The sequence below is a fragment of the Stutzerimonas stutzeri genome (assembly GCF_024448895.1).
In the GTDB taxonomy this organism is placed as follows: Bacteria; Pseudomonadota; Gammaproteobacteria; order Pseudomonadales; family Pseudomonadaceae; genus Stutzerimonas; species Stutzerimonas stutzeri_Q.
The window spans coordinates 1-57,092 of sequence record NZ_JAMOIC010000013.1 but is presented as its reverse complement, the minus strand read 5'-3'; the positions used below and the strand labels follow the sequence as shown (position 1 = coordinate 57,092).

The window sequence follows — 57,092 nt, the reverse complement described above, 5'->3', positions numbered from 1 at the left end:
ACGCCGCGTGGTGAGGTGCTGGCAGCCGCTACCCAGCCCGGTGAACGCACGGGAATGGGTTTCAGCATTGGCGCATCCATATCCTTTGCAACAGGGACGATCAAGCGAGCCCCGAAGTGGATGCGTGAGTACAAGCTCGAATGGCTCCACCGCATGTGCATGGAGCCGCGCCGGCTGGCCAAACGGTACTGGATAGATGCGATGTACATCGTGCCGGCGTTCCTCCGTGAAAAAAGCGCCAGGCAAAAGAGCAGCCCTGCCAAGCAGGAGTCCTGAACCAATATCGATAGCCAGCATCTGACACTCCTCCAGATTCGTTGCAAAGCTGGCTAAACCGAATCGAGCTATTGAGGATGCCTCATCGCTTTCAAGTGCCAAGTGTCAGGCACGCGCAAAGTGATGGCATCTCTGAACAAACCTAACCTCTCCAAACAGGGAAGAAAATGAAAGCGATCATCACAGGTATCACCGGGCAAGACGGCGCCTATCTGGCAGAACTTCTGTTGGAAAAAGGCTACACCGTATACGGCACCTTCCGTCGCACCAGCTCGGTGAACTTCTGGCGGATCGAAGAATTGGGTATCGACAAGAATCCCAATCTGCACCTCGTTGAATATGATCTGACCGACCTGTCCTCCAGCATCCGCCTTTTGCAGAACACCGGCGCCACAGAGGTATACAACCTCGCAGCGCAGAGCTTCGTAGGTGTGTCGTTCGAGCAGCCGTTGACGACTTTGGACATCACCGGTGCAGGCGCAGTGAACCTGCTGGAAGCCATCCGCATCGTCAATCCGAAGATTCGTTTCTACCAGGCGTCAACCTCGGAAATGTTCGGTCAGGTACAGGCCATTCCGCAGCTGGAAACCACTCCGTTCTATCCGCGTAGCCCCTACGGCGTTGCCAAGCTCTATGCGCACTGGATGACCATCAACTATCGCGAGTCTTACGGAATCTTCGGCTGCAGCGGCATCCTGTTCAACCATGAGTCACCGTTGCGCGGTCGCGAATTCGTTACCCGGAAAATCACTGACTCGGTTGCCAAGATCAAGCTGGGGCAACTGGATGTCCTCGAACTGGGCAACATCGACGCCAAGCGAGACTGGGGCTTCGCCAAAGAGTACGTCGAAGGTATGTGGCGCATGCTGCAAGCCGATGAGCCTGATGTATTCGTGCTGGCGACCAACCGCACGGAAACTGTGCGTGATTTCGTGACGCTCGCATTCAAAGCTGCCGGTATCGAACTGCAGTGGAAAGGCAGCGGTGAGCAGGAGCAGGCCATCGACGTCGCAACCGGCAAGGTAGTGATGCGGGTCAATCCGAAGTTCTACCGCCCGGCCGAAGTCGAACTGCTGATCGGCAATCCTCAAAGAGCCAAGGATGTACTTGGGTGGGAACCGAAAACTTCGCTGGAGCAACTGTGCCAGATGATGGTCGAAGCAGACCTTCGCCGTAATCAGCAGGGCTTCTCGTTCTAAGCCCGATGGATGCTGAATAAGGGAGATCGGCCCGGGTCGTTATCAGGGCCGATTTTTCAGGAATCCGGGCACCCCATCATGTGCTTGCCCGGGCTCCCGGTTCTCAAGTCCATCCCCTTATCCCAGGTAAACGTGCAGACCTCACATCAGGGCAGCTCGCGCTCGAAAGCTGGTGGTTGCCAACCGACATTAACCTGGGCGCAACATCCCATGGCTATAAAGGGATAAGGCGCCGCTGAAATTGGATTTCACCCTATCGGGAAGATCATGCGCAAAGTGCTGATTACCGGCGTTACCGGGTTCACCGGACGCTACATGGCAGAGGAGCTAGCAGCCCAGGGCTACGAAGTCCACGGCCTGAGCTATCGCCAGCCCGTAGGTGCTTTGCCTACGGCTGTTTCGGGTATCCACTGCTGTTCATTGAATGACGCCGAAACACTAAGAACATTGCTGACCGAGATACGACCCACGTATGTCGTTCATCTGGCGGCGGTTTCCTTTGTTGCTCATACCGACGCTGACGCCATCTACAACGCCAATCTGCTTGGCACACGCCATCTGCTAGAGGCATTGCGCACCACTGCCACAGAGCTCGAAGGTGTGCTCCTGGCCAGCAGTGCTAACGTCTATGGAAATGCAACCGAAGGGGTACTCGATGAGTCGTCGCCGTTCGCCCCGGCCAATGACTACGCCATAAGCAAAGCTGCTATGGAGTACCTGGCAAGGTTGTACCAAAGCCGTTTGCCTCTAATTGTCACCCGCCCTTTCAATTACACCGGGGTCGGCCAGGCAGAACAGTTCCTTATTCCCAAGATCGTTGCTCATACGCGCCGTCGAGCTGAAGTGATCGAACTGGGAAATCTTGATATCGCACGTGACTTCTGCGACGTCCGTCAGGTAGCTCAGGCTTATCGACGTCTGCTTGAGTCACCATCCGCAGTAGGCCAAACCGTCAACATTTGCTCGGGCTCCGCTTACACCCTTCAATACGTACTGGAGCAGGCAGCCGCCATCTCGGGGCACTCCATGGAAGTCCGGGTCAATCAGGCGTTCGTGCGCAGCGCCGATGTGAAGAATCTGTTTGGCAGCCGGACCAAGCTGGACTCGCTCATCGGGGATCTGACTCAAATCGAACTCAAAGATACGCTGCGCTGGATGATCGAGTACCCCTCAACCTGATCTATCTAGGTCGTCGTTTTGCGCTCTCCTGCTTCAGCGCCAAGCAGCGTCCCCATCCACCGGCATCTGAATTTATAGCGCTGCAGTGGTGCGCTGTGCAGGCGCTAGTCGCCAACCATGACGACCCGTCTCTGCCGCACCCATCGTTAAATTGCGCTGAATCTCGACTACTTTCACGTTCTATAGCGCAATCCCTGAATCCCACGTCATTTATGGCCCTCGCCGTGAACCCCGGAGAAACGAAGCGGTCTATGGCTTCTGTGAGCAGCACAGGGCCTTCTTTCCTACGGAGCTAAGGCGCTTGGCAGAGTTGAGCCGGGGCATTCGGAAGTTAGTCCGTTACCTGTCTCGCTTTGAGTCTGGAAGTTAGCGCTTCCAAAGCTTGCGGTAGCGACATCTGGAACGGCAGTACTGGCAGCGACTATGCGCGCGGATTGATGTCCGATCGCGAGTAGGCAACAACTGTTCGCTCGTTCCTCCAGCTAAAAGTGAACCGCGCTGTTTCACTTCGTAAAAACAACTATTCCGTCAAGGATGAAGAAACCATGAAACCACTATTTGCTCTCGCTTTCTCTTCCGTGCTGGTGCTGCAGGGATGCGTATTCTCACCTGGCCAACACCTGGACCCAGACCAATTCAAGAAAGGTGCAGAAACGGAAGACGGCACTGTCCGACTGATGCAGATCACGCCTGAAATGCTAAAGGGCGAACTGCCGTCCGACACCGGCACTTCCAGCAAGCAAGAGCTGGTGAGCTACAAGCCTGAGGCTTATCGCATCGGCGCCAACGACCTTCTATACATCACTGTCTGGGACCATCCCGAACTGACCGCGCCGTCCGGCCCGCAACAGCAGCTGGATGCGAACGGCCGCCTCGTTCGTCCTGACGGCACCCTGTTCTATCCTTACATCGGCAACATCGACGCCGCTGGAAAGACAATCGAGCAGCTGCGAGCTGACATTGCCAAGCGTCTTGCCAATTACATCGACAGCCCCCAGGTAGACGTCAGCCTCCTGCGTTTTGGTAGCCAGCGTATTGTGCTGTCCGGTGCATTCACCACGGCAGGCCAGGTCGAGGTGACCACCGCGCCAATGACCGTCGTTCAGGCCATCGGCCAGGCTGGTGTTGATACCGAGACCGCCGACCTCTCCGGACTGATGCTCAAGCGTGACGGCCGTGAATACCTACTCAACCTCGATGACATGAATCGCGCAGACTCCTGGCTGCATCAGGTGTACCTCAAGGATGGCGACCAACTCCATCTGCCGTACAACGATCAGAAGAAGGTCTACGTACTGGGCGAAGTCGTGAACCCGCAAGCCATGACGTTTAAGGCGACCAGCCTTAACCTGATGGATGCGATTGGTACTGCTGGTGGCATTCGTCAGGAAACTGCCGATGGTGAAGCTGTGTATGTCATTCGCGGCGCTGAAAACATTGCGACCGAGAAAGCTACCGTCTTCCAGTTGAATGCAGAATCGCCCGCCGCCTTCGCACTGGCCAAACACTTCCCTCTGCAGCCGCAGGATGTTGTGTTCGTAGGGCCAGCAGGCATCACTCGCTGGAACCGTTTCATCAGCCAGCTGCTGCCATCGGCTAGCGTCATCGGCACCGGTGCTGCGTTCAACCGTTAATGGTGACAGCACCCCCGGGCTGATCGGCCCGATCCAAAACCGCAGTAAGCCCCAGGCTGCTGCGGTTTTTTTATGCCTCGATTCAAGTGCCGCACCCGCCTCCCATCAGGAAGATGGTTGGTGAAATCCGCTCCAGGCCAGCCTGGCGATTTGGAACTGGCTTTTCGAGCAGGCTTTCATCTTGCATGAGCGACGAAGCCTGCCCGGGCCCGAAAATTTGAAAGCACTGCTTTCACAATCTAACTTATTCGCATTAACATGCCCATCTTCTCTCCGACTGGGGTGCAGCCGCGCGCGCATCAGGCTGCTATTCAACCGTAGCTACTGCGGGCCAGAACATCCCCGGTATTGGAACAACAGCTGTCTGGCTGACCCCGCCAGTAGCTTTACTGCACTTGAATCGACAGCATGAGTTGCTCATGGGTCGTTATCGGAGGGCTACACCGATGGCCACACTCGTATCTCCCCGCCTTGCCAATCTGGTCGGCCGCATTTCGGCCGCGACGCTGGGCGGCTATGCACTGGCCTTTGGTTTCACCGCTTTCTTCTCCGTGTACCTGCCGATGTCTCGCCCGGATCGGGTCGTGACGGCCAGCCTCCTCTGCTTCGCTGTATGGGTGGGCGCGGTCATTTACGCCTTTGCCGCCCGTAGCGCGCTTTTCGCCTGGCTGTTCATCGCAGTGTTGGCCGCGCTCCTTTGCCTCGGCGCTTACCTTCCCGTCGAATTGAGGGCTCGCCCATGACCCTGCGCCAATCCATGGCTGGCCTGCACACGTGGGGCGGTCTTCTGCCGAGCTGGCTACTGTTCGTGATTCTGTTCGCTGGCACCTTGGCCTGCTTCGACAAGGAGATTGAGCGGTGGATGCGGCCTGCCCTGCATATGCCAGCAGCTACATCCATGACGGCAAACGACGTCACCCAATGGGTGCAGAAAAACGTCGAAGAACCCTTACATGTTTACTGGCTCCACGGGCCGACCACGCGCGAACCCTATTGGCGGCTCGGTTGGGAGGAGGATGGGACTGGAACGCGCGGCCGTGTCGCTTTCGATCCCCGTGACGGCACGCCGATGCCAGAGACGGTAGGCGGCGAGTTCTTTTTCACGCTGCATTACAACTTGCAGGCCGGGACGTTCGGTATGTACGTCGTCGGCCTGGCCGGCATGTTCATGCTGGTGGCGTTGGTTTCAGGAATCATCATCCACCGGAGAATTTTCAAGGATTTCTTCACATTGCGACCGCAGGCAAACGGCCAACGCGCCTGGCTCGACGCTCACAACCTGTTCGGTGTGATCGGTCTGCCGTTTCACCTGATCCTTGCTTACACCGGTGTCGCCATCTTCGTGGCAACCTACATGCCCGCGGGGGCGATGGTCGTGTACGACAGCAATCCGCTGGCGTTCTTCGAAGAGGTTCAAGGCGGCTACCACCGAAACGAACTCGATCAGCCTGCCGGTCAGCCTGCCCCCAAGAATGACATGTTGGCCAATGCACGTCAGCACTGGGAAGGCGGTGAGCCGGGCTGGGTCATCGTCGAACATCCGGATGACGCCTCTTCGGTGGTCAGCGTTCGTCGCCTCGACCCATCCCGAATCGGATCGCCCCAGGACACGCTGAGCTATGACGCCTTTACCGGAGAGCTGCTCGACGAGCAGCAGGCACCCACTGGCTATCGCGCCTACATGTGGCTGGTAGGGCTACACATGGCGCAATTTGGCGGGACCATCGTCCGGGCGCTGTATGCGCTGCTTGGCCTGGCCGGCTGCGCCATGCTGGTTGCTGGCACGAGCGTCTGGTTGCGCAAGCGTGAGGGACGTCAGACCCGCGGCCTCGCCGTCGTGCGGGCACTCAATGGCGCGGTCTTCTTCGGCTTACCCATCGCCTCGCTCGCATTGTTGTGGGCTAACCGCCTGTTGCCCGATGGCCTTTCGGCACGGGCAACGGTCGAAGCCTGGTGCTTCTCTCTGAGCTGGATCGCGATAGCCGGCCTCGCATATGTCGGCCGCAACCATCCCGTTGTACTACCGCGCCGCCTGTTCGGCATTCTGGCCGTACTTGCCATCGGCCTGCCTTTGCTCAATTTCGTAATTGCGCCGCAGGGCCATCTGATAGCGGCGCTCCTTCGTGGCGATTTGCTGCTCGCAGGCGTCGATGCTGTATTGCTGATAGCTGGCCTGGTGTGCGCCTGGCGTGTGCTTCGCAGGCCTGCCGAGAAAAGCCCGGCAACCAGGAAAGTTCGTTCTCGAGCAGGTGAACAGGAGTTGGCTCCATGACGACACTGGCTTTCGGCCTCGCGTATCTCGGCATGCTGGCCTTGTGTCTGGCCATGAGCCGGCATCACCGCGATGTATTCGAGACGTCACCTTCGCCTGGCAAACAACGAGGACTGCGGCTGATAGCGGCCGGGCTGTTGATTGCGAGCCTCATATTGAACGTAGAATCACTCGGAATTGAAATCGGTCTGGTAGTCGGCATCACTCAGCTGATGTTCGCCGGAGTGACGGTCTGCCTGGTCCTGGCCTGGCGCAAGCCCTGGGTCATGCCGCTGGGAGCCATCCTTGGACTAACCGGAGCGCTAACGGCGTTGACCGGCTGGTAACAGTTCGCGAGAACAATGTCCTCTGCCACATAGCGAAGTCTGCAAGACACGACCTCAACGACCCCGCGCCCATCTGATCCGGCGCGGGCTTGCCCTATCCGGCAACCCCCTGCTTCTGAGCGCCCCGTCCCCCTTGGCCTCGCCAAACCTCGTGACTTTAATCACTTCTCAATCATCACTCGCAACGTTTGCAGGAGACCTGCCCGGCATTCGAACACCGCCGTATTAAACGAAACGGCTAGGATGCTGTTCGATAATCGCACAGTAAGCGGAATGGCCGATTGATTGAACAGTCAGGAGCTTGCACGATTCATTGGCGAAACGAACTGAAGTCACTCGGCTCACCGGAACATCCAGTTCGCACATAACAATGAATAAAAAAGGATGACGCAATGCTCAAGCTCCCAAAGACTTTGCTCGCCATATTTGCACTCGGCTCTCTTGTGCTAAATGGCAGCGTCCAGGCTGATGAGCCTGTGGTCACATTGAAATTGGCGCACTTTCTGCCGGCCCATTCGGTGACGCAGGCGCAATTTCTCAAGCCGTGGGCAGAGCGCATCACAGAACAATCCAACGGTCGAATCCAGTTTCAGTTCTACCCCTCTATGCAGCTTGGCGGAACGCCTCCCCAGCTCGTCGATCAGGTGCGCGACGGCGTTGCCGATATCGTCTGGACGCTGCCTGGCTACAGCAGCGGCCGCTTTCCCTTGTCAGCCGCCTTTGAATTGCCCTTCATGAGCAGCTCTTCCGAAGCAAGCAGTCAGGCGATGTGGGACTTCATCGAGAAGCATGGGCAGAAGGAGTTTGCGGACATGCATCTGCTGGCAACTCACTTGACTGACGGTGCACTGGTGCACACCACGAAGAAGCCGATCCACTCGCTCAAGGATTTCGGTGGGCAAAAACTGCGCGCAGCCAACCGCACCGCAGCAAAGACCATCGGGTTGCTTGGCGCAACGCCGGTTGCCATGCCCGTTCCGCAAGTCCCCGAAGCGCTTTCCAAAGGTGTGGTGGATGGCGCAGTAGTGCCATGGGACGTCGTGCCAGCATTGAAGCTGCACGAACTGGTGAAGTACCACACCGAAACCAAAGCGGGCTCGCCGGCTTTGATGCATACCGCTCTGATCGTCGCAATGAACAGCAACACCTACGAGAAACTTCCCGATGATCTCAAGCAGATCATCGACGCGAACAGCGGTCGAGAGCTTTCACGTCAAGCCGGACAAATCTGGGATAACCAGGTAGTCGAGACCGGTCATGAGCTGGCCAAGTCACGGCAGAACGAGATCTACGTGTTGCCTGAAGACGAGCTGGCCAAATGGATGAAGGCCACCAGCAGGGTCAGTGACGACTGGGTCAAGGATGTGGAAGACAAGGGCTACGAAAATGGCGAAGCGCTTCTCGAAGAGGCCCGTCAGCTCATTGAGCAATACAACGCCCAACTGACACGCTGATCGACACAGGCGGTGCCGGCCGGTACCGCCCTGGAGACTTCCCATGAGTGAACCAGCTGTTCAGGCCGCTTCGGCGCCTGCGACTCCCCTTGGCCGCCTGCTTGATGCCCTCTCCCGATTTCTCGCTTTCATCGGCGGCTTGCTGCTGGTTGCGATGACCTTGATGGCGACTTACAGCATTGCCATGCGCACTTTGTTCGACGAACCGCTGCTGGGTGACGTCGAGCTGGTGCAGATGGGCTGCGGCATTGCCATTGTGTTTTTCCTGCCGCTTTGCCAGCTGCGACGCGGCAACGTCATCGTCGACGTGTTCACGCTGCACGCGCCGCAACCTGTACGCAACACGCTGGATGCCCTGGGTGGCGTGCTGATGGCGCTGGCGGCCGCGCTGCTGGCCTGGCGATCATGGCTCGGGACGGTCGATGCCTACGGCACGGGCGAGGAGTCGATCATCATGGGGCTGCCGATCTGGTGGTCAATGAGCGCCTTCGCGCCGGGCTTCGCATTATTGGCGGTGGTGGCGCTGTATACCGCCTGGCAGGATTTTCGTGGTGAGGATAAACCCGCATGAGCAGTGTTGAAATCGGCGGGCTGTTCCTGGCCGTCCTCCTCGTTTTACTGGTGGTGCGCATCCCAATTGCCATTGCCATGCTTCTCACAGGGATCGGCGGATACGTTGCCATCGGCGGCTGGTCCCCGCTGCTGAGCTATCTGAAGACGGTCGCCTATGCGCGTTATACGGTCTATGACCTGTCGGTGATCCCGCTCTTTTTGTTGATGGGCCAATTCGCTTCACGAGGTGGCCTTGCAACCGGACTGTTCCGCGCCGCAGCGGCGATGGTCGGCCACTGGCGAGGGGGCTTGGCAATGGCGGCTGTAGGCTCGTGTGCAGCCTTTGGTGCCGTCTGCGGCTCGTCCATTGCGACCGCGGCGACCATGGGCCAGGTGGCTTTGCCCGAGCTGAAGAAATACAACTATTCCGGTTCACTGTCAGTTGGCTGTCTGGCCGCCGGGGGCACCCTCGGCATCCTGATCCCGCCCTCGGTTGTTCTCGTGATCTACGCCATTCTGGCCCAGGAGAATATTTCGGCGCTGTTCATGGCCGCCTTCATTCCGGGAATCCTCGCGGCATTCGGCTATATGGTCGCGATTGCGATCTATGTACGGATGAACCCTGAAGCCGGCCCTGCTCAACCGCGGTTGAGCTGGCGACAGCGGTTGAGCGCCCAGAAAGGCGTCTGGCCAGTGTTCCTGATCTTCATGCTCGTTCTGGGTGGCATCTACGGTGGCTGGTTCACGCCCACCGAAGCGGCGGCGATCGGCACCGTCGGTACCGGGTTCTTCGCGGTAGTGCTAGGCGGAATGCGCTGGACACAGTTCAAGGAGGTGCTGTTCGGCACGGCAGTAACTACGGCAATGATCTTCATGATCCTGCTCGGTGCCGACGTCATGAACGCCTTCCTGGCCCTCTCGCAGCTGCCTGTGGCACTGGCCGAGGCGATCACCAACAGTGGTGTCGGCCCCTTCGTGGTACTCGCCGGAATATTGATTCTGTACCTGATCCTCGGCTGTGTGATGGACACCATGTCGATGATCCTGCTGACCATCCCGATCTTCTTTCCGCTGATAATGGGGTTGGATTTCTACGGCCTGGATCAGACCGAGAAAGCCATCTGGTTCGGCATTCTGGCGTTGATGGTCGTAGAGATCGGCATGATCACCCCACCGGTCGGCATGAACGTCTACGTCATCAGCAGCATGGCGCGGGACGTGACCCTACGCGACGCCTTTGGCGGCGTCGTACCCTTCCTGATCTCCGACGTCGTGCGCGTGGTGATACTGATCCTGTTTCCCTCGATCACGCTCTGTCTGGTTCGGTGGCTGTCATGACCACGACCGGTTAATCGAATCGCCGCCATCGGCGGCTGCGTCACCCCCCTTCGCTTTCGACATCCGCAACGGCGGCGGGGAGCCCTCAACCTTGAAAAAGGAACACAACAACAATGAAACACCTGACCCGTACCACTCAAGCGAACCGCATCTTGTTACCCACCCTACTCGCCGCCTCCATCTCGGCTCTGGCCCCGCTATCGGCAGGTGCAGCCGGTTTCGTGGAGGACACCAAGATCACGGTGAACGCGCGCAATTTCTACATCGGCCGCGAATTCCGTGATGACACCGTGGACCGTACCAAAGCCGAGGAGTGGACGCAGAGCTTCATCCTCAATGTCCAGTCTGGCTACACACCGGGGCCGATCGGATTTGGCGTCGATGTGCTTGCTGGTCTGGCGGTCAAGCTCGACGGCGGTCGCGGCACCTGGGGCACGGGCTTGCTGCCCCGCCACAGTGACGGCCGCCCGGCTGATGACTACGGTCGTTTCGGCGTCGCCGCCAAAGCGAAGGTCTCGAATACCGAGCTGAAGATTGGCGAAATGATGCCGGTGCTGCCGATTCTGCGCGCCGATGATGGTCGATCACTGCCACAGACCTTCGAGGGCGGAATGATCACTTCCCGCGAGTTCGACGGCCTGATGCTGACAGCCGGCCAATTCCGTCAGAACAGCCCGCGCGACGATGGCAGCATGGAAGACATGGCCTTTGGCGGCGGAGCCTCCGATCGCTTCAACTACATTGGCGGTGAGTACGCGTTCAACGACAAGCAAACCACTGTCGGCCTATGGACTGCCGAACTGAAGGACGTCTACGAGCAGCAATACATACAGTTGCTACACACCCAGCCATTGGGCGACGACCTTGCCTTGACTGCCAACCTCGGCTACTTCCAGGGTGATGAGGACGGCAGCGCCCGCGCCGGAAAGCTGGACAACAAGACCTACTCTGGTCTGTTCGGCCTGAAGACGGGCGGCAACACTTTCTACGTCGGTGTGCAGAAGGTCAGCGGTGATACCTGGATGCGGGTTAACGGCACGAGCGGTGGCTCGCTGGCCAACGACAGCTTCAATAACAGTTACGACAACGCGGAAGAACGCTCTTGGCAGCTGCGTCATGACTATAACTTTGCGGCTGTCGGCGTACCGGGCCTGACACTGATGAACCGCTACATCAGCGGCGACAATATTCGAACCGCGACCACCGATGACGGCAAGGAATGGGGGCGTGAGACCGAACTGTCGTACACCATCCAGAACGGGCCGGCGAAGAACCTCAACATCAAATTGCGTAACTCGAGCTATCGCTCCGAGGTCAATACGCGCGATCTCGATGAGAACCGTCTGATCTTCAACTATCCGCTCTCGATCCTGTAGCAGTCAGCGCCATAAGGCTCCCGTTGTACGCATAACTCCTGCGCGTGATGCTTTGGCCCGTCATTGACGGGCTTTTTTTAGTCCAGGAGCGCTGGATCCAGACAGCAGGTTGGGCAGACCGACGCGTGGCGATCGTCAAAGATCAGCCCTTTGGGTTTTAACGCAGCAGCGCCAACTGACAGTTTCAAGGGTTAGGACTGCAGTCTGGCCAGACAGTCAGTACCTCGAACCCCTCCTCCGTGACCGCAACCATGTGTTCCCACTGCGCCGACAGAGATTGATCTCGAGTCACGACGGTCCAGCCATCGCCGAGCGTTTTCACACCGCGTTTTCCGGCGTTGAGCATTGGCTCGATCGTGAAAATCATGCCGGGTAGCAGCTTCTGCCCTTGGCCCGCGTAGCCGTAATGAAGAATATCCGGCTTGTCGTGATAGACCCTGCCGATACCGTGACCACAGTACTCGCGCACCACGCTCAACCCGAACTTCTCAGCGAGCGTTTGGATAGCGTGGCCAATGTCTCCCAGCGTAGCCCCGGGGCGCACGGCGCGGATGCCAGCCCACATGGCCTCGAAGGTCTTATCGACAAGATATCGGGCGTTTGGGCCGGGCTCGCCGACGAGGTACATACGACTGGTGTCGCCATACCAACCATCCTTGATGACCGCGACGTCAATATTCAGGATGTCGCCATCGCGCAGCACCCTTGCTGATGGAATCCCATGGCAGACCACCTCGTTAACGGACGTGAGAATCGTCTTCGGATACCCTTGATAGCCGAGGTTGGCAGGAACGACTTTCAAGACGTTAACGATGTAGTCATGGCAAATGCTGTCGAGCTCGTCTGTGGTTACCCCTGCTTTGACATGGGGAGCAATCATCGCCAGAACGCCGGCGGCCATTGCGCCAGCAGAGCGAGACAAGGCTACCTGCTCAGGGTCGTTGATAACGATGTGGCCCCTCACGCGTCAGCGCTCCGTGCAACAGACATATCGCGCGTCGATGCTTCAGCCCCGCAGAGCCGGTTGAGATCAAGACCACCGGCCTTCTCCGCGCGTATCAACAGTCGGCTGATCTCATGGTGATTCAGCTCAGGATGGAGCTCAGCCAGCATGCCGATGCGCAGCCAATGCTCCGCTTGGGCATTGATCGATCGGCTTAGCGCGTTGCCCACCACCCGCAAATTGTCGTGCATACCTTCCGAAATCTTGACGATGCCCATGAGCCGACCTTATACGAAACGTAAACGGATCATATATTAGGCTCATGGCTTCTGGATGCAAAGCATCGCCACCCACTCCCTGCTGGAATGCTGCCGAGATGGCAGAAGACGCCAGTCGCTCATCCGGGTGCAGACAAGTCTCGGGCGATATGGCTACTGCTCCAGGGACTCGACGCCCATCTCGTCGTAAACCTGCTCGGCCAGATGGAATGTGGCGTTCGCTGCAGGTATGCCGCAGTAGATCGCGCTCTGCAGCAGCACTTCCTTTATTTCGTCCCGGGTCACGCCGTTGTTTTTCGCCGCTCGTAGGTGCAGCTTCAGTTCACCCTCGCGGTTCATGCCGATGAGCATGGCAATGGTGATCAGGCTGCGGGTGTGTCGCGGCAGGCCGGGCCGGGTCCAGATATCGCCCCAGGCATGACGGGTAATCATCTCCTGGAACTCCTCGTTGAACGGGGTGATGTTTTGCAGGCTGCGGTCGACGTGAGCGTCCCCCAGTACCGCGCGGCGCACTTGCATGCCCGCTTCGTAGCGTTCTTTCTCATCCACTGTGTTAGCTCTCCTCTCAATGTTCATGCGCAGTTAACAGCGCGTTCGACGATCGCTGGTAGCAAGCGAGCCTGCTAAAGGCGGCGGTGCTCGGCCACGGCGCGCGCGACCCACAGTTGCGCCTGTCCCAGGTAGTTTGCTGGATCAAGCAGTCGATCAAGTTCGGCGTCATTGAGCTGCTTACGGACTTCCGGGGTCTCGCCAAGCACACCCCGCAAGTGGCGCCCATCGGCAACAGCGCGCTTGCAACATTGCTCGATCAGGTGATGAGCCGCGTCACGACCAATCCGCTGGGCAAGCGCAATGCTCACGGCCTCCGCCAGAACCAGTCCGCGGGTCTGCTCGAGATTGCCCGCCATGCGGTCTGCGTCGACCTCAAGGTCACCGATCGCCACCAGCGCCTGCTGCAAGGAACCGGACACCAGGCAGCAAAGTTCAGGCAGCGTTTCCCATTCAGCGTGCCAGAGCCCAAGGCTGCGCTCGTGCTCCTGCGGCATTGCGCTGAGCATGGTGGCAACCAGCCCAGGCGCACGGACGGATGCGCTGATCATCACAGCGCTGCCTACCGGATTGCGCTTGTGCGGCATGGTCGAAGAGCCGCCTTTCCCCGGTGCAGAGGGCTCGAAGACTTCACCCACGTCGGTCTGCATCAGCAATGAAAGATCGCGCCCCAGCTTGCCCAAGCTGCCAGCGATCAGGCCCAGCAACCCCGCGAACTCTGCGGGCCGATCACGCTGGGTGTGCCAGGGCTGATCGGGCAGTTCCAGCCCCAACTCGTTGGCCAGAGCCTGACTGACCGGCCAGGCCTGCTCCCCAAGAGCCGCAAGCGAGCCAGAGGCGCCGCCGAACTGTAAACAGAGCACACGCGGTTTGATCTCGCGCAAGCGTTGACGGTGACGATTTATAGCGCCGAGCCAACCGGCGATTTTCATACCAAGCGTCACCGGCGTTGCGTGCTGCAGCCAAGTGCGACCGGCCATGGGGGTGCGTGCGTGTCGCTCGGCCTGGGTTGCCAAAGAGTCGCCAAGCCTTGAAAGATCAGCCTCAATCAAATCGATTGCTTGGCGCAGCTGAAGCACAAGCCCGGTGTCCATCACATCCTGGCTGGTCGCCCCGAGGTGAACATACCGTTCGGCCTCGATGTCATGCTCGGCAATGCGCTTGCCCATCGCCTTGACCAGCGGAATTGCAGAATTACCCGCCGTGCCGATAGCGATGCCGAGCGCGATCGGGTCATATAGATCGGCGCTACAGCCACCCTCGATAGGACCCACCGCTGATTGAGGAATCACACCGCAACGCGCTTCAGCACGGGCGAGCGCCGCTTCGAAATCCAGCATGCCTTGCAGCCGCCCCTCATCCGAAAAAATCCGGCGCATTTGCGGTCCTGTGAAATAGGCGTCGAAGAGTTGATGGGTGCCCTGATTCAATGTGTGCGCTCCTGTGCGGATCAGCGAATACGTAGGTTCAGCGGTGCTTTCGCGTGGATAGAAATGCGATGAGGAATATGCGTCAGCTCCCGGTCACGCCACCGCCCAGATGAATGCACTGACGCTGAGAAAGGACAGTACCGTCGCCACCACCAATGCTGCAGCGCAGCGCCCCTCGAACCCGTATCGCGCGCCGAGGATGGGGTAAATACTCATCATGGGTGCCGCGGCCATAAGCACACCAGCGGTGGCAAGCACCGGGTCGGACACCGGCAGCATCGTGAAGCACAGCAGCACCATGAGCGGGTGCAGGATCAGCTTGCCGACGGCCATCTGCCCTACGTCCACAAGCAATCCGCCCGCCTTCATCCCGTTGAGGCTGGCCCCGATGACGAAAAGAGCCACTGGTGCGGAGGCAGTCGAGAGCATGTCGATCACTCGCATCGCTACCGGCGGCGGACGCACATCAAGCAGCGCCATCAACAATGCCGCGGTAATGGCGATGAGTATGGGGTGACGAACCAGATTATGCGCAGTGGCACGGAGTGCTTTGCCGACCCCGTCTTCGCTCTGCCTGCCCAGCTCGGCCAACGTCAGCGCCAACGGAATCATCAGCAGATTTTCGACAATCATTCCCAAAGCCAGCGCCACGCCAGCCGGAGCGCCGACCGCCATCAGTACGATCGGGTAGGCAACGAAGCCGCTGTTGGATACCGATACCCCAAGCCCGACCAGCGCACTGCCGCTAGGAGTGTCCTTGCGCACCAGCCGAGCGAAGCCATAACCCAGACCGAAGACCAACAGCGATCCAAGCCCATAGCCAAGCAGGTAATTCCAGTCGATCACCTCTGCGAGGGGCCGTTCCAGCAGTGCACGAATGACCAGCGCGGGCAGTGCAAAGGTAATGACGAAGCGTCCCATACCGCCGGCCTGCTCGCGGGTGACCATCCCGACTCGGCATGCGAGAAAACCCATGGCGATGATGATGAAAATCGGTGCGGTGATTCCAAGGATCGCCAGCATCTAAACCGGCTCCCCGCTGTGAAGTCCTGACTGCAGCTTTCGAAGTTGCTGCAGACGGCTACGGGTGCGAGCAAAGTCAACGTGAGCGCCCGCCGACAGCAACTCGGGCAGCCCCACCTCAGCGACCAGATTCAGCTCGATCCCGCTGTCATAAAGAATGTCGATGAGATTGAGAAAGCGCTGTTGCACGTCGATGCCCTGCCCATCGAGCGGTGGCACGCCAGTAATCGCCAGGCATTCGAAGGTGCGGCTCAACCAGAGAAAGTCGGCACTGGAGCGCGGGAGCCGGCATAGCGCATCGAAATGCAGCCAGGCCGTCGCCTGATATCGCGCACAAAAGTGCAACGGCCGATGATTGACTGCTACCTGAACGTCTTGCTCGGCCGACGCAGGCAGCTGCAACCGTCGTGTAACCCAGTCGTTCTGTGCATTCTCCGCGACGTGAACGAATGCGCCCCACACGTAACCACCGTTCGCACGTTGCCGATAGTCCTCGCCGCCGTCCAGATTGTAGCTAGCGAATCGGCGCTCGATCAGTTCGATAGCGGGTTTGAAACGATCACGATAAAGCGGGTTCGGACACAGCGCCTGCGGCATGTAATTGGAGGTAGCGACGATGCCGATGCCCTCCCCGACCAGATGCTTGAGCAGCCGCCCCAGCAACACTGCATCGCCGATATCGTGTACGTGAAACTCGTCGAAGCAGAGCAAGCGGGTATTCACCGAGATCTCGCGGGCGACCCGCGCCAGAGGATCCGGCTGACCCGTGATCTGCTGGAGGCGTTCAAGCACCTCCTGAAGGAATCCGTGGAAATGCACCCGGCGCTTGGCCTTGACGGGGGCTGCGGTGAAGAACGCGTCCATCACGAGGCTCTTGCCACGGCCAACGCCACCCCAGAGGTAAACGCCAGCTTTGGGCGCCCGTGGCCAACCCCGGCGGCCGCGTTGCCAAGCGTCGATCCACTCGGCAAGCAGCTTGATAGCGCTCTGCTGAGCGGCATCGGCCTGAAAACCGCGTGCCGCTATCAGGGCCGAGATGCCTCGCTCGACTTGCTGAGCAGCGGACTGACCCGGTGCGTCACGCCTTAACTGCAGAACATCAGAAATCAAAGAAAACGGTCTCCCCGTCTCCCTGGAGCCGAATATCGAAGCGGTACGCCGCCTTCCCGTCGATTTCGCAGCGCCGCGCAATCAGCGTTTCGCGACGTTGCGCCCATTCGATGGAGTTGAGTACCGGGTCCTTTTCGTTGGCTTCCGATTCATCATCGAAATAGATCCGCGTGTGCAGATGAATGTTGATGCCGCGCGCGAATAACGACACGTTGACATGCGGCGCCATCAGCTCGCCGGAACGGTTCATCACGGCACCAGGCTTGATGGTCTTGAGTGTCCAGTCGCCGGCATCGAACGTGGTTGCAGTGCGGCCGAAGCTATTGAATGGCTGCTCTGGATCAAAGCGGAAGTGATAAACACCGGCGTGGTCGGCCTGCCAGAACTCCAGGAAGGAGTCTCGTACCAGATGGCCCATGCCATCGAAGACCTGGCCGATAAGGAGGATGTGCTCGCCCTGCGCATTCGGCTTGGCCAGCTCGTTCCATATTTCAAGCTCGCGGGCGGGGTTGCCGGCGGCGGCCAGTGCCAGACCGATATGCACATATGGCCCAGCGGTCTGAGAAGGGGTTTCCGGCAAAAGTGTTACGGGCATCGTCGTCTCCTTCTCAGTGGTTGGGGAAATGCGTCTTGCGCTGCCCGCGCAGCACGATATCGAAACGGTACGCCAGGCAATCCATAGGATTGGCCATGCCCATATCGAGCCTGGCGATCAGGCTCTGCACGGCCTCGTCACTGATGGTCCGGGCAATCGGACACAGCGGAATCAGGGGGTCGCCCTCGAAGTACAGCTGGGTGATCAGACGAGTCGCAATCGATGGGCCGCTGATGGAGACATGGATGTGTGCCGGTCGCCATTCATTCGGACCATTGCGCCATGGATAGGGGCCAGGCTTGATCGTACGAAACACATAGTTGCCATCGTTATCGGTCAGCGCCCTGCCGACACCGCCGAAGTTCGGGTCCAGCGGTGCGATATAGCGGTCGTTCTTGTGCCGATAGCGGCCACCTGCGTTGGCCTGCCAGATTTCCACCAACGTATGCGGCACTGGCTTGCCGTACTGATCCATCACCCGGCCAGAAACGACGATTCGCTCGCCGATGGGCAAGCCACCGTTGTTGAAGTTGAGCAACAGGTCATTGTCATGGGGACCAAACTTGAGATGCGAAAAGTCAGGGCCCGTGGTCTCTGAAATGGACGGCGCGAGCGTAATCAGCGCCTGTTGCGGAGAGCGCGCAACCGAGGTCTTGTAGTCAGGCGTCAGCGCCTTTGGGTGCCGGGTGCGGTCGCGTGCGACGAACAGGCTGGTGTCCAGTTCGGACATGGCGAGCTCCTTTTGTTGAAATTGGGGTGGCGTCTGATCAGGCGATCCCGAGTATGCGACAAGCCGCCGCATCGCAGAATTGAAAAGTCACACCACATCCATAACCTCACGGTTATGGATAAGCTCAGCGGTAGATAACAGCAGCTTCGCGCAACGCTTCGCAGCACCATTGCATCGCAAGGCTCGCCGCAAGCGTGGGATTGCTGCAGATGCCAACCGAGCCGCCCGGTTCTTTCACGCCCAGATTCACTTCGCACAGCTCGCCGTTGGCGAGGTCTTCACGCACGGCATCGAGCGGCGCGACCCAGACCGCATCGCTGACACGAACATAATGCCGGCTCAGCGCAACGGACAGCGTCTCCAGCCGCCGTGGCGGTGGCGCGATGCCCAGCTGAATGAACAAGCTGTCAGCATGTCGCCGAATAGTCGTACCGCCCTGAGGAAGCACCAGCGGAAAATCCTCAAGACGATTTGGGTCACCATCGAGCAAGGCGTGCCCCGGGCGAACAACCAAGGTCATGGATTCGCTATACAGGTGTTCGAAACTGAGCCCTTCGATCTGTGGCGCATCGGTCATCCGACCCACCACGAGATCCAACTCCCCGCTGCGCAACTGGCCAAGCAGATAGGCGCTCGGCCCGGAGACGACACTGACCACAAGCGCCGCATGTTGCGCATGCAGGCGCCGCACCACGTCCGGCAGCAGCGAGCTTTCCACAGTCGAGAGCGCCCCCAGCCGCACCATTCCGGCCTCGTGTTCACCGGCACGCAGGCTGCGAACGCCCTCACGCAGCGCCTGTACGCTGGGCCCTGCGTAGCGCAGAAACGCCTGCCCGGCAGCGGTCAGCGTCACCCCCTGCTTGCCACGATCGAACAATGTGGCCTCGAGCAGCGTTTCGAGTTCCTTGAGCGTCTTCGAAATCGCCGGCTGGCTGACTGCCATGGCCTGCGCTGCGCGAACCAGACTGCCCTGGCGAGCGACTTCGATGAAGCACAACAAGTGGCGGTATTTGATTCGGCTGTCGAGGTTCACGGAAGACCCTGGCGTCTGGATAAGCGCCTGTATTGTCCACGAGTCAGCCGGCTTGCCATAACCAAATCGCAGCACGATCGGGCGCTTGTGGAGATGTTCGATAACCGAACGGAGTTTATGAAAGTCCAAGTTTTAACGGGTTCAAGCCATTAACGGTACTCGCTGACGAACCAAGAATAGCGGTCATCTCGACCCAACAGGCGCAACACGTCGCCAACAACAAACGAGAGGCCTCACATGAAAACCACCGTTGCGATCATCGGCGCCGGGCCGTCCGGACTGTTACTTGGCCAGCTGTTGCACAAGGCTGGTATCCCCAACGTGATCATCGAGCGACAGAGCCCGGACTATGTCCTGAGCCGCATTCGGGCGGGAGTCCTCGAACAGGGACTTGTCGATCTGCTGCGCGAAGCCGGCGTGGCCGAGCGCATGGAAAGCGAAGGAATCGTGCATGAAGGCGTCCAGCTCGCCTTCGCCGGACGCCGTGAACGTATCGACCTCAAAGCGCTCACCGGTGGCAGCACTGTCATGGTCTATGGCCAGACCGAGGTCACCCGAGATCTGATGAACGCGCGCCACGAAAGCCAGGCACCGGCTTACTACGCATCGAGCGATGTTCAACTGCATGACCTGAAATCCGAAGCGCCTTACGTCACCTTCATCCACAACGGCGAAACGCAGCGACTGGACTGCGACTACATCGCCGGCTGCGATGGCTTTCACGGCATTTCGCGTAAAACCATTCCCGAGCAGTCACTGGAGATTTTCGAGCGCGTCTACCCGTTCGGCTGGCTGGGGCTGCTCAGCGATACGCCGCCCGTCCATGAGGAACTGATTTATGCCAACCACGAACGTGGCTTCGCGTTGTGCAGCATGCGGTCCGCTGCGCGCTCGCGTTATTACCTTCAGGTCGGACTGGATGAGCGGGTGGACGACTGGCCGGATGCACGATTCTGGGAAGAGCTCAAATGCCGCCTGCCAGCAGATATCGCCGCGCATCTGGTCACCGGCCCGTCGCTGGAGAAAAGCATCGCGCCGCTGCGAAGCTTCGTGGCTGAACCCATGCAATACGGGCGCCTGTTCCTCGTCGGAGATGCCGCGCATATCGTGCCGCCCACCGGAGCCAAAGGGCTCAATCTGGCGGCCAGCGATGTCAGTACGCTGTATCGCATCCTGACCAAGGCGATCAAGGAAGGACGGCGCGACCTTATCGAGCGTTACTCGCCCATCTGCTTGAGACGGGTGTGGAAAGCCGAGCGCTTTTCCTGGTGGATGACGTCATTGCTGCATCGCTTCCCGGACACCGATGGTTTCAGCCGCCGCATCCAGCAGAGCGAGCTGGATTACTTCACGAGCACCTCCGCCGGGCTTACTACGATCGCTGAAAACTATGTAGGCCTGCCCTACGAGCCGATTGAATAGCGCACGGGCGGCCCACCACTTGCTGGGCACCGGCCAGAGCCAGTGGTAGCGTTGATGCTTTGCGAAGGGGATCAAACCAATGGGCCATCGACCGGCAAAGGTTCCGGTTTTCAAGCTTTACGGCGATGGCCTGGAGTGGACAACGCCGGATCTCTTGCACTGCGAATCGATCCCGGAACGCAGCCAGCTGCATGACTGGGAAATACAGCCGCACCGTCATGCTGATCTGGTGCAGCTGCTTTACGTGCGCAGTGGCTGGGCGATGATCGAACTCGAAGGCGTACAGGCCCGGCTGGACTATCCGGCGATTCAGGTACTACCACCGTTGTGCGTCCACGGCTTCCGATTTTCAGAGCAGATTGAAGGCTACGTCATTACCTTGGCGAGCCCTCTGGCACATCAGATAGAAAGTAAGCTCGACTCCAGGCAGTCGATCTTCGGTACGTCTGGGCTCTACCCTGTCGGCGAGGACCTCGCCTATATCGACGGGGTGTTCGAGGCCATCCATCACGAGTACCTGCGACCGGCGCCTGCCCGGGAATTACAGTTGCACTCGCTGATCGGATTGATCAGCACCTGGCTGCGGCGGCAGCTTCATGCCCGCCAACAGCAGGAACGGCCGTCGCCTGGACAGGAACATGTGCAGGCATTTTCCGCGCTGGTCGAGGCGCGCTTTCGGGAGCAACTCTCCATCGAGCGCTACGCCCACCTGGTAGGGGTAACGCCAGCCCACCTGAACAACCTGACCCGCCGATTCACAGGCTATACCGCCCAGGAAATGGTGCATCAACGACTGGAGCTGGAAGCCAAGCGGCAGCTCACCTACAGCGCCTTGAGCGCCAAGCAGATCGCGGACGAGCTCGGCTTCTCTGATGCGGCTTATTTCTCACGTTTCTTCAAACGCATGACGGGCCAATCGCCACGGGCATTTCGTTTGGCAGGACCTAAGCGCTAACGAATATGCCGATGGAGATTAATATCCCTCTCAGGCAGTAATACCTGAAGCAAAACGGCGCGACTGGTGCCCACAGCGCGCCGCCGTTCTACTAACAACCGATCACTGACTCGCCTGCATTTTCTTCAGCTTGGCTCGCCGCGACAGCATGTTCAGGACCTCGATAGCCGCAGAGAACGCCATGGCGGCATAGACGTAGCCCTTGGGTACGTGCGCGCCGAAGCCTTCGGCAATCAGCGTCATGCCAATCATCAGCAGGAAGCCCAGAGCAAGCATTACCACCGTCGGATTGTCGTTGATGAACTTGGCAAGCGGATTGGCCGCCACCAGCATCACTGTTACCGCGACAACAACGGCGATAACCATGATCGGCACGTGTTCGGTCATCCCAACCGCGGTGATGATGCTGTCGATGGAAAACACCAGGTCAAGCAGGAGTATCTGGGCGATCGCAGCGTTGAAGCCAATCAACGCCGTAGTGCCGAGCGATTTGCCTTCGAACATATCGCCACCAGGCGTCGGGTCCATGCTGTGGTGGATTTCCTTGGTCGCCTTCCATAAGAGGAAGAGTCCGCCGGCGATCAGGATCATGTCCTTCCAGGAGAACGCATTGCCGAACAGCTCGATAACCGGTTCGGTGAGTTGCACGATCCACGCAACGGTGCCAAGCAGCCCTAGGCGCAAGACCAGCGCCAGACCGATGCCGATCCGACGCGCGCGCTCACGTTGGTGCTCGGGAAGCTTGTTGGTGAGGATAGAAATGAAAATAAGATTATCAATGCCGAGCACCACTTCCATGGCAATCAAAGTGGCCAAAGCCACCCATGTGGTGGGTTCGGAAAACAGCTGGATAAGCGATTCCATCAAAGCTCTCTTGGGATCAACAGGAAGATCGCGACCGGATCTGGCGCGAATTCGCGATCATATCTGCGGCTGCTCGTTGTTGGCTTATTTGGGCTGACAGATTTGTGTCGAATTTTGTTTGGTACAGCTTCCGCAGCTCTTTATCGGTTTTGCACGCCAGCTCTGCAGCCAATGCCTGGCCTATGTCGGATTGGCAGGCCAGGCATCCTTCTATACGACTAAATCCAGATTGACGCCTCTGCAGGTTAGGCGTTGTATACGCGCGTGCCGGTCGGCGCACCGCTATACAAACCTCCATTGCGTTTACTCGAGTTTCCACATGAGCATCTATCAAATAGTCCTGTGCACAGTTCTCAGCTTTGGCGTTCTGGGCACAGGCGCCCTTCTCGACTACCGAAACCTGGACCGCGAAAGGGCTGCGAGAACTACCGATTTCTCGAACCCGAACACCCTGCTCACAGGCCGCACCAAGCAGCGAGAAGACGACGACGCAAAGGGTAAGTCCACTACCTAGCAACACAGCCCGGCTTATCGAACGCGAGGCCATTTTTGCGGCCTCGCTTCAGTAGCCTCATCGTTTCCTTTTTGCGCGCACGTCCATCCCCTCACCCACTACCAGCCAAGCTTCTTCGCCAATTCTTGCCTCACTCCTTGAGCCGCAGAACTCAGCTCATACTCGCCGATATCGCTTCAATGCAATGACGCTAGACGGCCCGTACGACCCTCTCCATCGTTCCCGGTTATCGAGCCGCCCCCGCCCCGCTAGCCGATAATCGCCCGCTGTTTGTCCAGCCCCTACCAATAGCAACACCGTCAGAGTGGACGTATGCCCGTTTTTACGTATTAACTAGGTAGTACATTTTCAGGGGTGACTCCAATGACAACAATCATCCTGGTGCTGAACGGGCCCAATCTCAACTTGCTTGGCACACGTGAACCAGCGACCTATGGCCATGAAACGCTCGATGACATCGCCCGCCTTTGCCGTGACACGGCCGAGTCTCATGGCTTGGAGGTCGACTTCTTCCAGACCAATCATGAAGGCGAGCTGATCGAGCGCATCCATCAGGCTCGCGGAATGTGCGCCGGCATCCTGATCAACCCGGCCGCCTGGACACACACATCCGTGGCGATCCGCGACGCCCTGGCCGCTGTCGAACTGCCGGTCATCGAAGTGCATCTTTCCAATGTCCACAAGCGCGAATCTTTTCGCCATCAGTCCTACGTTTCACCCGTTGCGGTTGGTGTCATCTGTGGTTTGGGGAGCAATGGTTATCGCCTGGGTATAGAGCATTTCGCTCGGCTGCTGGGAGCGAAATCATGAGTAATTCCTCCGCTAACGCCGTACTGGCCGGGCTGATTGGCTCGGGCATTCAAGCCTCACGCTCCCCTGCCCTGCATGAGCACGAAGGCGATGCTCAAGGCCTTCGCTACCTATACCGACTCATTGACCTTGACGCACTGGGGCTCGACCTCTCGGCGTTGCCAAGCCTGCTCGAAGCGGCTCAGCACATGGGCTACACCGGCCTGAACATCACCTATCCGTGCAAGCAGGCCGTCATTCCCCTGCTTGACGAACTCTCTGAAGAGGCAGCGAGCATTGGCGCGGTGAACACCGTGGTATTGCGCGACGGCAAGCGAGTCGGTCACAACACCGACGCGCTTGGCTTCGGAGAAGGGTTTCGACGGGGCTTGCCGAACGCCGCTCGCCAGCGTGTCGTGCAGATGGGTGCAGGTGGTGCCGGAGCGGCGGTCGCCCATGCATTGCTCAGCCAGGGCGTCGAGCAGCTGACTTTGTTCGAGGTCGACCCAACGCGTGCGCAGGCTCTGGTGGATAATCTGTCGCGTCATTTTGGCAGCGACCGGGCGCTGGTCGGTACGGATCTCGCCGCAGCGATGGCGCAGGCCGATGGCTTGGTCAACACCACCCCCATGGGAATGACCAAGCTACCCGGAACTCCCGTGCCGGCCGCGCTGCTGCGTGCCGCGCTTTGGGTATCCGAAATCGTCTACTTCCCGCTGGAAACCCAGTTGTTGCGCGATGCACGAGCACTGGGTTGCCAGACACTGGATGGCAGCGTCATGGCGGTTTTTCAGGCAGTGAAGGCATTCGAACTCTTCAGCGGAAGACAGGCAGACGCCGACCGCATGCTGAAGCACTTCGCAAGTTTCGTTTGAAAACGCCCTGACGGGCACAAGCCGGCGACCTTGACGTCGCCGACCTAACAAAAACAAGAGGTGCGTGCGAGATGAAAAGCCTCGTTGAATGGTACTTCCGGCTGCTGAAACTGCTGGTTGTCGGCTGCATGGCGGTCATGGTGGTGATGGTGTTCGGCAACGTCGTGCTGCGCTATGCATTCAACTCAGGCATCAGCGTCAGCGAAGAACTGTCGCGCTGGTGCTTCGTCTGGATGGTATTTCTGGGCGCGCTTATCGCACTGCGCGAGCACGCCCATCTCGGTTTGGACAGCATCGTGAAAAAGCTGCCACCGATCGGCCAGCGCGTCTGCCTGGTGATCGGGCACCTGCTGATGCTCTTCGGCTGCTGGCTGATCACCAAAGGCAGCTGGGCGCAGGCGGTCATCAACCTGGACGTGACGGCGCCGGCTTCGGGGCTTTCCATGGCCTGGTTCTACGCAGCGGGCGTTGTGTTTGGCGTCAGCGCCAGTGCCATCCTGCTGGTCGAGCTGGTCCAGGCCCTGCGCGGAAAAGTCGACGGAGCGGGCGACGGACACGCACCTGAACCTCCGCATTCGCTGACGCCGCCAACCGATGCGAGGACTCAGCCATGACGCTGCTCGTTTTCCTCGGATCGTTGCTCGGCACCATGGCACTAGGCATTCCGATTGCCTTTGCACTGCTGCTCGTCGGTGTCGCACTGATGCTCTACCTCGGGCTGTTCGACGCTCAGATCATCGCCCAGAACCTGCTCAACGGTGCTGACAGCTTCCCACTGATGGCTGTGCCATTCTTCATGTTGGCTGGCGAGATCATGAATGCGGGCGGGTTGTCGCGACGCATCGTCAACATCGCGATGGCATTGGTCGGGCACAAACGCGGTGGTCTCGGCTATGTGGCGATCATCGCTTCGTGCCTGCTGGCATCGCTTTCAGGCTCAGCGGTGGCTGATGCAGCAGCCCTCGCGGCGCTGCTGGTGCCAATGATGGTTTCGGCTGGACACAGCCGGCACCGCTCAGCTGGCTTGATTGCTGCGGGTGGGATCATTGCACCGATCATTCCGCCGAGCATCGGCTTCATCGTCTTCGGCGTAGCGTCGGGGGTATCGATCTCCAAGCTGTTCCTGGCCGGTATCGTCCCCGGATTGATGCTTGGTGGTGCGCTGGCCATCGCCTGGTGGATCGTCTCGCGGCGGGAAGTCGTGGATACGCCTCCCAAACGCAGCCGCAAGGAAGTGCTCAAAGCCATAACCGAAGGCAGCTGGGCGCTGGGTCTGCCGGTAATCATCATCGTGGGTCTCAAGTTCGGTATTTTTACTCCGACCGAAGCGGCGGTCGTCGCGGCCGTCTATGCGCTATTCGTGTCGGTCGTGATCTACCGAGAGTTGAAACTGGCCGACCTCTACAAAGTGACGCTGGCCGCGGCGCGAACCACATCGGTGGTCATGTTGCTGGTCGCTGCCGCCATGGTCTCGTCCTGGCTGGTCACCATTGCCGATCTTCCGGGTCAACTGGCCGACCTGCTTGCACCGCTGATGGACAGCCCCACCCTGCTGCTGATTGCCGTGATGCTGGTCATCATCGCAGTCGGCACGGTGATGGACATGACGCCAACCATCCTGATCCTGACGCCCGTGCTGATGCCTGCCATCACGCAGGCCGGCATCGATCCCGTGTATTTCGGCGTGCTGTTTCTGATCAACACCTCCATCGGATTGATCACGCCCCCGGTGGGCACGGTGCTGAACGTGGTCTGCGGCGTCTCGAAGCTGAAAATTGACGAGATCGTACGCGGTGTCTGGCCATTTCTGCTCGCCCAACTTTTTGTACTTCTGCTGCTCGTGCTGTTCCCGGTGCTGGTTACCGGGCCGATGAAGTTTTTCGCCGGTTAGCCGGCATCCCTGTGCTTCGCCCAACAACAACAATGGAGATTCACATGAACAACTGGTTGAAAACCCTCACCGCCGCAGTCTGCGCTACCGGCCTCGCTGTAGGCAGCCTGCAAGCTCATGCGGCCGACTACCGCGATCACACGCTGCGCTTCGCCTTTCAGAATGTGAAAGACCACCCGCAAGGCCTCGGCGCGCAGAAATTCGCGGATCTGGTGAGTGAAAAGTCAGGCGGCAAGATGAAGGTTCGCCTGTTCGCGGGCGGCACCCTCGGTGGCGATCTGCAGACGGTCTCTGCTCTGCAGGGCGGCACGCTCGACGTCACCGTGTTGAACTCCGGCATTCTTGCGGCTCAGGTGCCGGATTTCGCTCTGTTCGACTTCCCGTTCTTGTTCGAAAGCAGCGAGCAGGCCTATGCCGTCATGGACGGCCCGGTGGGTCAGGAGCTGGGCAAGCGACTGGAGAGCAAAGGGCTCATCGGTCTCGGCTACTGGGACCTGGGGTTCCGCCAAGTGACCAACAACAGCCGCGCGATCACCGGGCCGAAGGATCTGGAAGGTTTGAAAATTCGCGTCATCCAGTCGCCGATCTATCTGGAAACCTTCAAAGCCCTGGGTGCCAACCCCGTCCCGATGCCATTCCCTGAGGTCTACACAGGGTTGGAGCAGCGCACCGTCGACGGTCAGGAAAACCCGTTCACCGTGATCGAAGGCAGCAAATTCAACGAGGTGCAGAAATACCTCTCAGCGACCAACCACATCTATAACCCGCAATCGTTGATCATTGGGCAGAAGACCTGGAATCGTCTGAATGCCGATGAACAGGCGTTGATCCGCGAGGCCGCCACAGAGGCGACCCAGTACCAGCGCGAGATCACCCAGGAGCGCCAGGGTCAGGCCCTGGAATCCCTGAAGCAGTCCATGGAGTTCAACGAGGTGGACAAGCAGGCGTTGGCCGCCTTCCGCGAGAAGGTCAAGCCGGTGATCGAGCAGTTCTCAAAGGACATCGATCCGGCCTTGCTGAAAACCCTGCACGAGGCGGTTGGCCAGTAACGGTTGAGGGGCAAAAGGAAGACGGGCAATAGCCCGTCTTTTTTATGCTCATGGGTAAGGATTGCCAGCGGACGGGCGTCCCGCCCAGGGTCACTTAAGCCAGAACGTACCGGATTACGGCATCACCAATCATCTGCTTATGACGCTCAAAGACGGACGCTTCTGAAAGGTCGATCTCGTGAATGGTCGAAAACGTATGTCGGTTCGATACTCGGAAGAAGCAGAACGAGCTGATCAGCATATGCAGATCGAGCGGGTCGACATCGCGGCGAAACAGCCCGGCGGCGACACCCCGATCGAGAATCGAAGCGATGGACGTCAGCACTGATTTGTTCAGCGCCGCGATTACCTGTGACTTGGCAATGTGCGCGCCCTTGTGAATGTTCTCGATGCTCACCACGCGGATGAAATCCACGTTGCGGTTGTGATGCTCGAACGTGAACTCCACAAGCCGGCGAATTGCCTCGTCGGGCGCCAGCTCATCCAGTTTCAACTCCTCTTCGGTAGCACGGATGTCGCCATAGAGCTTTTCCAGCACAGCAAGGTAGAGCTGCTCCTTGCTGCCGAAATAGTAGTAGATCATCCGCTTTGAGGTTCGGGTGCGCTCGGCAATCGCATCGACACGCGCACCGCTGAGCCCTTGCTCGGCAAACTCGGCAACAGCGGCCAGAAGAATTTCCTGACGGGTCTTTTCCGGATTGTTCTTGCGCGGCAGACGTGTGACGGGTGCTGCTTCGATGGACGTGTCCGACATGTAGGGCTCGGTCGCTCGGCGGATGCGCCGCAATTATCATTGGCAGCCAATGAAAAGTCATTGACTGCTCACGGGTTCAGGGCCGGGACGCGCGCCCGGCACGCGCTTGCGCCATGGCGGCCAGGCGCACCGCGACGTTTGCGGCACCGTAACCCACATAGTCCTTGCGTTGAAGGATTTCAAAGAAGAATCGATCTTCGAACGGCTCGGTATAGACGTGAAAGAACTCACCACCCTGGGCGTCGCGATCGTATAGCACGTTGTAGTACGCGAGCTGGCTGAGGAAGTCGTCGTCGAAATCGAACCGCGCCGCCAGATCGTCGTAATAATTCATCGGGATTTCCAGTAACGGAACCCCTGCCTCTTTGACGCGACTGACGGCGGCGAAAATATCATCGCAGGCAAAAGCGATGTGGTGCACGCCGGAACCGCGGTAATGCGACAGTGCATGAGAGATCGCAGTGTTGCGGTTCTCCGAAATGTTCAATGGCAGGCGCACCGTTCCGCAGCGGCTGCGGATGGCGCGGCTCTTTACCAGGCCGTATGGGTCCGGCAGCACCACTTCATCGTCAGCCTCGAAATCGAGCACGGTCTTGTAAAACAGCACCCAGCTATCCAGGCTCTCGGCCGGCAACGCCATCGCCAAATGGTCGATGCGCAGCAAGGGGCCACTGCTAGTGACTGGCGTCAGATCAAAATCGGTTTCATAAATGCTGCCGGTTTCCGGGTTGTCGACTACCAGATACAGCAGGCTTCCATCCGGCGCCCGCACCGCCGGAATCTCACGTTCGTTTGGCCCGACCAGACCGCGATACGGCTGGCCACCATACTGTCGAGCCCGTTCGAGTGCTTCCCCGCTATCACGGACTTTGAGTGCGGTCGCGCAAAGTGAAGGCCCATGCGCTTCCAGAAACCCGTGAGCGAAAGAATACGGCTCGCTGTTCAACACCAGATTGATGTCACCCTGGCGCAACAGGCTGACCGACTTGCTGCGGTGCCGCCCTGCCTGTGAAAACCCAAGCTTTCCGAGCAGCAATGAAAGCCGTGCACCTAGCGGCTCATCAACGGCGAACTCCAGGAATTCTACGCCCTGCATTGGCCCCACCGCAGGCGGTTGAAACAAGGATTGAGTAATTTCGTGATGCTGGTGATGAAGCAGGTCTGCGGTCTTTTCCTCAAGATAGCGCAGCGAGCGAAGACCATCGACGGCGTTCTGCCGCGGTGGCGCTGCCCGAAAGCCATCGTTGAAGACTTCAAGCGAAATCGGACCCTGGTAACCGGCGCGTAAAATAGGTGCAAGAAAGCCCGGTAAGTCGAATTCTCCCTGGCCGGGGAAGCAGCGGAAATGTCGGCTCCACTCGAGCACGTCCATGGCCAGCAGGGGTGCGTCTGCGAGCTGGACAAAGAAGATCTTGTCGCCCGGTATCTCGATGATCCCGCTCGGATCATCCTTCAGCGAAAGCGTATGGAAACTGTCCAGAAGCACGCCAAGGTTCGGGTGATCGGCCTCACGCACGATGTCCCAGACCTGGCGCCAGGTCTTCACGTGCCGGCCCCAGGCGAGCGCTTCATAGCCGATTCGAAGATTGCGGGTCGCAGCGCGTTCAGCCAGCTGGCGCAGATCGTCGACCAGAATGTCCGTATCCCCGATCGAATCGACGGCGACATTGCTGCACACCAGCACCAGATCGGTACCCAACTCCTGCATCAGATCGAACTTGCGCTCGGCGCGCTCGAGGTTGCGACCTAGGCGATCGCGCCGGCAGCCCTCGAAATCGCGAAATGGCTGAAACAGCGAGACCTCCAGCCCAAGCTCGCGCGTCATGCGACCAACCTCACGCGGGCTCGCGCCGTGATACAGCAGGTCGTTTTCGAAGATCTCGACGCCGTCGAATCCCGCCGCCGCAATGGCTTCGAGCTTCTCGGGTAGCGTACCGCTAAGGGAAACGGTGGCGATGGAACGCTTCATGGGACCTCCTGCTGGCCAGGCCGCCATTGCGACCCGATGTGTTCGGACGTTCCCATGATTATTGGAGGCGCCGTCGCCGCAGGCAAGAAAATGTACTAACTAGTTACTTTATTCGGGCGATTATCGGACAGTTCTAAATTTCGACTCGGCGAGGGTTTTATCAGCACTCAGCGCTGCCGATCCATGATGGCTTGCGTAGTGCCTACTCAACCCCATCGACTCGTTCGTCCAAGCGATGCACGAGATCGATTTCAACTCTGCTCTCACCCGCTTCGGCCAAGGCTGGCCATGTCGAAGCGCGTCAGTCGGCCGGTGTCCAGGTAACAGCAAGCGGCCCCAGCCCAGCCCGGGGGCAGATCAGGGTGCATTGCCGCTGCAGTCGTGCAGACGTATTACGTCCTGAGCGAGCCGAGCCGGCTAGGTGCAGAAAAAGCAAAGCCCGCACACGGCGGGCTTGCAGCTCGATTTTGTCTTACTGACCTTGAATGACGGTTGCGCTGTTGTTCGACCCGTTTTGCAGAATGCTCGCGATATTGGTCGCCGCACCTTCTACGTTGACGTTCTGAGTCAGCGAAGCGACGTTGGCGGTGCCGGTTTGCGAAACCGTACCTATATCGCCCTCGCCCCACCATCCGCCCTGGGTGGCTTCGATAATGTTGTCAGCGCCATTCTGAGCCAGGTCCAGCAGGTTGTTGTCTCCGGTCTGGCTAATGTCGGCCTGGTTGTTATCGCCGATGGAGGTGCCGGTGATGATGGTATTGCGTCCGCCCTGATCAACGGTCAGCTGATTGCCAGCTCCAGCCTGGCTGAAATCCAACATGCTCCATGCGCCTGTGGCGATGACCTTGGCGCTGTTTTCCTGTCCGTCCTGAATAAGCTCTACTCGACCACCGGGATGACGGCCGCCATCGGTCTGCTGGATATCGGCAGCGTTGGATTCACCGATTTGGGTGACTGTGGCGCTCGCACCAAAGGGCCATGCGGTTTGCTGCAGTTTCAGGCTGTTGTTCGTGCCGATTTGGCTGGTCTCGGCTCTGGCGCCGCCTTCCTGAATGATCAGGGCCCGGTTAACCGTACCGCTCTGGTAGGCGAAAAGGTCATTCACACGAACGGACTGCTCAACGTTGATGCTATGGCCGTTGCCGTCTTGAACGATCGAAGCTGAGTTCGCGGCATCATCGAGCTGGCTCACGACAGCCGAATTGAAGGTCCCTGACTGATCGATTGCAGCGCTGTGATTGCCGCTGTACTCATCATAGGTATTGAACTGGTAAAGCCGCTGATAATTGCCTTCGCCCTGCTGAGTCAACCGGGCATCACTGCCCTGCCCAAACTGTTCGCTGATGATGATGTTGCTCGATCCGCTCTGGGAGGTCGCAAGCCCCAGATCGGTTCCGGATTGGGTGGCATCCAGAATGTTGCCATTGCCGTATTGCTCGGTAGCCGCTCGATTATCGGCGTGCGCTTGGCTCGCCAGCACAACAGAGAGAGCGGCAGCCAGAAGAGAACGAGTGAACATGGCTCAGAATCCTTTGAGTGAGGGAGAACGATTTTTCGTCAAATGGCAGACGTGGAACATGGGCTGAAGGATTGAATCTACGGGGCTGATCAGCGCCGTTGACTCTAGATTCAGCCAGATTGGCTCGTGTGCATTCACAGATGTAGGTTCTCGGCTCGCGATTAAGTTGCAACGTCCTTTGCGCCTGCCGCGTGGCAATCACCGATTCAATGGGAAGCGCGCTCTTGAATATAGTCAAAAGATCGCGCAGCACAGGAGATGATTGATTTACCGTCGTTATTTGCGCGAGTTAACAGTTTTGCGTGACCTCTTGCCGCCGTCGATGACAGTCACACATACCCAACGCATCATGCATGCCTGACGCCGTGGCGCAGGACAAGGACCGAACCCTCGCATGCAACCTACTCTCTCTGCTTCGCTGGACTATGCCGGGCAAAGCTCGCCGGGGCGCAGGCGTAGTCATAATGAAGACGCACTGCTTTGCGCGCCTGCGCTGGGTTTATGGGCGATCGCCGACGGGATGGGTGGCCATCAGTGCGGAGAAGTCGCGAGCACCCTCGCACTGACAGCATTGCAGCAAGCAATCGAAGATGGCGAAGCATTGGTGCCGGCGGTGCGCGTTGCCAATCAGGCCGTGCTCGAAGCATCGCTTGATGACGGGATGGGCACTACGCTCGTCGCGGCGCAATTCGACGGGATCGACTTCGAACTTGCCTGGGTCGGCGATAGCCGCGCCTATCTGGTGAGGAGCCACGGTATCGAGCAGCTGACCCGCGACCACAGCTGGGTGCAGATGATGATCGATGCGGGTGAGTTGAAGCCCGCTGAAGCCGAAGGACATGCCTGGCGCAACATCATTCTGCGTTGTCTGGGGCGCGAGGAACCGCTGGAGATTGGCACCATCAGCGGTAGCCTCAAGCCTGATGAGCTGCTTTTGCTCTGCAGTGACGGATTGACCAACGAGCTGACAGACGCACAGATCCACGCCAGCTGTACCTTTGCCGATACGCTGGAGAACCTAGTTGAACAACTGATCGACCAGGCCAACCGGCACGGCGGTCGTGACAATGTTTCATGCATCGTTATCGGCCGGCCCGCGCCGCCCCCAGCGGCCGAATCCCGAGGCCGTCGTTTCATCAACATGCTGTTAAAACCTCTCAAGTCGTAATTAGGCGCACGCTTAGATGACGCAACGGATGCTTGAAATACCGGGCTATCGCCTGCACAAACGACTCGGAAAAGGCGGAATGGCCGAGGTCTACCTGGCCACTCAGCTGTCGCTGGATCGCGAGGTAGCGATCAAAGTGCTGCTGCGCACCGAAGATGCAGCCTTCACCGAGCGCTTCATCCAGGAAGGCCATATCGTCGCCTCCCTGCGCCATCCCGCCATCATTACCATCCACGACATCGGCCAGATTGCCGATGGCCGTCATTACCTGGCCATGGAGTACATCGGCGGTGGTGATCTGGCACAGCATCGCGGGATAGTGTTCTCGCCGTCCCGTGCGCTCGACATTATCCGGCAGCTGGGCGGCGGCCTGGCGGTCGTGCATGACGGCGGACTTATCCACCGTGACGTGAAACCAGCCAACATCCTGTTCCGAGACGACGGCAGCGCCGTGCTCACAGACTTCGGCGTCGCCAAAGCGGTGGAACTGGACAATGAACTCACACATTTCGGCATTGCAGTGGGCAGCCCGGCATACAGCAGCCCGGAGCAGGCGCAGTGCCAGCCGCTGGATGCACGCAGCGACATCTACAGCCTCGGTGTGATCCTCGTGGAGATGCTCACCGGAGCCAACCCATTCCGCGCCAAGAGCTACCCACAGACAGTTCTCAACCATGTGCAGATGCCCTTGCCAGAGTTGCCACCGGCTCTGGCTCCCTATCAGGAGCTGCTGGATCGGATGCTGGCCAAGCAGCCGGACGACCGCTACGGCAATTGCCGCGAACTGCTGGCAGCCATCGACACACTCACCGAGCCGGACATGGATCTGACCCGGATCGCGCCGGCGGTAGTCATCGAGCCCAGACCCAGAGGGCCTCGTCGACGAGGACTGAGCCGCCTGGGCACGATGGGCGTTGCGCTACTGGTGTTGGTCGTCATCGGTTTCGGCGGTTATCAAGGGGTTCAGTACAGTCGCCTGCACAACCTTCTCAGCCAGGGAGACCAGCGTTTGGCCAATGGGCAGTTGATGACGCCGCCTTTCGACAACGCTGATCACTACTATCGCCAAGCCTTGCGCCTGGATGCGGACAATCCTCAAGCGCTGGAGGGCCTACGCCGGGTCCTCGATGCACGCATTGCCGACGCCCTGACGCTGGCCGCCCAGCGGCTGGCCAGCGATCAGTTGCTCGAGCCGGCCGAGGACAGCGCCGTTTACTACTATCGCCAGGTGCTGGGATGGTTGCCCGGTAACGAAGCGGCGCGTGACGGACTGACACAGGTCAGCGAGCGCTACATCGAGTTAGCCGAAGCGGCCTACTCGCGGCGCGAATTTGCACTAGCACAGGAATACATCCAGCAAGGGCTCGAGGTGGCGCCAGAGCACGAAACGTTGCTCGCGCTGCGCGACGGGCATCTGCAGCGCGTTGCCAAGGCACGCGCACCGCGACCTGTCCCTCGGCCTGTCGCCAGCCCTTCCCGAACGCCCACGAATACCGCTCAGACTTCCCAGCCGCCTGCCAATCCGGTCAAGCGCTTGTGGAACCGAATATTCAATCCGTAATTCCAGGCTCGGTTTCAACCCTCGACCAGACGATCAGCCCTTCCCGCTCAAGGTATCGAATACATGCTCAGGATCCATTTCGTTGACAATCGCCAGAGTCCTGTCTGGCTTGCCGATGAACGCTTCACGCTTGGTTCGGACGCAAGCAATGATCTGGTGCTGAAGGATGCCGGGATAGCGCCTTTCCATGCCGAGCTGCGCCTGGACAATCGCTTCTACTACCTGACCGACCTCAGCTCGCCAGGCGGCACCTTCGTCAACGAGGAGAAGATTGGTGAGCGCTATCAGATTCGCTCGGGCGACCGGGTACGCCTGGGCTTGCTGGAGCTGGAAATCGTCGACCCAGCCAAGGTGGGCGCCAAGGTCGCACTGGCGCCACGCTGGCTTCTACAGGTCATCAAGGGGGAGAACCAGGGGCACAAATATCACATCACCGGTTCGATGACGTTCGGGCGGTCTGTCAAGTGCGAACTTTGCTTCAGCGACGCTGAGCTGTCCCGCCGTCACGCCGAGTTCTATCTCAAAGGCGACAGTCTCGAAGTGAAGGATCTGGCCTCTGCGAACGGCCTGATGGTGAATCGCGCCAAGGTGGCTACTGCCGTATTGCAGCCGGGCGATCAGGTTCAGCTAGGCAGTACCACCCTGCTGGTGATCGGCCCCAAGATTCAAACGCAGGAACTCGTGGACGAAGACGCCACCGTATTCGTTCGCGCCGCAGATCTGCCCCCTGTAGCGCCCGCCAAACCTGTCCGGCAGCGCCCTGCCGCGCCCAATCCCCTGCACGCCGGCGCAACTGTTCCGGCAAACCCTAAACCCCAGCCAAATGAACGAGGAAAATCCAGCTCGCGCCTTCCCTGGCTGATCGGTGCGCTAGGGCTGGCCGTCGTTGCGGGTGTCATCGGGCAACGTTTGATCTAGACCCGTTCGCGTGTTGTAAACCGCCGCTTTGATTCGAAAGCTTCCGAGCGTCCTAGGTCGTGCTCAAGAGGCTAGTAGTCCGGCACGCGGCGCCGGCATGATCGGTTTTGCCATCATGCTGGCGGAACTCCGCCCTTCCACTCCCTCGTAAACGGCGGCTAACCGCCATTATCGACTCTCCAACGATGACTTTTGTCAGCGGCAGCTGGATAAAGGCACGCCGCCTCCTGCTTCAACCCACTCAATGACCCAGCCCGGAGCCGATTCGGCCTGCAGGGCAGGTCGTCTTCACCTTAGAAAAATTCCACCGTAACAATGGCGCTAACGCTTGGCATAGGCATTGCTCAGGTAGGAAGTGCAGGTTGAGTACCGCGGCTCCAGGCAGACGCCACGAGCAACCCTATTCGTACCTGCCGCGGCCAGGACGGCCGACCTACCGGTACGTTTCAGTACCAACAACAACAATGCTGGTTACCCCTGGAGAATCATCCATGAACGCCCTCAGGCGCGCTTGGGATCACTTCGAGGAGGGCTTCATCGCCTTCCTGCTTGCTGCCATGACGTTAGTGACCTTCGTCTACGTCATTCTCAATAACCTCTACACCGCGTTCTACACCCTGGGGGAACGGTTCTCGGGCGCTGAGGACCTGTTCTTTGCAATGGGTGACTTCACCATCGGTCTGGCCCAGTCGATGACCTGGAGCACTGCCCTGACAAAAGCACTCTTCGCCTGGCTGATCTTTTTCGGGTTGGCTTACGGCGTACGCACCGCCGGGCATATCGGTGTCGACGCGCTGGTCAAGCTCGCCCCTCGCCACGTCCAGCGCTATATCGGAATTCTGGCTTGCCTGTTCTGCCTGGGCTATGCCGGTCTGTTGGCCACCGCCAGCTTCCGGTGGATTACTGCGCTGCTTGGCGCTGATATCGGCGCGGAGGATCTGGGTCATTTCGGCGTCAAGCAATGGCATATCGGCATGATCGTCCCGATCGGATTTGCCATGGTCTTTATCCGCTTCAGTGAGATTTTCCTGCGCTTGGTGCGTAATGAACAAACCGGTCTCGGATTGGCAGACGAAGCCGCCGAAGCCGTCAAACTGGGCGCTGAGGAGTCGAAATAAATGACCATTCTTTTCCTCTTCGTCGCGCTTTTCGCGCTGATGTTCATTGGCGTTCCGGTAGCCATATCACTGGGGCTCGCCGGTTCGCTGACGATACTGCTGTTCAGCCCGGACTCGGTCACCTCGCTGGCAATCAAACTGTTCGAAACGTCCGAACACTACACACTGCTTGCGATCCCGTTCTTCCTGCTCGCCGGCGCATTCATGACCACCGGCGGTGTCGCCCGCAGGCTGATCGATTTCGCCAACGCTTGCGTCGGTCACATTCGCGGCGGGCTGGCCATCGGCGCGGTTCTGGCGTGCATGTTGTTCGCTGCGCTATCGGGCTCCAGCCCGGCGACCGTAGCGGCTGTTGGCTCCATCGCCATCGCAGGCATGGTGCGATCCGGTTATCCGCAAGCCTTCGGTGCAGGCATCGTCTGTAACGCGGGTACGTTGGGCATCCTGATTCCACCTTCGGTCGTGATGGTGGTTTACGCCGCAGCCACGGAGACGTCGGTAGGCAAGCTATTCATGGCCGGGGTCGTACCAGGTCTACTGCTTGGCATCGTGCTGATGGCTGCCATCTACATCATCGCGGTGAAGAAAAAGCTTCCGGCACTGCCGCGTGCAACCTTCCGCGAATGGCTGTCGGCCGCCCGCAAAGCGGTCTGGGGTCTGTTGCTGATGGTGGTGATTCTCGGCGGCATCTATTCAGGCATGTTCACGCCGACAGAGGCTGCCGCCGTAGCGGCGATCTATTCTGCGGTAGTGGCGGTGTTCGTCTACAAGGACATCTCGCTGCGCGATTGCCCAAGGGTCGTTCTCGAGTCCGGCAAGCTGTCAATCATGCTCATGTTCATCATTGCCAACGCGATGCTGTTCGCGCACGTGTTGACCACTGAGCAGATTCCTCAGCAGATCACGGCTATGGTGCTTGAAGCGGGATTGCAGCCCTGGATGTTCCTGCTGGTAGTGAACATCGTGCTGCTGGTGGCCGGCGCTTTCATGGAGCCGTCTGCGATCATTCTGATCCTGGCGCCCATCCTGTTCCCTATCGCAATTGAACTGGGCATCGACCCCATCCACCTCGGCATCATCATGGTGGTCAACATGGAGATCGGCCTGATCACGCCGCCGGTGGGCCTCAACCTGTTCGTGACCTCGGCGGTAACGGGCATGACCGTGCCGCAGGTTGTCCGCGCAGCCATGCCGTGGCTGATGCTGTTGATCAGCTTCCTGGTCCTGATTACCTACATCCCCGCCTTGTCGCTCGCGCTTCCGAACGCATTGGGAATGTAAAACAAGAAGTCAGACGATCAAGCCCGGCTCAGGCCGGGCTTCTTTATGCATCTAAGAAAAGGCGATCCGGCGGGTCACATGCTGGCGAGTGCCTGCAACGGGTCGGTGCTTTGCTGTCTGCCCGCCGCTCGCACTAGGACTTAGCCGGCACCCTTCGGTTGAATGTTTCTGCAGTGCTGTTGGAACGTCGCTGACTTGCCGGCCGACGATGCCGGTCATTTCGCCTGCCCGGCAAATCGCTGAATCTGCCCCGTGGGTCCCGAGACAACCAGCAGGTCCCCAGGCAAAACCAAAGTGCCAGGCGTAGCGTGCTGAAAATCAGTGTTGGTGCGCTTGAGGCCTACGACAGTCACCCCGTATTTCGTCCGGACCTCGGATTCTTCCAGCGTGCGGTTGTGGGTAGGCACTGGCGCATGAATTTTCGCCAAGGCAAAACCGTCGTCCAGCTCGATGAAGTCGATCAGGCGTCCGGTAACCATATTCGCCACCCGCACCCCCATATCAGCTTCCGGATAGACGACATGGTGGGCTCCGATGCGTTGAGCGATCTTTCCGTGCTCCTGGGTCAGGGCCTTGACCCAGATGTCCTTGATACCCAGTTCGGTCAGCGCCATGAGCGTCATCAAACTTGCCGCCACGTCCGTGCCGATTCCGACGATCGCATGGGCAAAATCGGCCACACCGAGTTGCCGCAATACCATCGCATTGGTGGCGTCGGCCTGGACGGCATGTGTGAGTCGGTCCGCCCAGGCATGCACCGGATCGGACTCTCGGTCGATGCCCATCACGTCATGACCCAGATGCACCAGCGAGCGGGCGACTGCCCCTCCGAAGCGGCCCAACCCGATGACCACGACACTGTCGCCTTTGGAAAAGGCGTATTGCTCGGAAAACAACAATTTAGCCAACAATCGGATGTTCCTCTGGATAGCGGTACGGCATACGGTGCGCGCCCAACGCGAGTGAAACGGCGAGCGTGATTGTGCCAACCCGCCCGATGTACATGAGCAGACTGAGCATGAGCTGACTGGACTCCGGAAGCGCGGCAGTGATGCCCGTCGACAGACCGACCGTCCCGAACGCGGAGATGACCTCGAATATCACCTGGTCAGTAGGAAAGTCGGTTTCACGCAGGATGACCAGCGTGCCCAGGACAACCATAGCGCTGCCCAACACCATCACGGTGATGGCCTGGCGCTGCGCGGTTGAGCCTATCCGCCGGCCAAATATCTCGCAGTCGGGTCGGCCCCTTATTTCGGCGACGACCATCAAGACGAGAATCGCCATCGTCCCGACTTTCACCCCGCCGGCCGTACCCGCACTGCCGCCGCCAATGAACATGAGCAAGTAGTGGAGCGCCCAACTTTCGTGGGTTAACGCGCCGATATCCAAAGCGTTGAAACCGGCGGTTCTTGCCGAAACAGACATGAATAGCGCCGACAGGAGCTTGTCCATCACGGACATAGGCGCGAGGGTTCGCGAGTTACCCCACTCGAAATAAACGAAGAACAGGAAACCGGCGATTAACAGGATGGCGGTGCCGCTCAGGGTCAACTTCGTGTGTAGCGACCAGTGCCGAGGGTCATCGAACTTGTTACGCAGATCCTGCAGTACAGGAAAGCCAATACCACCGATAACGATGGCGATCATGATAGGAGTCAGAACGAACCCATCCGTGGCGTATCCCATGAGGCTATCGGCATAGATGGAGAAGCCGGCGTTGTTGAAAGCCGAAACCGCATGAAACAGACCGCTCCACGCGGCAGCCGGCAAGCTGACGTCATACGCCAGATGTAGTCGCAAGGTAAGCCATAGCGCGGCTGCCGCCTCAACGACGAGCGTGACGACGAAAACCAGCTTCGCCACGCTGGAGATATCACCCACACCCAGGGAGCGATTCTCGACCTGGGCGATCATTTTGGTACGTAACCGAAAGGATCGATTGACCAGCAGGCCTAGCAGAGTAGCCACCGTCATCATGCCGAAACCGCCGAGCTGGAACAGCCCGAGAATCACAACCTGTCCGAATGCGGTCCAGTAGGTGCCCGTATCCACGACGACCAGGCCAGTCACGCATACAGCAGATACAGAGGTGAACAGCGCAGTCACGAAGGGGGCCGACGCGCCGCTACTACTCGCGGCGGGAAGCATCAGCAGAACCGTACCCAACAAGATCACACCAGCAAAAATCAGGGCGACTACCCTGGCTGGATGCAGCGAAGACTTCATTCAATCGCCCTTACGATGCTAGGAACAGCAAATAGAACTCGCAGGGCGGGTACTTTACTCCTCAATAGCGAGCAATAGCATGCCTATCGGCGGACGTTTGCTCACTCGGTCTTGGTACGAAACAGAGTGGGTGCCGGGCACATAAAGCTAGAGCGCGTGAGTTTTGAGTTCGACACTCAGATCGTCTGAGCGAGCCGAGACATGGTGAAACTTGGCTCGAGACTTACCCGCACGCTTGGCTTGGTAGAGCGCGCCATCGGCCTGAGCCAATACTTCGACAAACTCGCCGCCGGCCCATACCGCACCGCCCACGCTACATCCGATCTTTATCACCTGACCGGCCAATGTGACCGGCTCCGCCAGCTTCGCGATTATGCGACCAGCAGCGCGTTGCACGTTGGCCAGGGACTCGCCAGCGCGCAAGCGAAGCAGGAGTACGAACTCGTCACCGCCGTGACGGACGGCGATGTCTCCATCGCGCACCGCAGCCAATAACCTGATGCCTACCTCATGCAGCAAGGCATCACCGACGGCATGACCGAAGCGATCGTTGATCGGCTTGAACCCGTCCAGATCCAAGCACAGGACGCCGAAACTGGGCTGCGCTTCCGCGTCGTTGCGCACCGCCTCGACATACTTCTCCAGCGCCGCTCGGTTGGGCAATCCAGTGACGAGATCGCGATAAGCGATTCCCTCGACCAGCGCCAGCTGATTCCGTTTCCGAGTCAGGCTCTCGACGAGATGGCGGATCGCAACGCTGAGGGTTTCGACCTCCCGTGTGCCTTTCAGCAAGGGAATACGCACATCAGCACCTTCGGATAGACGCGCAGCGGCATTGGCGATTTCGTTCACCGGTCCTGTGATCATGCCAGCGGCAAACCACCCGATTACCGCAAACCCGATAGAAAGTACGCCGCCCCACATGAGGATTTCGTTGCGCACTGCGACAGCTTCGGCGAAGGCGGCCGCCGAAGGTTGCCGTGCAACTACGGTCCACCCCAGGCCTGGGTAGTCATCAATGCCTACACTGTGCGCAGCACCCGTCACATACTCATTACCGTCCTGCCACTGCTCGACCGACCAGCTCTGAGCAGCATCGGGGTTCAGCCTTATATCGATGGGCTTGCCGATCATCTCCTTGGGTCCGAGCAGTACCGTACGGTCTTTGCTGATCACCAGAAACTCAAGGCCGCGCAAACGCTTCTGCAGCGGCTCGAATAGTGACCGGCCGACCTCATCAGCCCACTCCCAGGAAAGGTGCGCGGCAAGCACACCCATCAGCCTGCCGCCGTCGTCCCGGACAGGCATGCTGATGTCGACAAACTTCATCGCTTCGCCAGAGGGATTGGGGAGCAGCTTTGCCAGCAGAACTGCCTCGTGCACGTCCCCGACGAACGTTTTTTCCAGCCCGTTGGTAAAGACTGGTCGCTGGGAAATATCTGCGCCTTCTAACAAGCCGCCTGTAGACGCGGCGACCTTGCCATGCGCATCGGTAAGGCCAATCCATGAATAGCTTGGAAACTGCGCGCTGAGGTGGTTCAGCAGCAACCTAGCCTCACCGATATTCGCCGGGTTGCGCAGCGCCTCAAGCTCGCTGAGTACGGTGAGTTCCTTCGACCGGCCACTCATATCGCGATCAAGACGATCAACCATCGAATAGGCGAACTCAGCAAGCTGAAGTCCGGTTTGCTCCTTGAGCCTGGAGATCGACGACTCGCCGATGATGGTGCCGAAGATGCAACTCAGGATCAGTGCGACCAATGCGACAACGATGGCGAATCTCGCGCGAAGACTATGAAGCGAAGCTAAAAACATGGTCGCAACTCAAGGATGGAATCAAAAAGCCAGTATAACTTGGCGTATCAATGCGCTGTATCGGCTGGCCAGCCAGTTTTTGAAGGCGCAAGCATCCTTGCATTATTCAAAAGATCGCTTGAGTTGCACGTCTTGCCGCAGCGTTCGCCCCCTGCAGGCTGAGCTCATCAGCGTGGGAATCGGATCTATAGCCGCAGCAGGCAATCGCTAAGAGGATCAGGCTGGCAATGAGGGGGCGGGGCTTGAGCCGTTCCGTTATGATATAACGTCAGCGAAAAGCGGCGACCTTCTCGCCTTCGATAGATGCGCCGCTATACCCACTCCTTTACCGATCCCACGCCTAATGAAACCAACAGTGCCGTACACCACTCTAGGGCAAGTCCTGAGTCTCGGAAGCCTCGCCCTCTTTGTTACCGACACCCATGCCCAGGACGCCGCCCGGCTTCCGACGATGACGATACAAGCCGAGCACATGAAGGACGCCGGATCCTATGCACCCAGCTCGATCTCAGTCGGCAGTAAAGTGCCTGTGTCGCCCCTCGAGGTGCCGCAATCGGTCAGCGTGGTGACGCGGCAACGCATCGAGGACCAGAACATGGTCACGCTTGGTGATGCGCTGAACGAGGTCACTGGCGTCACCGTCACGCCGTGGGACTCGCTGACGCACCAGTACCGGTCCCGTGGCTACATCATGGACATGGCCTACGACGGCGTGCCGGTGTACGGCAGCAATGGCAATCAGGAGTTTGACCTGGCCATCTACGAGCGGGTCGAAGTGCTACGTGGCCCGGCCGCGCTGTTCATGGGTTCCGGTTAGGGCGGTGGGTTAGTCAATCTGGTGCGCAAAAGGGGGCTGGACACCTTCGGCGCATCGCTTACAACCTCCGCTGGTTCCTGGGACAACTACCGGACGGAAGTCGATGTCGGCGGCCCACTGAGCGCTGACGGGCGTCTACGCAGCCGTTTCGTTGCCAGCTGGCAGGAGCAAGATTATTTCTGGGACGTATCCCACAAGGAGAAATGGCTGGGCTACGGCACGCTCGATTACTCCCTGACACCTAACACGGTCGTGTCCGTTTCGTTCACCCATCAGGAAGACCACACCGACTCGCCCAGTATGGGTCTGCCGGCCTATACGGATGGTCGTTTCCTCGACGTGTCCCGCTCGACGCATGTCTACCCGGACTGGACCATGATGGGCTTCGAGACCACCGAGTTGGCGCTGGACCTGGAACATCGTTTCGCCAATAACTGGATGGTGAAAAGCAAGTTGCTCGAGCGGCGCCAGGACAAGTTCTGGAAGGACAGCTTTCCCACCGTCGGTGTCGATCCGCAAACAGGGTTGATCGCTCAGTACAACAGGCGCGCCAACGACTCGGACATTGAGCAAAGCGCCTTCGATATCTATACATCCGGCCCTTTCAGTCTGCTGAGCCGCACGCACGAGATGACGATTGGCTACAACCGAAACCGGCAGTTCGACAGCTCAAGCTACGGTGACGCGTCGCCGGTATTCGACGTGCCGTTAGGCAATCCCAACGTAGTGCCCGAGCCTGATACTGCGTACACCAGAGGCAGCGAAAACGAGATAGAGCAGCAAGGCTTTTACGGCCAGACGCGCCTGTCCATCACCGATCCGCTGATATTGGTGCTGGGAGCGAGAACAAGCGACTTCGAACGAAAATCGCGTAGTGTTGCGCCGTCCACCCCAACCCAATGGCGCACGGGAGCGACGGAGTCCGGCGAATTCACGCCCTACGGCGGCCTGATCTATTACTTCGCGCCGAACATGACGGGCTATGTCAGCTACTCGGACATCTTCGTCCCTCAAGGTCAGCTGACTGCCGCAGGCGGCACCCTTGAGCCCCGTATCGGTTCGCAGTGGGAGGCCGGGCTCAAGGGCCAGTTCTTCGAGCAGAAGGTGAACGCTTCGCTCGCAGTTTACCGAACCCGGGATACCAATCGCGTCATGCAGGATCTGAACAACCCTGGTTTCTTCCTGGCAGCCGGGGAAGTCGAGGTCGAAGGATGGGAGTTCGAGATATCCGGTCGGCCTGCGCCTAACCTGAATGTCTCGGTCGGTTACGCTTTTCTCAAAAGTAAGTACCTGGAAGACCTGCGCAACGAGGGCGGCAAGTTTTCGCTTTTCGAGCCCAAGCACTCTTTGAAGACTTTCGCGAAGTATCAATTTACCGATGGGCCACTTGAGCGCGCCTTTGTGGGCGGCGGCGTACATATCAGCAGCGGGGGCAACGGCAGCAATTCGGATCTGCGTTCCCAGAGCGGCTACGCACTCGCCAACGCTCAGATCGGCTATCAGCTCGCGCCAAAGACGACAGTCGCCCTGCTGGGCAACAACCTGTTCGACCGGGAGTACTACGCGCGAGTTGGTGGGCTGAATACCTACAACACCTTCGGCGACCCGCGAAACTTCACGCTGATGTTACGCACCGCGCTGTAACGCAAGCGGAAAGGAAAAAAGCGGCGGCCAGACGATATAGTCCGGCCCGCTCGAGCAATCAGAGCCATCGTTCAGCGAGAGCAAACGACAGGACCCGTGAGTCATCGCAAAGGTCGCCTGGCGCCGTTTGCGCATGTCCGGCACATCAGCGTCGCGGCAACGGCGGCGCTGGGTTGAAGACACAACCAAACGGTGCTCAGCCGGTCAGCGTTTCGAGTTCCAGAATCTGCAGCACCGTGTCCAGCTGGTTCATCGACAACGGCGTGGCATAGCCGCTGTAGGTGAAATGCGGACGATCGGTGTTGTTGAACTCAAAGAATTCGTCATCCTCACTGCTCGCGGGGATCTGCTCCAGATCGTTGCCCACCTCATCCAGTGACCGGTGGAGATTGTCACGCAGCGCACCGAGGCGATCGGTGGGCATGTCATTTATCCATGCCGCAAACCTTTGCTGATCGGTCGCCTCGTTCAAATCGAGCCCTCGGCTATTGGCATAGCGTTCAAGCAGCGGCAATACGCTGTGACCCTGCCCGCTCTGGTCTGACAGGACCTGCGCCGCGGCTTCACTGAAGCCTGAATGGGTAAGGAAATCGACAGTAGTACCTGTCTGATAGAGATTGGACTGCTTGACCTGGTCATACTTCATCTGCGCACCGGTACCGAGCAACACGACCCCGATACCGATCGGCCCCCATATGCTGCCGGTCCCCACCGCCGCCATCACACCGCCCACGCCGGTCGATGCATAGATGGCTGCACCGGCAGAGTCACCGTTCTCCGCGGCTACCTTGGCGTTGTAGAAATCGAAAGCAGAGGTCAGCACGCCGAGGATTTTCACCGGCGTGCGATTGCTGCCCCCGACCAGATTGTCCAGGGTGCCGCCCTTCTCGATCATCCCGGCGCCCATCAGCACTTCGGTAGTCTTTTGCGCCACGCCTGCCGCGTCCAGCGTCACTTTCAGGCCAGTCCACAGATTCGGATCGTTCTGATAGTTCGCATGCGAATTCAGCATCACCGCCGTGTTGCCGAGTACGCCGAGCAGACGCAACGCCTGGCCTGTTGGCGTATCACGGTTAAAGGCACGAATGCCGTCGCGGGTCGTTGTGAGCTTGTCGAAGTCGGCATCCATCTTCTGCAGCCGCGCCTGCGCTTCAGCGACGGTTTCGCCAGGCTGCGGCATGGCGTCTTTTACGACCTTGAGGGCTTTGTCGAGATCGCCTTCTGAGATGCCGAGCAGGCGTCCTGTCGCTTCGGTACTGAAGTTGTCCAGCGCTCGCTTGACCTGCTCAACGCTTTTCGGATTGGCCGGATCGAGATTGGCCAGCTCCGGGACCACCGTACGACGGATGATCTGCGTCGCTGTTTCCTCGACGAACTTGCGTCCGCGCTCGGTCAGTTTTCCGTATTGGCCCAGCAACCGCATGCTGTCCGAATCGGTCAGCAGCGCCGGGTCAGCGTCGATCGCGATTCCCATGGCATTGACCGACTCAGGCGTGTCGAAATTCTCGATGAGCTTGCGGGCGAACGCTCGCTCGTCATCGTTCTCGATGGCCTGCAAACGCGTATCCAGATCGCCCTCGCCTTCGAACAACTGCGGATACCGCGCCTCGATCACGCCCAGGTTGTCGATCAGCTCGCGTCCGTCCTTCGCGACCTGAGCCCGCAGCTCATCGGCTTTCTTCTTCCAGTCCTCATCGCCAGCGACGTAGCCATCCACGGCTTGCGCAAGCTGCTCGTCGGTCATCACCGAACCGCCGTTCTGCTCGAGCCAGTTCAGTTCTGCCAGATGATTGCCATAGGCCTTGATGTCCTCACCGACCCGGTGCTGGTTCTGCTGAAGGCCGTCGAGGATGCCGCCGTCGGTCACCATCGTGGGCAATTCACCTTCGTACTGCCCGACCAGCGCCAGCGGGTAATTCAGGCTTCCGCCACTGGCCAGGTAAGGCGCAAAGGCGTGCATGTGATAGAAGCCCATCGCACTCAGGCGGTCGAGCGTTTGCTTGTCGGCTTGCGGATCGAGTCGACCGGTGAATTGGAGCAGGTATTGGGTTCCCAGGGTCTCCGTACGCAAGGCACCCTCGTCGCTGTAGATTGATTCGGCGAACGCACGCTCCAGCTCGGGCAGAACGGCCTCGGTCAGTTCACTGACCAGACTTGGATCAAGGCCGACGCTCATCTCGTCCAGGCGGCGAAACATCTCGGCGGTCTTGAACACATAGGGATTGATCGCCTCCTTGTGTTCTTCCGTCAGCGCGCTGGTGGCATGGTCAGCGGCGCCCTGGATGATCGCGTTGGCATCCGGCGAGCGCAGCATCGCCTGCCGAACCTCGGTCGAGGCGGTTTTGAAGCCTTCATCCAGGCGGGTGAGCGCATCGAGCGGGTCGGCTTCGCCGCGCGCATCGGCAACTCGCTCGCGTGCCTCGGATTCAACTTCGCTACCGGCATGGGACGATGGCTGCAACTCGATGCCCTGCATGTCAGCGCCCTGCTCGATCGCCATCTGCGCCGGGCCCGCATCGGTCCAGTCCCGGTCAAACAGCCGTTGTGTGGTCGCCTCTTGCGTCTCTTTCGGCAATGCCTCGATGAACTCACCGACGTCGGCGGCGAGCGCATCGATCTCGGCCTGATGATCGATCTCACCCGCATCGGCGTATTCGATCGCATTGCCGCGGGCATAGAGCTCATCGAGGAACAGCGCTTCGCCGTCGGCGAGCTGGGCCAGTTCACTCGGCGAAGGCGCCGGCAGGAACAACACCTCTCCACTCTCGATATGGTTGATGTTCTCGACCTGCGGGTTGAGCTCAGCAACCGCTGGCAGCGCCACGTGATTGTCTCTGGCGATATGGGTCAGGGTGTCGCCGCGCTCTACCACTACCAGCCGCTCCTGCGGCCGATGCTTGTCCATTCGGGGATCGGCAGACGCCTCGGCGCGTTCCTTCTCGGCCTGATGTACCGCCTCGAGAAAGCGCTCGCGCTCAGCCCTCCCTTGGGTCGGAAGGCTGGGCAACAAACGGCGGGCACCAGAATCATCGATCAGAAAGGCCATGGCGTTCCTCCGGACATGCGTTCGGTTCTTGGGATGGCAATGCAAGACGACACGACCTCCATCCCGGAGTCGAAACAAGCTGAGGCTAGGCGGCTGTCCCGCCGCTCTATCAAGACTGTGCATACGCACGATGACAGCGGTATTTCAGTCCGACCTGCCTGTGGAGCCAGCCAGGCCTGTCGGCAGCGCCGGTAAAGCTCACGACCACCTGTGGCGCCTGCTCGCCCAGCCAACCAAAACTTTCACATAACCTCGGTACGCTCGAACTGTACGCCCAGGTGTCTTGGCGTCCTGGCGTTTACATGACTGCCTCTGGAGGTCCCGGTGTCCGAACCCACCGCACTGCTGCAGTACCGTCCGCGCCTGGCGGACCTGCGACCTTTGGGCCAGCTCACAGCATTGGCCGAGCCGGCATACGAACTGATAGCACCTCGAACGACACCGGCTGAAACGCTGGCGGACAGGCAGGGGTATCACGCCGACTTTCTTGGGCAGTTCCATGTTGCTTGGCCTCGGCTGGCCGAGACCTACCGGGACGATGTTCTGCCCATCCCGGGCAGTGCCGAGGATCGGCTGGACTACACCCACTTTTCCATCGCCATGTCCCGAAGTCGCCGCCTGGCCTTGTTCGTCGGGGTGAATATAGAGGGCGATTCGCTGGTCGACGTGACTCGCGGCAAGGATCGCTGGAGTCATGACGGACGCATCCCGGCCGAGGCGCAGATTGGCGAGTTTCTCTATGCCGACAACCTGCTCGACCGCGGCCACCTTGTGCGCCGCCAAGATCCCAACTGGGGACCGCAGGCCGAGCAGGCCAATGCCGACACCTTCCATTTCACCAATTGCGCGCCGCAGATGGCCGGCTTCAACCAGAAGAACTGGCTGGACCTGGAAAACTACGTGCTCGAAAACACGCGACGCTGGCGAGCACGGGCCACTGTGTTCAGCGGCCCGGTATTCAGCGAAGCCGATCAGCTTTATCGGAACGTGCCGATACCGAGTGCGTACTGGAAGGTCGTTGCCTTTCTTGGCGAAGATGGAAAGCCCTCCGCCACCGCCTATCTCATCAGCCAGTCCGGGGAGCTGGGTCGCCTCGCTGCCGTGTTCGGACGCTTCCGGACCTACCAGCGCAGCGTGCTGAACGTCCAGCAGCTTACGAATATCGACTTCGGAGAGCTGGCCGACTATGACGGTTTTTCCAACGAGGAGCGCGCCACCGGCACCCGCATCGAAGCTGAGATACGGCAGCTCGCCGATATCAGGCTTTGAATAGGCTTCTCGCCTCACGCCTGGGAGTGACGTCAAGCGCAACCGAACGCGCCGTCGCTGCAGGATCGCCTCGAATCACGAAATAACCGGCAGCTTGGGTAACACGCTCATCCGGAGCCGCCGCCACGGCTGTCTGCCTTGACGCTTAGAACTTGATCAGGCGATCTAGCAACCATGCCGCTGCTGGGCCTAGCGGCCGCTGTCGAGACCAGACCGCATCGACCGCCGTCTGCCTGGGCCAGCCATTCATGGCGAGCTCCTTGAGCCGGCCAGGTTCGTAAGCCTGGACCAGGGACCTAGGCAGGATGGCCCAGCCAAATCCAAGCGCCGCCATTTCCATCAACAGCACGTGGTCAGGTGCCGTCCAGCATCGCGTGCTGACGATGCCCATGTCGTCGTCATTGGTGTCGCTGCCGACCACCGATCTCAAACGCAACCGACGCCATTGAGCCAGCGCCTCCGTATCGACCGATTCGAGAGTGGCGAGCTGATGATCATGTCGCACGAAAATCCCGAAAATCGCGCCGTGTGCCAAGCGTGCATGGGCGATAGCCGCGTCGTAGCCAGGTTGTGCTGCGATCAACCCGACATGCGCTCGACCCTGGCTGACCAGATCAATCACATCCGCGCCCTCAGCGATCAGGCATTCGAATTCGAGATCCGGGTAGCGCTGATCCAGCTCGCACAGTCGCTCCTCGTGCTGGCCGTGCTGGTAGGCATCCGATAGCGCTAGCGTCAGCCTCGCTTCCAGCCCACCCGCCAGCATTGCCGCATGCCGCTTGAGCCCTTCGCCAGCGACTAATACCTGTTCGGCATGTACGAGCAGCGTTCCTCCCGCTTCGGTGAGCTTCAGCTGGCGAGCCCCACGCACGAACAGTTCGACCCCAAGGTCGATTTCCAGCCGGGCGATCGCCTCGCTTATGGTCGACTGGCTTTTGCCAAGGCGTCTGGCCGCCGCGCTGAACGAGCCGCAGGTAGCCGCATGAACGAAGGATTCGAGTGATTCAGGAGACAAGGTCATATCGGTTAAGCCGATGGAAGCCAACTATGAATTGAGGGTTTAAGCGATGAATATAGCCGTGATCGACCACACATACGAAATCCCGAATGCAAAGCTCAGCCCCCAAACGCAGTTTTACCGAACGAGCCGGACACGCCATCACGTTCGAGCTCATTGCCGTGGCCATCTGCGCGCCGACACTTGCCTGGGTGATGGAGCGCCCACTCGCTCACGTTGGCGCCCTCACTGCGATGTTCTCTGCGGTCGCGATGCTCTGGAACATGGCGTTCAACATGCTGTTCGATCGAGCCCAGGCGAGGCTAGGATTCGAGCGCGGCATCGGTATACGGATGCTTCACGCGACACTGTTCGAGCTTGGACTCATCGTCCTGGTCGTGCCGCTTGCCGCATGGTGGCTGGAGATTGGCCTGCTCGAGGCGCTGTTGCTGGACATCGGCCTGATCCTGTTCTTCTTGCCGTACACCCTGGGCTTCAACTGGGTATACGACATCATGCGTGAGCGGTACGTACGTCGAAATGCGCGCGCCGCTCACGGATAACACCTGCTCAGGCCAGCGCGTCAAGCTGGCCGCCTTCAGACACGGATCACATCCGGTTCAGGCGCTTTGCTTTGCTGACCATAATCAGCTTGTTTGCCCAGTTGCCATCCAAGATAGGCCCATAGCAGCGCGCAGATTGCGCCGGCCACGGCGACCAGGCCGGCGCCCTGACCGAACATGTCCAGTGCAGTCTTTCCCCAACCGCTGACGGCATCACCGGCGCGATAGACGACCGTATCGATGACGTTCTTCGCCTTGTACTTGCTCTCCGCATCCAGCGGCGCGAAGAGCATCTCGCGGCCGGGCCGGACGAAAGCGTACTCGCCGATCCGGCGCACAATCATCAACGCTGCGAGCAAAGCGAAGCTGGGCATCAGCGCCAGGCCAATAAAGCCGACGCAAACAAGCAGCGGCACGATCGCAAGCAACACGCGCACGCCCAGCTTCTGCGCCAGCCGTCCGGTGATGAACAGCTGAGACAGCAGTGCCCCGGCCTGGACGACCACATCAATAGTGCCGAACACCCGAACCTGCGCCGCCCGGTCGGGGAACAGTTCGGCCACAAGGCGCGCTTGCTCGAAGTAAAGAAAGGTCGTCACGGTGGCCAGCAGCACCACGAAGCCGGCGATGCCGAGCAGATAGGGAGACTGCAGCACCCGCGTCATCCCGCTGAACGGGTTGCCCGGCACCGGCTTGCGCGTGCTCTCCGCCGGGGTCGCGCCAGGGCGCCCTGCTCCGCCGACTTCACGCCAGCGCATGAGCGAGACCTTGAGTGCCAGCGCGCCGCCCAGTAGCAGCGCGGCGAGCAGCATCAACCCCGCCTCTCCCAGACTGCCGATCAGCAACGCGCTGAGCGCCGGCCCGACCAGCCCGCCGACGCTCGCCCCGGCGGCGATGAAGGCAAACAGCCGCTTGGCCTGGGCGCTGTCGAACACGTCCGCCATCAGGCTCCAGGCCACGGACACGACGAACAGGTTGTAGACCGAGATCCATACGTAGAACACCCGCGCCAGCCAGGGGTTTTCGTCCTGCAGTAGAAACAGCGCGGAGAACAGCAGCAGGTTCAAGCAGAAGAAGCCGTACACCCAGTCGACGAAATGCAGCCGCGGTACGCGAGAGCTGAGCCAGGCAAACAGAGGCACGGCCGCGAGCATGACGAAGAACGTCGCGGTAAACAGCCATTGCAGGTTCTCCACCCCCGCCGCGATGCCCATCGACTCGCGGATCGGGCGCAGCATGAAGTAGCCGGCGAACAGGAAGAAGAACAGCAGGAAACCACTCAGTGCCGGGCGTAGCTCGTGTTCCTCGGCATTGATCATGGCGCTCAGGCGATGCACAACGGATGGCGTGCTCATGGGCGCGCTCCTGAAAAAGGAAGAGAGGTAACAGGGCGCGAGCGCAAGGCGGCCCGCGCCCGAGGGTTCATGGGTAGCTCACACCGGTCATCCGTTCCGACAGCTGCCACAGCTCGGCGGCATCGGCCTGGTTCGCGGCGGCGTCGGGAACCGTGGCAAAGCCCAGCGGCCCACGTTTCTCCTCATCGCCGGTCGGCCCGTAATAGGCGCCGCCGACCGCTTCCGGCGCGGTCGCGGCATACAGGGTCGGCAGCGCGCCCTGGGCAGCGGAGTGGTACTTGTCGCGGTCCTTGGCCCAGTTGGCGGCGAACTCGCTTTCCAACCCCGGCCCACGCTCGACCAGCTCGGTGACGGCGACACCGGGATGCGCGGCAATGCTGCGGATGCCCCAGCCGGCGGTATCGCTGTGGCGCTGCAGCTCCATCGCCCACATCAGCACCGCCAGCTTGGACTGCGCGTAGGTGGCGTAGGGGTTGTAGCCCTGCTCGGCCTGCAGGTCCGCGAAGTTCAGTTGACCTCGACCCGCCGCGATGCTGGACAGGCTGACCACCCGGGCGTCGTCGCTTTCCAAAAGCAACGGCATCAGCAGTGCGGTCAGGGTGAACGGGCCGAGATAGTTGGTCGCCAGCTGCAGCTCGTGGCCATCGGCCGAGGTCCCACGCTTAGGCGGCGCCATGATCGCGGCGTTATTGATCAGTACATCCAGGCGCGGCAAGCGCTCCTGAAGGCGCTCGGCGAGGCTGCGCACCGAGGCCAGGTTGGCCAGATCAACAGCCTCGAACTGCACGCGGGCGTCCGGAACCTGCTCACGTATCCGCTCGATCGTCTCCTGCCCGCGCTCGGCGTTGCGCGCGGCAATGATGACCTCCGCGCCAGCGCGCGACAGCGCCAGTGCATCCTCGTAACCCATACCGCTGGTGCCGCCGGTGACCAGCACGATGCGGCCGGTCTGGGCCGGCATGTCGGCCAGGCTCCAGTCCGGTTTTGGCGATGGCCGGTTGGCGGCTTCGACGGCCAGTGTCCCAGCCAGAGCCACCCCTGCGATCAGCGTTCTGGCCAGCTTCATCAATGGCCGGGCATGGCCGCCCGGCTCGGTTGCGTTTCTCTGCGCCATGATCGTTTCCTCTTCATCGTGAATGGCTTGCCTCAGGCAGAGGCGGCCGACGGATGAAGTATCAGCGTACGATCAGATAGTGATAATCCAGGCAAACATGGACGGGCTGTTCGTTCGCTCGTACAGTCGAGGAATTCAAGGAGGCTCCCATGCGTCAACCCAACCTGAGTGATGTCACGCTGTTTGCCGCCGTGGTCGAAGCCGGAGGGTTTCGCGCTGCCGCGCAGAAACGCGGCATGTCGGCGTCTTCGCTGAGCGATTGCATACGTCGCCTGGAAAACGACCTGGGCCTGCGCCTGCTCAACCGCACCACCCGCAGCGTCACCCCGACCAGCGCGGGGGAGCGGCTGCTGGAACGCCTGCGCCCGGCGCTCGACGAAATAAGCGCGGCATTCAATGACCTTGACGATGACGCCCACCGGCCGGTCGGCACCCTCAAGCTGAACGTGCCGGTGCCGGTGGCGCGCTTCCTGTTGCCGGACCTGTTGAGCCGCTTCCTCAAGCTCTGCCCAGCGGTGAACGTCGAAGTGGTGATGGAAAATACTTTTATCGACGTCATCGCCGCCGGTTACGACGCCGGCGTGCGCTACGAGGAAAGCCTGGCCAAGGACATGATCGCCATCCCCATCGGCCCGCGCCGGCAACGCTTCGTCGCCGCCGCTGCGCCTGCCTATCTCGCCGCCCACGGCACGCCGCGGCACCCATCCGAGCTGACCGAGCACCAGCTGCTCGGCCATCGTTTCGAGAGCGGCAAGGTGAGTATTTTCGAGTTCGAGAAGGACGGCCGAACCCTGCGCGTGCCGCCACACGGCCAGCTCGTGACCTCCTCCCATGACCTGAAGACCAGCGCGGCAATCAACGGCCTCGGCGTCATCTACACCTTCGAGGACTTCATCCGCGAGCCGCTGGCCGATGGACGCCTGACGCCCATCCTCGAAGACTGGTGGCAGTCCTTCGACGGCCCGTATCTCTACTACCACGGCCGCCGTCACATGCCCTCGCCCCTCAGAGCCTTCGTCGATTTCCTCAAGGCCGAGGGGCAAGAGCGCACCTGATTAGCGCAGGTCAGGGCTTGGGCAGATAGCCCGGCAACGCTTCCAGCCGCTCCATCCAGCGGGCGACGTGACTGTACGGCGTGAGATCCACATCCCCTTCCGGCGCCAGCACCACGTAGGGGTAGACCGCGCAATCAGCGATGGTCGGCCGGTCGATCGCCAGCCAGTCGTGGCGCTGCAGATGATCGTCCAGCAGCTTGAGCACCGCCGGTGCCTTGGCCAGCGCTGCGGCCTTGTCCAGCGGATAGCCGAACTTCTGAACCAGCCGCGCCGCATTCAGGCTCTGCTGGATCTCGTTCGCGGTGAAGGACAGCCACTGCACAATCTCCGCCTGCCCGCGCGGATTGTCCGGCCACCACGCCAGGCCGCCGTAAGCGCCGGCGAGGTAGACCAGAATGGCCTGCGAGTCGCGGACGATATGCCCGGCATCATCCAAAATCGGCAACTGCCCCAGCGGGTTCAGCTCTGACAGCGGCGGCTCCTTGTGCGCGCCATTGGCGAAATCCACGGCTACCAGTTCAAGGTCGATATTTGCCAGCGCAGCGAACAGCCGCACCTTGTAGCAGTTGCCGGATGGACCCAGGTCGTACAGTTTCATTGCGCACCTCCTCTGATGAGCTGATTGAATTCCAGAACGTTGCCGTCCGGATCGCGGATGAACAGCGCGATCCGCCGCGGGCCGATGGGATGCGGCCCCTCGGTGATGACGATGCCCTGCGCCTCGAGCCAATGCTGGAGCGCCGTGAGGTCATCGACGATAAATGCCGGATGGGTCATGCCGGGCCGCTTGACCGGCGCATCCAGCAGCACGTTGTGCGCATCAGGCGCACGCGCACCGTTGAAGATCAGGTTGATGCGCACGCCATCCGGGCTGAGCATTTCGTTCGCCTCGAACAGCGGAAAGCTCGCGCTCTCGACGAAGCCCAGCGCCTGGTAGAAGGCCATCGCGCGCGGCCGGTCGCTGACACGAATACCGATGTGGTCGTAGGCGAGAATGCGGGCGGGGCTGGCTGATTGATGCATGTGCGAAACTCCAAAAGACCTCAGTCCCTGAAGTGTCAGCCGCCCTGCAGGTTTCACCTATGCCGCCGGCCTGACAACATCTATGCAGCAATCGCACAAATCCAGGGGTAGCAATGGACAAGCTCAAGGCAATGGCCAACTTCGTTCGCATCGTAGACAACGGCAGCCTGAGCTCGGCCGCCGATGCCACCGGGCAATCCGTGGCGTCGGTGGTGCGCTCACTGGCCGCGCTGGAGCGCCATCTCGGCGTGCGCCTGCTGAATCGCAGCACCCGGCGCATGGCCCTCACCGACGAGGGCGCTGAGTACCTGGCCTGGAGCCGGCGCATGCTGGCGGACTTCGCCGATATGGAGCAGCGCTTGGAGGCCAGCGACGGCGCCGTCCGCGGCCTGCTGCGCATCACCGCACCGATGGAGTTCGGCCAGCGTTACGTTGCGCCGCTGGTGAACGAATTTCTCAAGGAACATCCAGAAATCCGGGTGGAGCTGAACCTGAGCGACCAGATCGTCCCGCTGCTCGACGAACGCCTCGACCTCGCTTTGCGCATCGGCCATCTGCCCGACTCGGCCATGGTCGCCCGGCAGATCGGCAGCACCCGGCTGGTCACCTGCGCCAGCCCCGACTACCTGGGCACAGCCCCCGCCATCGACACCCCAGCGGCACTCAAGGACCACGCCTGCATCGCCTTCGCCGCCCAGGGCCTCCACTGGTACTACCGCCACGGCGAGAAGGAACAGGCCGAGGAGATCGCCCCACGCCTGACCTGCAACCAGATCCGCGCCGCCAGCCTGGCCTGCGTGCAAGGCCTCGGCATCACGCGGCTGATGCACTATCAGGTCGCCGACGAACTGGCTGATGGTCGTCTATTAAGGGTGCTCAGGGATTACGAACCGAAGGACCTGCCGATCCAACTCGTCTACCCGCACGCGTTGCAGCTGTCGCCAAGGGTGCGGGCGTTTGTGGAGTGGGCTTGTCCTAGGTTGGAGAGGGGTATGCCGGGGTTGGATAGGTAGAGATGACCGATATCGGCCAAAAGCGGACCGTTACTGCTCCTACACTTTTTCTGCGGCTTACCTCCGAATTGAGCAATTCGACGATCAGGCCGAGAATCGCCACGGCGATCAGCACGGCACGCTCGAGGCCGCTGACGTCGAACAGCAAGGCGGCTGGAATCAACGCAGGTTCAGCAGCACCCGCTGGCGGAACGCCGCCTCGCCCCGATAGGCGGCCTTGAGGCCGGCGGCGGAGTAGCCGGCGGCATACCAGATGCGCGCCAGCCCCCCGCTGCGCCCTTTCATAACCGCACCACCAACCGGCACGTCAACGCTTGCCGCGCCATCGCTCATCACGCGGGCCGGCTTAGATGACATCGCAGCGCATCTGGCTGAACGTGCCGTGGGCAGTCAGCAATCGTCGCCAGTCCTGTTCCGGCATGGCCTGGCGATGACGTTTGAGCTGGCGCAGGTCATGCCGTGCAGCGGCACTGCGACGTAGCCGGCGACGGCTCTTTTCCAGATCAAGCAGCGCGACCTCGACACGGGTCGCGTCATCTTCACCCTGAGCCCTGATGAAGATGTGCTTGGGATAGCAGCAGCCATGCTGCCAGCGTGCCTGATGAATGCGCGCCAGGGTGATCCCGACCGCCGCGAGCATGCGCTCCTGTACCGCCGGACCGAAGCGCTCCCCCAAGTCCTGTTGATACCAGTCCTCCAGGCTGATGAAACCCTCCAGTTCCGCCGTCACCAGCAGCGCCTGCCACTGACCGGCTTGCTGCCGGGTCCCGCAGTAGACCAGTTCCGGCACCTGCACGCCGAGCCGGCCGAATGCTTGCAGCGCCTGCAGTTCGCGCAGCACCGTGGGCCGGCCGAGAGGATGCAGCGGCGACCGATACAGGTGGCCAATCTGCCGTTTGCAGTACAGCAGCGGCTGCTGCGGATCGCGCAGGCGTATCCGTTGCACACCGCTTTCGCCGGCGCGGCGCTGGTTGGGTTCCTCAACCCATTCGCCCTGCGTGCTCCACCAACGCTGGAAGGTGCTGGTACGCGCTTCACGGGCAGGCAATACGAGTGGTCGGCTCATGTTCAACCCCGCTTGCGCAGCACGTAGACCCGCCACATGGCGTAGCCCGGGAGGAAGTCATTGCGGTCGAGGATGTCGAAACCGGCCTCGGCGAATTCCGCCTCGATCACCGAGCGCGCGACAACGAAGCGGTTCTGGTTTT

53 protein-coding genes and 2 pseudogenes (1 of these 55 running past the window's edge) are annotated in these 57,092 nt (G+C 60.0%); 30 read left to right on the top strand and 25 right to left on the bottom strand.

The window, feature by feature from the left end; translation table 11 throughout:
* From NA619_RS15960 to NA619_RS15910, 11 genes are all read left to right on the top strand, one after another.
* Positions 1–276, top strand: the final stretch of a protein-coding gene (locus NA619_RS15960) for a WecB/TagA/CpsF family glycosyltransferase (protein WP_255962837.1). 486 nt of this gene lie to the left of the window's left edge; only the last 276 of its 762 coding nucleotides appear in the window; the start codon falls outside the window, past its left edge; the stop codon is at positions 274–276.
* Positions 277–443: 167 nt separating this feature from the next.
* Positions 444–1,475, top strand: a complete 1,032-nt coding sequence (gmd, locus tag NA619_RS15955) for a GDP-mannose 4,6-dehydratase (RefSeq protein WP_255962836.1) — start codon at positions 444–446, stop codon at positions 1,473–1,475.
* A gap of 267 nt (positions 1,476–1,742) precedes the next feature.
* On the top strand, positions 1,743–2,654 hold the full coding sequence (locus NA619_RS15950; protein ID WP_255962835.1) for a GDP-mannose 4,6-dehydratase: 912 nt from the start codon (positions 1,743–1,745) through the stop codon (positions 2,652–2,654).
* A 545-nt stretch (positions 2,655–3,199) separates the two neighbouring features.
* On the top strand, positions 3,200–4,288 hold the full coding sequence (locus NA619_RS15945; RefSeq protein ID WP_255962834.1) for a polysaccharide biosynthesis/export family protein: 1,089 nt from the start codon (positions 3,200–3,202) through the stop codon (positions 4,286–4,288).
* A gap of 446 nt (positions 4,289–4,734) precedes the next feature.
* On the top strand, positions 4,735–5,031 hold the full coding sequence (locus NA619_RS15940; RefSeq protein WP_255962833.1) for a DUF3649 domain-containing protein: 297 nt from the start codon (positions 4,735–4,737) through the stop codon (positions 5,029–5,031).
* Positions 5,028–6,560, top strand: coding sequence for a PepSY-associated TM helix domain-containing protein (locus NA619_RS15935; RefSeq protein ID WP_255962832.1), 1,533 nt, complete (start codon positions 5,028–5,030; stop codon positions 6,558–6,560). Before NA619_RS15940 ends, NA619_RS15935 begins: the two co-directional genes overlap by 4 nt.
* Positions 6,557–6,886: a DUF3325 domain-containing protein gene (locus NA619_RS15930; protein ID WP_255962831.1), complete on the top strand. Its 330-nt coding sequence runs from the start codon at positions 6,557–6,559 to the stop codon at positions 6,884–6,886. The genes NA619_RS15935 and NA619_RS15930 overlap by 4 nt, the downstream gene beginning before the upstream one ends.
* Before the next feature lie 392 nt (positions 6,887–7,278).
* The gene (locus NA619_RS15925) at positions 7,279–8,340 is read left to right on the top strand and encodes a TRAP transporter substrate-binding protein (RefSeq protein WP_255962830.1); all 1,062 of its coding nucleotides are present in this window, start codon (positions 7,279–7,281) and stop codon (positions 8,338–8,340) included.
* A 43-nt stretch (positions 8,341–8,383) separates the two neighbouring features.
* On the top strand, positions 8,384–8,911 hold the full coding sequence (locus tag NA619_RS15920; RefSeq protein WP_255962829.1) for a TRAP transporter small permease: 528 nt from the start codon (positions 8,384–8,386) through the stop codon (positions 8,909–8,911).
* Positions 8,908–10,230 carry a TRAP transporter large permease gene (locus tag NA619_RS15915; RefSeq protein ID WP_255962828.1) on the top strand — a complete coding sequence of 441 codons (1,323 nt, stop codon included), beginning with the start codon at positions 8,908–8,910 and terminating at the stop codon, positions 10,228–10,230. Before NA619_RS15920 ends, NA619_RS15915 begins: the two co-directional genes overlap by 4 nt.
* 113 nt (positions 10,231–10,343) lie before the next feature.
* Complete coding sequence (locus NA619_RS15910; protein ID WP_255962827.1) at positions 10,344–11,606, top strand: OprD family porin; 1,263 nt, start codon at positions 10,344–10,346, stop codon at positions 11,604–11,606.
* 184 nt (positions 11,607–11,790) lie between these two features.
* Here NA619_RS15910 and map read toward each other — a convergent pair whose 3' ends face one another.
* The 9 genes from map to pcaQ all read right to left on the bottom strand — a co-directional run bounded on the left by map (position 11,791) and on the right by pcaQ (position 19,297).
* Positions 11,791–12,570, bottom strand: a complete 780-nt coding sequence (gene map, locus NA619_RS15905) for a type I methionyl aminopeptidase (protein WP_255962826.1) — start codon at positions 12,568–12,570, stop codon at positions 11,791–11,793.
* The gene (locus NA619_RS15900) at positions 12,567–12,827 is read right to left on the bottom strand and encodes a ParD-like family protein (RefSeq protein WP_255962825.1); all 261 of its coding nucleotides are present in this window, start codon (positions 12,825–12,827) and stop codon (positions 12,567–12,569) included. Before NA619_RS15900 ends, map begins: the two co-directional genes overlap by 4 nt.
* Before the next feature lie 153 nt (positions 12,828–12,980).
* Positions 12,981–13,376, bottom strand: a complete 396-nt coding sequence (gene pcaC, locus NA619_RS15895; protein WP_255962824.1) for a 4-carboxymuconolactone decarboxylase — start codon at positions 13,374–13,376, stop codon at positions 12,981–12,983.
* 74 nt (positions 13,377–13,450) lie between these two features.
* On the bottom strand, positions 13,451–14,806 hold the full coding sequence (locus NA619_RS15890) for a 3-carboxy-cis,cis-muconate cycloisomerase (protein WP_255962823.1): 1,356 nt from the start codon (positions 14,804–14,806) through the stop codon (positions 13,451–13,453).
* A gap of 93 nt (positions 14,807–14,899) precedes the next feature.
* Positions 14,900–15,829, bottom strand: a complete 930-nt coding sequence (locus NA619_RS15885) for an AEC family transporter (protein ID WP_255962822.1) — start codon at positions 15,827–15,829, stop codon at positions 14,900–14,902.
* The gene (zapE, locus tag NA619_RS15880) at positions 15,830–16,936 is read right to left on the bottom strand and encodes a cell division protein ZapE (protein WP_255962918.1); all 1,107 of its coding nucleotides are present in this window, start codon (positions 16,934–16,936) and stop codon (positions 15,830–15,832) included.
* Positions 16,929–17,534 (bottom strand): protocatechuate 3,4-dioxygenase subunit alpha, encoded by a 606-nt coding sequence (gene pcaG / locus NA619_RS15875; protein WP_255962821.1) that lies wholly within the window; start codon positions 17,532–17,534, stop codon positions 16,929–16,931. The genes zapE and pcaG overlap by 8 nt, the downstream gene beginning before the upstream one ends.
* Positions 17,535–17,547: 13 nt before the next feature.
* Entirely contained in the window at positions 17,548–18,264 is a 717-nt protein-coding gene (pcaH, locus tag NA619_RS15870) for a protocatechuate 3,4-dioxygenase subunit beta (protein WP_255962820.1), read from the bottom strand.
* Between the two features lie 124 nt (positions 18,265–18,388).
* On the bottom strand, positions 18,389–19,297 hold the full coding sequence (gene pcaQ, locus NA619_RS15865) for a pca operon transcription factor PcaQ (RefSeq protein WP_255962819.1): 909 nt from the start codon (positions 19,295–19,297) through the stop codon (positions 18,389–18,391).
* Positions 19,298–19,534: 237 nt separating this feature from the next.
* Between pcaQ and pobA the strand changes: the two genes are divergently transcribed.
* Together pobA and NA619_RS15855 are read left to right on the top strand one after the other, a co-directional pair.
* On the top strand, positions 19,535–20,719 hold the full coding sequence (gene pobA, locus NA619_RS15860) for a 4-hydroxybenzoate 3-monooxygenase (RefSeq protein WP_255962818.1): 1,185 nt from the start codon (positions 19,535–19,537) through the stop codon (positions 20,717–20,719).
* A gap of 79 nt (positions 20,720–20,798) precedes the next feature.
* Positions 20,799–21,674: a helix-turn-helix domain-containing protein gene (locus NA619_RS15855; protein ID WP_255962817.1), complete on the top strand. Its 876-nt coding sequence runs from the start codon at positions 20,799–20,801 to the stop codon at positions 21,672–21,674.
* A 102-nt stretch (positions 21,675–21,776) separates the two neighbouring features.
* Here the strand turns inward: NA619_RS15855 and NA619_RS15850 are convergent, their stop codons facing one another.
* On the bottom strand, positions 21,777–22,538 hold the full coding sequence (locus tag NA619_RS15850) for a TerC family protein (protein WP_255962816.1): 762 nt from the start codon (positions 22,536–22,538) through the stop codon (positions 21,777–21,779).
* 319 nt (positions 22,539–22,857) lie between these two features.
* On the opposite strand from NA619_RS15850, the gene NA619_RS15845 reads away from it, so the two are divergent.
* From NA619_RS15845 to NA619_RS15820, 6 genes are all read left to right on the top strand, one after another.
* The gene (locus NA619_RS15845; RefSeq protein WP_255962815.1) at positions 22,858–23,052 is read left to right on the top strand and encodes a hypothetical protein; all 195 of its coding nucleotides are present in this window, start codon (positions 22,858–22,860) and stop codon (positions 23,050–23,052) included.
* Positions 23,053–23,415: 363 nt separating this feature from the next.
* Complete coding sequence (gene aroQ, locus NA619_RS15840) at positions 23,416–23,862, top strand: type II 3-dehydroquinate dehydratase (protein WP_255962814.1); 447 nt, start codon at positions 23,416–23,418, stop codon at positions 23,860–23,862.
* Entirely contained in the window at positions 23,859–24,716 is an 858-nt protein-coding gene (locus NA619_RS15835; RefSeq protein WP_255962813.1) for a shikimate dehydrogenase, read from the top strand. Before aroQ ends, NA619_RS15835 begins: the two co-directional genes overlap by 4 nt.
* A gap of 71 nt (positions 24,717–24,787) precedes the next feature.
* Entirely contained in the window at positions 24,788–25,330 is a 543-nt protein-coding gene (locus tag NA619_RS15830; protein WP_255962812.1) for a TRAP transporter small permease, read from the top strand.
* Positions 25,327–26,607, top strand: a complete 1,281-nt coding sequence (locus tag NA619_RS15825; protein ID WP_255962811.1) for a TRAP transporter large permease subunit — start codon at positions 25,327–25,329, stop codon at positions 26,605–26,607. The genes NA619_RS15830 and NA619_RS15825 overlap by 4 nt, the downstream gene beginning before the upstream one ends.
* Before the next feature lie 44 nt (positions 26,608–26,651).
* Positions 26,652–27,656, top strand: coding sequence for a TRAP transporter substrate-binding protein (locus tag NA619_RS15820; RefSeq protein ID WP_255962810.1), 1,005 nt, complete (start codon positions 26,652–26,654; stop codon positions 27,654–27,656).
* Between the two features lie 94 nt (positions 27,657–27,750).
* On the opposite strand, the gene NA619_RS15815 is transcribed toward NA619_RS15820, so the two are convergent.
* The 3 genes from NA619_RS15815 to NA619_RS15805 all read right to left on the bottom strand — a co-directional run bounded on the left by NA619_RS15815 (position 27,751) and on the right by NA619_RS15805 (position 31,898).
* Positions 27,751–28,410, bottom strand: a complete 660-nt coding sequence (locus NA619_RS15815) for a TetR/AcrR family transcriptional regulator (RefSeq protein WP_255962809.1) — start codon at positions 28,408–28,410, stop codon at positions 27,751–27,753.
* Positions 28,411–28,486: 76 nt separating this feature from the next.
* Positions 28,487–30,379 (bottom strand): 3-dehydroshikimate dehydratase QuiC, encoded by a 1,893-nt coding sequence (gene quiC / locus NA619_RS15810; RefSeq protein WP_255962808.1) that lies wholly within the window; start codon positions 30,377–30,379, stop codon positions 28,487–28,489.
* 472 nt (positions 30,380–30,851) lie between these two features.
* Positions 30,852–31,898 (bottom strand): hypothetical protein, encoded by a 1,047-nt coding sequence (locus NA619_RS15805; protein ID WP_255962807.1) that lies wholly within the window; start codon positions 31,896–31,898, stop codon positions 30,852–30,854.
* 394 nt (positions 31,899–32,292) lie between these two features.
* Between NA619_RS15805 and NA619_RS15800 the strand changes: the two genes are divergently transcribed.
* From NA619_RS15800 to dctM, 5 genes are all read left to right on the top strand, one after another.
* Entirely contained in the window at positions 32,293–33,066 is a 774-nt protein-coding gene (locus NA619_RS15800) for a PP2C family protein-serine/threonine phosphatase (protein ID WP_255962806.1), read from the top strand.
* Between the two features lie 16 nt (positions 33,067–33,082).
* Entirely contained in the window at positions 33,083–34,627 is a 1,545-nt protein-coding gene (locus tag NA619_RS15795; RefSeq protein ID WP_255962805.1) for a serine/threonine-protein kinase, read from the top strand.
* Between the two features lie 63 nt (positions 34,628–34,690).
* Positions 34,691–35,545: an FHA domain-containing protein gene (locus tag NA619_RS15790; protein ID WP_255962804.1), complete on the top strand. Its 855-nt coding sequence runs from the start codon at positions 34,691–34,693 to the stop codon at positions 35,543–35,545.
* 491 nt (positions 35,546–36,036) lie between these two features.
* Entirely contained in the window at positions 36,037–36,663 is a 627-nt protein-coding gene (locus NA619_RS15785) for a TRAP transporter small permease (RefSeq protein ID WP_255962803.1), read from the top strand.
* Positions 36,664–37,944, top strand: a complete 1,281-nt coding sequence (dctM, locus tag NA619_RS15780) for a C4-dicarboxylate TRAP transporter large permease protein DctM (RefSeq protein WP_255962802.1) — start codon at positions 36,664–36,666, stop codon at positions 37,942–37,944.
* A 215-nt stretch (positions 37,945–38,159) separates the two neighbouring features.
* Here dctM and NA619_RS15775 read toward each other — a convergent pair whose 3' ends face one another.
* From NA619_RS15775 to NA619_RS15765, 3 genes are all read right to left on the bottom strand, one after another.
* Positions 38,160–38,855: a potassium channel family protein gene (locus tag NA619_RS15775; protein WP_255962801.1), complete on the bottom strand. Its 696-nt coding sequence runs from the start codon at positions 38,853–38,855 to the stop codon at positions 38,160–38,162.
* A complete protein-coding gene (locus NA619_RS15770) occupies positions 38,845–40,173 on the bottom strand; it encodes a TrkH family potassium uptake protein (RefSeq protein ID WP_255962800.1) in 1,329 nt (442 codons plus the stop codon). Before NA619_RS15770 ends, NA619_RS15775 begins: the two co-directional genes overlap by 11 nt.
* Before the next feature lie 147 nt (positions 40,174–40,320).
* Positions 40,321–41,988 (bottom strand): sensor domain-containing diguanylate cyclase, encoded by a 1,668-nt coding sequence (locus tag NA619_RS15765; RefSeq protein WP_255962799.1) that lies wholly within the window; start codon positions 41,986–41,988, stop codon positions 40,321–40,323.
* Between the two features lie 343 nt (positions 41,989–42,331).
* Here NA619_RS15765 and NA619_RS15760 point away from each other — a divergent pair, with 343 nt between their 5' ends.
* On the top strand, positions 42,332–42,805 hold the full coding sequence (locus tag NA619_RS15760; protein WP_255962798.1) for a TonB-dependent receptor plug domain-containing protein: 474 nt from the start codon (positions 42,332–42,334) through the stop codon (positions 42,803–42,805).
* 18 nt (positions 42,806–42,823) lie between these two features.
* Positions 42,824–44,449 (top strand): TonB-dependent siderophore receptor, encoded by a 1,626-nt coding sequence (locus NA619_RS15755; RefSeq protein ID WP_255962917.1) that lies wholly within the window; start codon positions 42,824–42,826, stop codon positions 44,447–44,449.
* A 196-nt stretch (positions 44,450–44,645) separates the two neighbouring features.
* On the opposite strand, the gene NA619_RS15750 is transcribed toward NA619_RS15755, so the two are convergent.
* The gene (locus tag NA619_RS15750; RefSeq protein ID WP_255962797.1) at positions 44,646–47,495 is read right to left on the bottom strand and encodes a LysM peptidoglycan-binding domain-containing protein; all 2,850 of its coding nucleotides are present in this window, start codon (positions 47,493–47,495) and stop codon (positions 44,646–44,648) included.
* Between the two features lie 324 nt (positions 47,496–47,819).
* Between NA619_RS15750 and NA619_RS15745 the strand changes: the two genes are divergently transcribed.
* Positions 47,820–48,764, top strand: coding sequence for a DNA/RNA non-specific endonuclease (locus NA619_RS15745; RefSeq protein WP_255962796.1), 945 nt, complete (start codon positions 47,820–47,822; stop codon positions 48,762–48,764).
* Positions 48,765–48,909: 145 nt separating this feature from the next.
* Here NA619_RS15745 and NA619_RS15740 read toward each other — a convergent pair whose 3' ends face one another.
* Complete coding sequence (locus tag NA619_RS15740; RefSeq protein ID WP_255962795.1) at positions 48,910–49,785, bottom strand: LysR family transcriptional regulator; 876 nt, start codon at positions 49,783–49,785, stop codon at positions 48,910–48,912.
* Between the two features lie 86 nt (positions 49,786–49,871).
* Between NA619_RS15740 and NA619_RS15735 the strand changes: the two genes are divergently transcribed.
* Positions 49,872–50,324: a multidrug/biocide efflux PACE transporter gene (locus tag NA619_RS15735; RefSeq protein WP_255962794.1), complete on the top strand. Its 453-nt coding sequence runs from the start codon at positions 49,872–49,874 to the stop codon at positions 50,322–50,324.
* 35 nt (positions 50,325–50,359) lie between these two features.
* On the opposite strand, the gene NA619_RS15730 is transcribed toward NA619_RS15735, so the two are convergent.
* Positions 50,360–51,679, bottom strand: a complete 1,320-nt coding sequence (locus tag NA619_RS15730; protein WP_255962792.1) for an NTP/NDP exchange transporter — start codon at positions 51,677–51,679, stop codon at positions 50,360–50,362.
* A 67-nt stretch (positions 51,680–51,746) separates the two neighbouring features.
* Positions 51,747–52,793, bottom strand: a complete 1,047-nt coding sequence (locus tag NA619_RS15725) for an SDR family oxidoreductase (protein ID WP_255962790.1) — start codon at positions 52,791–52,793, stop codon at positions 51,747–51,749.
* Positions 52,794–52,942: 149 nt separating this feature from the next.
* Here NA619_RS15725 and NA619_RS15720 point away from each other — a divergent pair, with 149 nt between their 5' ends.
* Positions 52,943–53,848 carry a LysR family transcriptional regulator gene (locus NA619_RS15720; RefSeq protein WP_255962788.1) on the top strand — a complete coding sequence of 302 codons (906 nt, stop codon included), beginning with the start codon at positions 52,943–52,945 and terminating at the stop codon, positions 53,846–53,848.
* 10 nt (positions 53,849–53,858) lie between these two features.
* Here NA619_RS15720 and NA619_RS15715 read toward each other — a convergent pair whose 3' ends face one another.
* Both NA619_RS15715 and NA619_RS15710 read right to left on the bottom strand, forming a co-directional pair.
* Entirely contained in the window at positions 53,859–54,446 is a 588-nt protein-coding gene (locus NA619_RS15715; RefSeq protein WP_255962787.1) for a glutathione S-transferase family protein, read from the bottom strand.
* Positions 54,443–54,871 (bottom strand): VOC family protein, encoded by a 429-nt coding sequence (locus tag NA619_RS15710; protein WP_255962786.1) that lies wholly within the window; start codon positions 54,869–54,871, stop codon positions 54,443–54,445. The genes NA619_RS15715 and NA619_RS15710 overlap by 4 nt, the downstream gene beginning before the upstream one ends.
* A gap of 113 nt (positions 54,872–54,984) precedes the next feature.
* Between NA619_RS15710 and NA619_RS15705 the strand changes: the two genes are divergently transcribed.
* Positions 54,985–55,884: a LysR family transcriptional regulator gene (locus NA619_RS15705; RefSeq protein WP_255962785.1), complete on the top strand. Its 900-nt coding sequence runs from the start codon at positions 54,985–54,987 to the stop codon at positions 55,882–55,884.
* Between the two features lie 58 nt (positions 55,885–55,942).
* On the opposite strand, the pseudogene NA619_RS15700 reads toward NA619_RS15705, so the two are convergent.
* The 3 genes and pseudogenes from NA619_RS15700 to NA619_RS15690 form a co-directional block, all read right to left on the bottom strand.
* Positions 55,943–56,217, bottom strand: a pseudogene (locus NA619_RS15700) (diacylglycerol kinase); the annotation flags it as partial.
* A 13-nt stretch (positions 56,218–56,230) separates the two neighbouring features.
* Entirely contained in the window at positions 56,231–56,950 is a 720-nt protein-coding gene (locus NA619_RS15695) for a lipopolysaccharide kinase InaA family protein (RefSeq protein WP_255962784.1), read from the bottom strand.
* A gap of 2 nt (positions 56,951–56,952) precedes the next feature.
* A pseudogene (locus tag NA619_RS15690) lies at positions 56,953–57,092 on the bottom strand (SAM-dependent methyltransferase); the annotation flags it as partial.

What these genes read in the sequence shown, in the direction of transcription:
- NA619_RS15830 (WP_255962812.1), top strand. Translation starts at nt 24,788, where the DNA reads ATGAAAAGCCTCGTTGAATGGTACTTCCGGCTGCTGAAACTGCTGGTT.
- NA619_RS15740 (WP_255962795.1), bottom strand. Translation starts at nt 49,785, where the DNA reads ATGACCTTGTCTCCTGAATCACTCGAATCCTTCGTTCATGCGGCTACC.
- NA619_RS15750 (WP_255962797.1), bottom strand. Translation starts at nt 47,495, where the DNA reads ATGGCCTTTCTGATCGATGATTCTGGTGCCCGCCGTTTGTTGCCCAGC.
- pcaH (WP_255962820.1), bottom strand. Translation starts at nt 18,264, where the DNA reads ATGTCCGAACTGGACACCAGCCTGTTCGTCGCACGCGACCGCACCCGG.
- NA619_RS15940 (WP_255962833.1), top strand. Translation starts at nt 4,735, where the DNA reads ATGGCCACACTCGTATCTCCCCGCCTTGCCAATCTGGTCGGCCGCATT.
- NA619_RS15800 (WP_255962806.1), top strand. Translation starts at nt 32,293, where the DNA reads ATGCAACCTACTCTCTCTGCTTCGCTGGACTATGCCGGGCAAAGCTCG.
- NA619_RS15950 (WP_255962835.1), top strand. Translation starts at nt 1,743, where the DNA reads ATGCGCAAAGTGCTGATTACCGGCGTTACCGGGTTCACCGGACGCTAC.
- NA619_RS15910 (WP_255962827.1), top strand. Translation starts at nt 10,344, where the DNA reads ATGAAACACCTGACCCGTACCACTCAAGCGAACCGCATCTTGTTACCC.
- NA619_RS15935 (WP_255962832.1), top strand. Translation starts at nt 5,028, where the DNA reads ATGACCCTGCGCCAATCCATGGCTGGCCTGCACACGTGGGGCGGTCTT.
- NA619_RS15760 (WP_255962798.1), top strand. Translation starts at nt 42,332, where the DNA reads ATGAAACCAACAGTGCCGTACACCACTCTAGGGCAAGTCCTGAGTCTC.
- NA619_RS15720 (WP_255962788.1), top strand. Translation starts at nt 52,943, where the DNA reads ATGCGTCAACCCAACCTGAGTGATGTCACGCTGTTTGCCGCCGTGGTC.
- NA619_RS15805 (WP_255962807.1), bottom strand. Translation starts at nt 31,898, where the DNA reads ATGTTCACTCGTTCTCTTCTGGCTGCCGCTCTCTCTGTTGTGCTGGCG.
- NA619_RS15845 (WP_255962815.1), top strand. Translation starts at nt 22,858, where the DNA reads ATGAGCATCTATCAAATAGTCCTGTGCACAGTTCTCAGCTTTGGCGTT.
- NA619_RS15885 (WP_255962822.1), bottom strand. Translation starts at nt 15,829, where the DNA reads ATGCTGGCGATCCTTGGAATCACCGCACCGATTTTCATCATCATCGCC.
- NA619_RS15900 (WP_255962825.1), bottom strand. Translation starts at nt 12,827, where the DNA reads ATGGGCATCGTCAAGATTTCGGAAGGTATGCACGACAATTTGCGGGTG.
- NA619_RS15705 (WP_255962785.1), top strand. Translation starts at nt 54,985, where the DNA reads ATGGACAAGCTCAAGGCAATGGCCAACTTCGTTCGCATCGTAGACAAC.
- NA619_RS15815 (WP_255962809.1), bottom strand. Translation starts at nt 28,410, where the DNA reads ATGTCGGACACGTCCATCGAAGCAGCACCCGTCACACGTCTGCCGCGC.
- NA619_RS15715 (WP_255962787.1), bottom strand. Translation starts at nt 54,446, where the DNA reads ATGAAACTGTACGACCTGGGTCCATCCGGCAACTGCTACAAGGTGCGG.
- NA619_RS15795 (WP_255962805.1), top strand. Translation starts at nt 33,083, where the DNA reads ATGACGCAACGGATGCTTGAAATACCGGGCTATCGCCTGCACAAACGA.
- NA619_RS15765 (WP_255962799.1), bottom strand. Translation starts at nt 41,988, where the DNA reads ATGTTTTTAGCTTCGCTTCATAGTCTTCGCGCGAGATTCGCCATCGTT.
- NA619_RS15730 (WP_255962792.1), bottom strand. Translation starts at nt 51,679, where the DNA reads ATGAGCACGCCATCCGTTGTGCATCGCCTGAGCGCCATGATCAATGCC.
- aroQ (WP_255962814.1), top strand. Translation starts at nt 23,416, where the DNA reads ATGACAACAATCATCCTGGTGCTGAACGGGCCCAATCTCAACTTGCTT.
- quiC (WP_255962808.1), bottom strand. Translation starts at nt 30,379, where the DNA reads ATGAAGCGTTCCATCGCCACCGTTTCCCTTAGCGGTACGCTACCCGAG.
- NA619_RS15925 (WP_255962830.1), top strand. Translation starts at nt 7,279, where the DNA reads ATGCTCAAGCTCCCAAAGACTTTGCTCGCCATATTTGCACTCGGCTCT.
- NA619_RS15945 (WP_255962834.1), top strand. Translation starts at nt 3,200, where the DNA reads ATGAAACCACTATTTGCTCTCGCTTTCTCTTCCGTGCTGGTGCTGCAG.
- NA619_RS15915 (WP_255962828.1), top strand. Translation starts at nt 8,908, where the DNA reads ATGAGCAGTGTTGAAATCGGCGGGCTGTTCCTGGCCGTCCTCCTCGTT.
- dctM (WP_255962802.1), top strand. Translation starts at nt 36,664, where the DNA reads ATGACCATTCTTTTCCTCTTCGTCGCGCTTTTCGCGCTGATGTTCATT.
- NA619_RS15725 (WP_255962790.1), bottom strand. Translation starts at nt 52,793, where the DNA reads ATGGCGCAGAGAAACGCAACCGAGCCGGGCGGCCATGCCCGGCCATTG.
- NA619_RS15825 (WP_255962811.1), top strand. Translation starts at nt 25,327, where the DNA reads ATGACGCTGCTCGTTTTCCTCGGATCGTTGCTCGGCACCATGGCACTA.
- NA619_RS15785 (WP_255962803.1), top strand. Translation starts at nt 36,037, where the DNA reads ATGAACGCCCTCAGGCGCGCTTGGGATCACTTCGAGGAGGGCTTCATC.
- NA619_RS15790 (WP_255962804.1), top strand. Translation starts at nt 34,691, where the DNA reads ATGCTCAGGATCCATTTCGTTGACAATCGCCAGAGTCCTGTCTGGCTT.
- NA619_RS15930 (WP_255962831.1), top strand. Translation starts at nt 6,557, where the DNA reads ATGACGACACTGGCTTTCGGCCTCGCGTATCTCGGCATGCTGGCCTTG.
- NA619_RS15695 (WP_255962784.1), bottom strand. Translation starts at nt 56,950, where the DNA reads ATGAGCCGACCACTCGTATTGCCTGCCCGTGAAGCGCGTACCAGCACC.
- pcaG (WP_255962821.1), bottom strand. Translation starts at nt 17,534, where the DNA reads ATGCCCGTAACACTTTTGCCGGAAACCCCTTCTCAGACCGCTGGGCCA.
- NA619_RS15710 (WP_255962786.1), bottom strand. Translation starts at nt 54,871, where the DNA reads ATGCATCAATCAGCCAGCCCCGCCCGCATTCTCGCCTACGACCACATC.
- pobA (WP_255962818.1), top strand. Translation starts at nt 19,535, where the DNA reads ATGAAAACCACCGTTGCGATCATCGGCGCCGGGCCGTCCGGACTGTTA.
- NA619_RS15820 (WP_255962810.1), top strand. Translation starts at nt 26,652, where the DNA reads ATGAACAACTGGTTGAAAACCCTCACCGCCGCAGTCTGCGCTACCGGC.
- NA619_RS15835 (WP_255962813.1), top strand. Translation starts at nt 23,859, where the DNA reads ATGAGTAATTCCTCCGCTAACGCCGTACTGGCCGGGCTGATTGGCTCG.
- NA619_RS15770 (WP_255962800.1), bottom strand. Translation starts at nt 40,173, where the DNA reads ATGAAGTCTTCGCTGCATCCAGCCAGGGTAGTCGCCCTGATTTTTGCT.
- gmd (WP_255962836.1), top strand. Translation starts at nt 444, where the DNA reads ATGAAAGCGATCATCACAGGTATCACCGGGCAAGACGGCGCCTATCTG.
- NA619_RS15850 (WP_255962816.1), bottom strand. Translation starts at nt 22,538, where the DNA reads ATGGAATCGCTTATCCAGCTGTTTTCCGAACCCACCACATGGGTGGCT.
- NA619_RS15735 (WP_255962794.1), top strand. Translation starts at nt 49,872, where the DNA reads ATGCAAAGCTCAGCCCCCAAACGCAGTTTTACCGAACGAGCCGGACAC.
- NA619_RS15920 (WP_255962829.1), top strand. Translation starts at nt 8,384, where the DNA reads ATGAGTGAACCAGCTGTTCAGGCCGCTTCGGCGCCTGCGACTCCCCTT.
- NA619_RS15855 (WP_255962817.1), top strand. Translation starts at nt 20,799, where the DNA reads ATGGGCCATCGACCGGCAAAGGTTCCGGTTTTCAAGCTTTACGGCGAT.